This is a genomic window from Streptomyces achromogenes subsp. achromogenes, assembly GCF_000720835.1.
GTDB lineage: Bacteria > Actinomycetota > Actinomycetes > Streptomycetales > Streptomycetaceae > Streptomyces > Streptomyces achromogenes.
On record NZ_JODT01000034.1, the window covers coordinates 114,279 to 171,477 of the forward strand.

Consider the following 57,199-nt stretch of genomic DNA (forward strand, 5'->3'; position numbering starts at 1 on the left):
CGTCCGCTGACCGACCTCCAGCGTCACCTCGGTCTCCTCGGCCACGGTCATCGCTGTCTCTCCCGGAGCTGGTGGGCGGGTCAGAAGGTGGTCATCGGCCGGACGGCGTGGGCCAGGTCGAGCAGCCGGCCGTGTTCCCCGGCGGTGCGGGCCTGCGCGGCGAGCTGCCGGAAGGACTGCTCCAGCCGGGTGCGCAGTCCGTCCTCGTCCCCGTCGCCCAGCAGGTCTTCGGCGGGGAAGCCCGGGCCCCAGCCCTGGGCGGGGCGGCTGTGCAGGGCGTTCTCGCGGACCTCGGCGATCAGCCGGGCCCGGGACTCGCCGTCCGCGGCGCCGCCGTCCAGGCGCAGTTCGGGCAGTCGCCGGGCGGCGTCGCGCAGACCGGCCGGGGTGGGCGGGACGCCGTGCAGGATGCCGGCGCGGATGCGGACGGCCGCGATGCGGGCGGCGTCGTGGTGCCGGGAGGTGGCGGGGACCTCGTCGAGGACGTGGACGGCGGCGTCCCGGTCGCCGGCCGCGAGGTGGCCGCGGGCCAGGCCGAAGGCGGCGGCGGTGTGCGCGAAGTCGCGTTTCCAGACGGCCTCGTAGTACCGCATGGCGCGGGCCGGGCCGGTGCCGGCGGTGTGCTCGGCGCAGTAGCCGAGGGCGAGCTTGGGCACGTACTCGCCGGGCAGCGCCTGGTAGACGGCGTCGAAGCGGGCGTGGGCCAGGTCGACCTCGCCCTTGCTGAGGTGCAGCACGCCGTGGTGCCAGGCGATGCGCCAGTCGTGCGCGGCGGCGCGTTCGCCGAGCTGGGTCTCGGCCTCGGCGAGCCAGCTCTCCGCCGCTCGCTGCTCGCCCTTGCGCAGGTAGGCGCGGCACAGCCACAGCGCGGTCTCGGGGGTGCCGAGGCGGGATTCGCGGGGCCACTGCCGGGCGACCCGGTCGGGGGCGTCGGGCGGGAAGGAGTCGAGCAGCAGGGCGGCGCCGTCCTCGGGGTCGGGGACGGGTTCGGGCAGGGCGCCGGCCACCTCGGCGGGGTGGGGCGGGGAGACGTCCAGGGCGGCGGGCCGGTCGCCGGTGCGGCGGGTCCAGTGGGCGAGGGCGGGGATGGAGCCGAGTCCGGCGTCGAGGCCGGCGCCCGAGGGGCGGAACAGGGTGGAGCTCTCGGGAAGCTGTTCGCCGAACCTGAGCGCGCGGAACTCGCGCAGCACCTCCCAGAGCTGGCGGGACATCTCGGCGGCGGAGCGGAACCGGGCGCGGGGTTCGGCGTCGGTGGCGCGGGCGATGACACGGCGGAAGGAGTCGGAGGCGAGGCCGCGGGCGGGTTCGGTGCCGCGGGCCAGGGCCTGGAGGGTCATGCCGACGGTGTAGAGGTCGCTGTCGACCTGCCAGCCGCGGCGGTCGACCTCCTCCTTGGGCGGGGCGAAGCCGGGTGTGTAGACGTAGGCGGAGGCGCGGTCGCCGATGGCGCGGACGGCGCCGAGGTCGACGACCTTGACGGCCCGGCCGAAGTGGATGACGTTGGCGGGCTTCATGTCGCAGTAGAGCAGGCCGCGTTCGTGCATGTACTGGAGGGCGCCGAGGATCTTGCAGCCGTAGGTGAGGACGTGGTCGAGGCGGGGGCGGCCGTGGAAGATCCGTTCGATGTCGTCGGCGTCCATGAGCTGTTGCAGGGAGCGTCCGCCGATGTAGTCCATGACGAGGTAGCCGGTGGCGGGGTGGCCGGCGCTCTGGTGCTCGGCGTAGGTGACGATGCGGACGATGTCGGGGTGGTGCAGGGCGGTGAGGGAGCGGCGTTCCTCGACGGCGGTGTGGCGGGCGAGGACGTCGTGGACGTTGATCTGGCCCTTGAGGACGACGCGGTGGCCGTCGGCGCGGGTGTCCTCGGCGAGGTAGATCCAGCCGAGGCCGCCGTGGGCGAGGCAGCCGAGCACCTTGTAGTGGTCGGCGACGATGTCGCCGGGGTCGAGCTGGGGCAGCAGCGAGTAGGGGGTGCCGCAGCGGGGGCAGCGGCCGGTGGGGCGGGCGGGCTGGCCGCCGTAGCCGACGCCGATGGTCATGGTGCAGCCGCCGGCGCCGCAGCGGCGGCCCCCGGTGGGCGGGCGCGGGTCGGTGAGCAGGACGTCGTCGGGGGCGGGGACCTCGGGCAGGACGACCAGTCCGTGCTGGTCGAGTTCGCCGAGTCCCGCGACGGCGTGCACGGCAGCCGGTCCGGGCGGCTCCTCGGCGCCGGCCTCGCCCGTGGACCGCCCGGGCGGTGCGGTACGGGGGCGGGGGTGCGGTCCGGTACGGGGCTCGGAGTGGAGCCCGGTACGGGGCTCGGAGTGGAGCCCGGTACGGGTCCCGGAGTGGGGCCCGGAGTGGGGCCCGGTGCGGGATTCGGTGCTGGATTCGGTGTGCCGGTGGCCGCAGGTGTCGCAGTAGCCGGTGGCCATGATGCGGCCCGCGCAGCCGGGCCGGACGCACGAGGTCATGACGCGCCCTCCTCCTCCGGTGCGGTGGTGGAGCAGAAGCCGACGAACCGCTCGACGGCGGTCTCGGCCCGCTCGATGTCGCAGGGGGTCTGCCGCAGCAGCGACAGCGCCTCCTCGTAGAGCCGGTACGCCGTCATGACCCGGTCGCCGTGCGCGGCGGCCCGCTGCCGGCACAGCGGCCATTCGGCGCCGACGCGGCCGAGGAGTTCGGCGCGGCGGCGCAGCCGGGCGTCCAGCAGACCGATGGCGTTCTCCAGCCGCCGCCGGCGGCGGGCGACGGCGTCCTCGAAGGTGAACAGCAGGGTGGCGGCGGTGGGGTCGCGCTCCGGGTCGGGGGTGTGGGCGACCCAGGCGCGCAGCATCCGGGTGCGCCGCACCCCGGCCTCGGCCCGGTCGAGCAGCGGTCGGGTGCCGGGACCGGGCAGGACGCGGTCCCGGCGGGTGTCGAGGGCCGGGCCCAGGTCCTCGGTGATGCGGTCGAGTTCGGTGCGCAGCCGGGCCCAGCGGTCGCGCAGCGGGCGGTGGACGAGCAGTTCGGCGGCGCGGGCCGCGCGCTCGCCGGGGGTGCGGAAGGCCAGCAGCAGCCGGGCGCCCTGCCGGGCGAGCCGGTCCAGCAGGGCGAGCAGGGCGTCGGGGTCGGCCGCCTCGTCGACACCGGCCAGTACGGCGGCGAGCGGCAGGCGCAGGGTGCCGAGGCGTTCCGGGCGGGGGTCGTCGCGGATGCCGAGGCGTTCGGCGATCCGGTCCATGACCTGGGCGGTGGTCAGTTCCTCGACGTCCAGGGCGAGGTCGTGGGCGCCGGCGGGCGGCACGGTCTCGGGCGGGTCGTGGCTGACGGCGCTGGTGTTGCGGTGGGTGCGCAGTTCGCGGTCGGCGAGGGTGACGGCGCGCTGGAGGGTGAAGGCGCGGTCGCCGCCGGCGGGGACCACGGTGACGAGCACCGGCCAGCCCTCGCCGCGGAACCAGGAGGCGAGTTCGGTGGCGAAGGGCACGTCGAGCCGGCCGGCCGCGGGGCCGGTGCCGGTGCGCAGCCGGGGATCGACGGCCTCGGCGCCGTGGGTCCAGACGGCGACCTGGGGCAGGTGGCTGAGGATGGTCTCGGTGGGGCTCATGTAGCTGAAGGCGGAGCCCGGTCCGTCGTCGACGCTGAGGACGATGCCGATGACCTGGTCGGTGGCGTGGTCCACGACTCCGCCGCCGCTGAAGCCGGGTGCGGCCAGTTCGCCGGGGGTGAGGGGGCGCAGTTGCACCTGGCTGTCCCGGCCGCGGGCGGCGACCAGGGTGGCGCCGTGCCAGCGCCCGCCGTCGTCGCCGTCCGGGAAGCCGTACATGCTGACGGGTCCGTGCGGGGCGGCGAGGCGGTAGAGCCGGGTGGTGTGTGCGGCGGGCAGGGGCGGTGCCAGGCGCAGCAGGGCGAGGTCGCCGCTGCGGTCGCCGAAGGTGTCCTCGCGCTGGGGCACGTGCTCGTCGGGGTCGACGGTGGCGGTGACGGGGCCCAGGCCCGGCACGCCGACCAGGCGGACGGTGTAGTGGTGGCCGGGGCGGACAACATGGCCGGCGGTCAGGACCCGTTCCGGGGCGAGCAGCACCCCCGCACCGAGGACCCGCCCGTCCGGCGTCTCGATGCGCGCGATCCAGGCGGGTGTCCGTAATCGTGCCGTGCCGACTCGCTCCCCCGTGCGCGTCATGGTTCTTGAGGTTACTCGGAGTACCCGGCCGGTACTACTGGTGTGCACGGGGTCTTTGCCCGGTATCACCCCAGGGCCTCGAACGTTTGCGCTATACACGCAGTGTATAGTCCCGGCATGCCTCTCTTGACCGACACGATCGCCACGCCACAGCACGCGCCCAGGAAGATGCACGGAACGGGCCGGAGGTTGCGCCGCCGGGCGCTCGCCTGCGCGGCGGCCGCGGCCGGCCTGACCCTGACCCTGGCCGGCTGTGCCCAGGTCGACACCACCGCTCCGAGCACCGTCCGCGCCGAGGCGGCGCACGGCGCGCCGGCCAAGTTCGGCACCGTCGACTGCCGCAAGGCGAAGTGCATCGCGCTCACCTTCGACGCCGGGCCCAGCGAGAACTCGGCGCGGCTGCTCGACATCCTGAAGGAGAAGAAGGTGCCGGCCACCTTCTTCCTGCTCGGCAAGCGGCACATCGAGAAGTACCCGGAGCTGGTCAAGCGGATGGCGGCGGAGGGCCACGAGGTCGCCAGCCACACCTGGGACCACAAGATCCTCACCAAGATATCGGACAAGGAGATACGTGAGGAGCTGAACCGGCCCAACGAGGCGATCGAGAAGCTCACCGGGCACAAGCCGACCCTGATGCGCCCGCCGCAGGGCCGCACCGACTCCAACGTGCACGAGATCTGCAAGGAGCTGGGCCTGGCGGAGGTGCTGTGGAGCGTGACCGCCAAGGACTACACGACCAACGACTCGGCGCTCATCACCCAGCGCGTGCTGGACCAGTCGTCCCGGGACGGCATCATCCTGCTGCACGACATCTACCCGGGGACCGTGCCGGCCGTACCCGGCATCATCGACGCGCTCAAGCAGCGCGGCTACGTCTTCGTGACGGTCCCCCAGCTGCTGGCCCCCGGCAAGGCGGAGCCCGGCAAGGTGTACCGCCCGTGACCCCCTCGGCCAAGGTGCCGCGGCATGGCGGACCGGCGGTGCCTACGATCGTGCCGTGCCCCTTTTCTCCCTCACCCGTACGGTGCCCCTCCCGCCGGACGAGGCCTGGCGCCGGCTCACCGAGTGGCCACGCCACGCCGACGCCGTCCCGCTGACCCGGGTCAGGGTCCTCACACCCCCGCCGCATCACACGGGCACGCGGTTCGTCGCCCGGTCCGGGCTCGGTCCGTTCACCGTGGACGACGTGATGGAGGTGACGCTCTGGCGCCCGCCGGCCGGGGACGCGGGCGGGATGTGCCGGCTGGAGAAGCGGGGACGGGTGGTCCTGGGCTGGGCGGAGATCGAGGTCCGGCCCGGCCCCGGGGGCGGCAGCCGGGTGGTGTGGCGGGAGGACCTGCGGGTCGCCTTCCTGCCGCGCTTCTTCGACGGAGCCCTGGAACGCGCGTCCCGCCTGCTGTTCGGCCGCGCGGCGGACCGGCTGCTGGCACACCCCTGAGCGGACCGCCCGGCCTGGGTCCTGCCGTGCCTCTGTCGCAGACCTCTCGTACACGCCTTCGGCGATCCGCGCGGCCGTCGACGCCTCCCCCTGGCGGCGACGGCCGGCGCGGTCGCGCGCACCGGCCGGGCGGGACCGTCCGACCGGCCGGTGCGGCGGGGATGCCGTTGGCGCCGCCCCGGGTCGGGCCGGCGGCGAGGGCATCCCCGTAGCCGGGCCGGAAGCGCTTCGGGACGGGACGGTCGCCCGTCCGTCGGCGCTCGTCGGCACGGCTCGTGTACGGCGCCCTCCACGTACCGCCGCCGGACCGGCTCTGTCGGTCCGGCGAGGGGCGTGGAGGGTGCGGGCGGGCTAGTGGACGCCCAGCCAGCCCTCGATGGGGTTGAGGGCGAAGTAGACGAGGAACACCACCGTCAGACCCCACATGAAGGCCCCGATCTCGCGCGCCTTGCCCTGGGCCACCTTGATGGCGACGTAGGAGATGACGCCCGCGGCGACACCGGTGGTGATGGTGTACGTGAACGGCATCAGCACGACGGTCAGGAACACCGGGATGGCGGTGGCGCGGTCGGCCCAGTCCACGTGCCGGGCGTTCATCATCATCATGGCGCCGATGACGACCAGGGCGGCGGAGGCGACCTCCTGCGGCACGATCGCGGTGACCGGGGTGAAGAACAGGCAGGCCGCGAAGAACAGGCCGGTGACGACCGAGGCGAGCCCGGTGCGGGCGCCCTCGCCGACACCGGTGGCCGACTCCACGAACACCGTCTGGCCGGAGCCGCCCGCCACACCGCCGATGGCACCGCCGGCGCCGTCGATGAACAGCGCCTTGGACAGGCCCGGCATGCGTCCCTTGTCGTCGGCGAGGTTGGCCTCGGTGCCGACGCCGATGATGGTGGCCATCGCGTCGAAGAAGCCGGCCAGCACCAGGGTGAAGACGATCATCCCGACGGTCATCGCGCCGACCTCGCCCCAGCCGCCGAACTCGACGTCGCCGAAGAGCGAGAAGTCGGGCATGGAGACCGCGCTGCCGTGCAGTTCGGGCGTGCCGTTGGCCCACTGCTCGGGGTCGATGACACCGGCGGTGTTCAGGATCAGGGCGACGACGGTGCCGCTGACGATGCCGATGAGGATGGCGCCGGGGAAGTTACGGGCCTGGAGCATGAAGATCAGCAGCAGGGTGCCGGCGAACAACAGCACCGGCCAGCCGGTCAGTTCACCGGCGGGGCCGAGGCTGACGGGGCCGCCCTTGCCCTGGTGGACGAAGCCGGCCTTGTAGAAACCGATGAACGCGATGAACAGGCCGATGCCCATCGTGATGCCGTGCTTGAGCGCGAGCGGTATCGCGTTCATGATCATTTCGCGCAGGCCGGTGACGACGAGCAGCATGATGATCACGCCGTACATCACACACATGCCCATGGCCTGCGGCCAGGTCATCTCGGGGGCGACCTGGGTGGACAGGACGCCGGAGACGGACAGGCCGGCGGCGAGGGCGAGCGGCACCTTGCCGACGAAGCCCATCAGCAGCGTGGTGAAGGCCGCCGCGAACGCGGTCGCGGTGATCAGAGCCTTCTGGCCGAGCGTGTCCCCCGCCGCGTCCTTGCCGGACAGGATGAGGGGGTTGAGCAGGAGGATGTACGCCATCGCCATGAAGGTGGTGATGCCGCCGCGCACTTCCCGCGCGACCGTGGATCCTCTTCTGGATATGTGGAAGTACCGGTCGAGCCAGGACCGGCCCGCGGGGACGCGGCTGCCTTCGCCCGCGTCCTCGGCGGCGGTCCTGGGCTCCACTGACTGATGGGTCATGGGCCAACTCCCAAGGTTCATAGGGACACCCGTGCGACGCTGTGCCGCACGGGATTTGGGATTGGACGACCCGGGGGACGGCCCGAGACGAACAGTGGGGTTCGGGGGAGCAAGTCCCCCGGAGAAGCACCGGTCGCAGCCCCTGGGGGTTACGCGGTTCCCGTGCGGTGCTCGGGACGTACCGGCGTGCGGTGGGGCCCGAAGCCCGTCGCGTCCCGGATCGCCGCGAGGACGGCCGGGGAGGACGACAGGGGCGGGGCCTCGCCGGCGTCGCGCGGCCCGTAGGGGGCGTGCTCGTCGGCGAGTCCGAGCACGCCGACCGGCGGGGCCGGCGTGCCGAGGATGGTGGGGACCAGGTGGTCCGGGAGGGAGGGGTTCCGGACCCTCGCCGTCCTGGGAGCGACGAGGATCTCCTCCTCCATCGCCGCCGCGCCCGGGTCCTGGGCCGCCGTACCGCCCTGGATCCGGCCGGTGACGGCGGGCGGGTCGAGTACCTTGCGGATGTCCTTGGCGCGGGCCGGCTCGATCACCTTGGCCGAACCCGGCCCGGTGCCGGCCGCGGCCACGGCGCGGTGGCGGATCCACGGCGCGGGCGCGAGGCCCGGCAGCTCGGTACGGAGACTCCGCATGAGCTCGCCGTACGGGACGCGGGTGCCCAGCCGCGCGCCCTGCCCGCCGGTCTCCCCCTCGTGGAGTCCGACGACGCTGTGCAGGTCGAGCGGGTACTCGGGCCGCCGGTGGCCGAAGTCGGTCTCGACCATGGCATCGGTGCCGCCCGCGATCGGCGCAGCGGTGGGGTGCCCGGCCTTCGCGGCGAGCGCCTCCTCCCGGCTGGCGGGGCGAAGGAAGTCCATGACCGGCTCTCTTCTTCGTCTCGTGAGTCGTGCGGATCGAGCCAATCCGTGGGTGTTCGGGCGCGGCTCGTTCATGTGCTGTTCACGCGGAGTGGACCCAGTAGACCGCCCGGTACTCCGGACCGGTCAGTCACCGAAACCATGAAGGAGTTGGCTGGCCAGGGCGGGCATCTTGTAGATTCGTATGAACGGAGGCCCTCGGTAACCTCTCCGATTCCCTGGGGAAACGCGGGAAACAGCGCGGAGAACCGCGCCACGCCACCCGGGCGTCCGGTTCCGGATGCCCCGGGGACGGCCCCGGGCCCACCTCCCAAGTTCCATCGTAGGTTTCGAGACAAAGAACGGCGGCGACGAGATGCGGCTGCGCGCACTGCTGGACACCGATGCGCTGGGCCTGCGGCTGCTCGGCGGCGAGGACGAGCTGGACCGCGCGGTACGCGGGGTCATGACCACCGACCTGCGCGACCCGAGCCGCTACCTCTCCGGCGGCGAGCTGGTGCTGACCGGCCTGGCCTGGCGCAGGGACGCCGCGGACTCCGAACCTTTCGTCCGCATCCTGACCCAGGCGGGGGTGGCGGCGCTCGCGGCGGGCGAGGCGGAGCTGGGCGATGTGCCGGAGGACCTGGTGCTGGCCTGCGCCCGGCACCGGCTGCCGCTGTTCGCGGTGCACGAGTCGGTGGCGTTCGCCACGATCACCGAGCACGTGGTCCGGCAGGTCTCCGGCGAGCGGGCCGGAGACCTGGCCGCGGTGGTGGACCGGCATCGCCGGATGATGACCTCGGGCCCGGCGGGCGGCGGCCCGGACGTGGTCCTGGACCTGCTCGGCTCCGACCTGGACCTGCGCGCCTGGGTGCTCTCCCCCACCGGCCGGCTGATCGCCGGCTCCAAGGTGGCGGGCCCGGCGCTGCCCGCCGAGACCTGCACCCGGCTGGCCGCCGAGCACCTGGCGGCCAGCCGCACCGGCCGCCGCGGCCCGCACCGGGTCCAGCTGCACGGCGCCACGTACTCCCTGTTCCCCATCCGCTCCTCCGGCCGCTCCCCGCAGGCCGCCCGCGATGTGCGGGAGACGGTGCTGTCGGACTGGCTGCTGGCCGTGGAGGCGGACGCGGGCGACTGGCCCGGGGAGCGGCTGGACCTGCTCCAGGGCGTCACCCAGCTGATCGCCGTCGAACGCGACCGCAGGGACGCGGCCCGCACGGTCCGGCGCCGGCTCGCCCAGGAGGTGCTGGAGTTGGTGCAGACCGGTGCCGCGCCCGCCGAGATAGCCGCCCGGCTCCGGGTGGCGGCGCCGGTGCTGCTGCCCGGGCTCGGCGCGGCCCCGCACTGGCAGGTCGTGGTGGCCCGCGTGGAGTGGGAGGGCGGCCACCCGATCGACGGCGGCCAGGTCGCCCAGTCGCTGCTGGAGGAGGTGCTGGTGGACCCGCTGGCGACCGGCCCGGAGCCCTCCGACCGGATCGCCGTCGCGCACACCGGGGACGAGGCGGTCGCCCTGGTCCCGCTGCCCTCGGTCGCCGCCGAGCACGACGGCTCGGAGGCCGGGCTGCTCGCCGACTCGCTGCTCCAGGCGGTGCGCGAGCCGCTGTCGGCGGGCCTGGACGACGACGGCCGGCTCACCCTCGGCGTCAGCGCGGCCGTGCACTCGGCGGAGGGCCTGCGCGGCGCCCTGGAGGAGGCCCGGCACGCCCGCCGGGTCGCGGCCGCCCGCACCGGCCGGGTCTGCGCGGCCGGCCACCAGGAACTGGCCAGCCATGTGCTGCTGCTCCCGTTCGTCCCGGACGACGTCCGCCGCGCCTTCACCGCGCGGCTGCTGGACCCGCTGAAGGACTACGACCGGCGGCACCGGGCGGAGCTGATCCCGACGCTGGAGGCGTTCCTGGACTGCGACGGCTCCTGGACCCGCTGCGCCACCCGTCTCCACCTGCACGTCAACACGCTGCGCTACCGGGTCGGGCGGATCGAGCAGTTGACGGGACGGGACCTGTCCCGGCTGGAGGACAAGCTGGACTTCTTCCTCGCCCTGCGCATGAGCTGAGGCCGGCGGGGGGCGCGCGGCGGGCGGCCCGGCCTCGTCCGCGTCCCCCTACTTTGTGAAATTTTTCACCCGTCCTCTTGGCCGGGCCCGGCGATTGGTGCTGGAATGCGGCCACCACTCAACAGCTCGATGGCGTGCATGGGGAGGGCAACGTGGCGCATACCGCCATGTCTGGTGATGGAACGACCGATGACGATCCTGTCCAGACCGCGGTATGGCGGCTGCGCAGCCGGGCCTGCTGGGCCGACGCGGCGGCCCTGCTGCCGGCCGACGGGGCCGCCCCGGCGCTCCAGCGGGCCGCGCTGCTGGTCGAGCGGTGCCTGTACACCGAGCGGGGCTGGGCCGAGGCGGAGGACGCGCTGCGCACGGCGGAGGCGCTGGCGCACACCGACGACGAACGGGGGGCCGCCGCCTGCGAGCGGGGCCAGCTCGCCTACACGGCCACGCTGCACGGCGTCCGGGACCGCGCGGACGAGGCGCGGGCCGCGCTGGGCCGGGCGGCGGCGCTGCTGCCTCCGGGGTCGCGGGGTCGGGCGCTGCTGGACTTCCGCCGGGGGCTGGTCGCCGAGAACCTGACCCGCTCCCCACAGGCGGCCCGGGCCGCGTACCGCCGGGCGCACGCGGCGGCGGGCGCGCACGCCGACGCCCTGCTGCTGTCGTTCACCTGGCGGCATCTGGCCGGACTCGCCCTGCGGGACGGGGAGTTGGCCGAGGCGCGGCACGGTTTCGCCGAGTCCCTGCGGATCCGGGAGGAGCTGGGTTATCTGGTGGGCACGGCGCCGGCGCTGGTGTCCCTGGCCGACACCGAGGAGGAACCGGAGGCGTCCCGGCTGCGTGAGGAGGCCCGGCGGCTGTTCCGGCTCCTGGGGGGCGTCCCGACCTGGCTGGCACGCCAACTGGCGCCGCCGGCACCGGGGGTGGCCACGGCGTAGGAGCGGCCGACGGGACGGGGGCGGGGCGGTCCGGGTACGGTGCCGGGTGCGGGTCCGCCGTGGCCGGTCGCGCGGTTCCCCGCGCCCCTTACGGGGATGCGCCCCACCGTCGTGGTCCACGGGCAGCCCGGGGAACGTGTCAGCACACGCCCGCGAAATGCCGCCGCACCAGCCCCCGTACCGCCTCCACGTCCCCGGCCGCCAACGCGTCCAGCAGAGCCACGTGTTCGGCCGCGTCGGCGACCAGCGCGGCCCTGCCCCGCCGGACCGGCGGCCACTGCGCCCGCCGGTGCAGGTCCTCGGCGATCCGGACCAGCTGCTCGTTGCCGGCCAGGGCGAGCAGCGCCCCGTGGAAGGCGCGGTCGGTCTCGGCGTACGCCGCCGGGCAGCCCGTGGCCGCCGCCCGCACCGTCTCCTGCGCGAGCGGCCGCAGCCCGGCCCACCGCTCGGCCGGCACCGTGCGGGCGAGGCGCACCATCACCGGCACCTCGATGAGCGCGCGCACCTCCGCCAGCTCGGCCAGCTCCCGCGCCCCGCGCTCGACCACCCGGAAGCCGCGGTTGGGCACGACCTCGACGGCGCCCTCCAGCGCGAGCTGCTGCATGGCCTCCCGTACCGGCGTGGCCGAGACGCCGAAGCGCTCGCCGAGCACCGGAGCCGAGTACACCTCGCCCGGCCTCAGGTCGCCGGTGACCAGCGCGGTGCGCAGCGCGTCCAGGATCTGCCCGCGCACCGAGGAGCGCTGGATGGGAACCCGCCGGTCGGCGGGGGCGGGCCCGCCCGGGGCCGCGACCGGCCGGCCCGGGGAGCCCTGCACGCCCTGCTTCACGGGTCCTCCTGGCGGCTTGTCGGTACTTGGGGTCATTGACGACGGGTTGTCGGTTGTCCGTCAAGCACCTTAGGCGCACCGGGCGGCAGTTCAAACTTCGCCCGATATGAGTAAGGTAAGGCTTACCTGTACAGCTCGGTCCGTGTCCGCGGACGCGTCCAAGGATCGGTGGTTCCGCCATGCCCGCTGCGGCCTCGCCGCTCACCGCCGCCTACGAGCGCCTCGGCGCGGTCTTTCCGGGGCTGACCGTGACCGAGCTGGGCCCGGACGACCCGGCGCCCGGCGGCCCCGGCTGGGTCGGCGCCGCGGAGCTCGCGGCGGGCGGCGCGGCGCTGGACGCCTTCCTGGCCTGGGACGCGGCGCAGGTGGAACGGGACTACGGCGGCCCGGCCCGCCCGGACGTCGTCGCGAGCTTCGGCCTGCACCGCTACGCCTGGGCCGCCTGCCTGCTGATCACCGTCCCGTGGTTCTGGCACCGCCGGGTGCCCCGGCTGCCGGTGACCCACGTCCGCTACGACCGCGCGGCCGGCCGGATGGCCGTACGCCGCCCGGTTTCCGTCGCCTGTCTGCCGGGCGACCCCGCCGCCGCGCTGCCCGGCACGGTCGTCGTACCGGACGAGGAGGCGCTGCGGGCAAAGGTGCGCGCGGCCGTCGCCGAGCATCTTCAGCCGGTGCTCGCGGCCTTCGGGCCCCGGATGCGGCGGCGCGGACGCGCGCTGTGGGGCATGGCGACGGACGAGGCCGTGGAGGGGCTGTGGTACGTCGCCGGGCTGGCCGGCGCGGACGAGGCGGCCCGGGCCGTGCGGGAGCTGGAGCTGCTGCTGCCGGGGACGACCCCGCCGTACGCCGGCTCGGCCGGGTTCCGGACGCTGACCGCCCCGGACGGTGCCGCGCTGCCCACCCGGGACCGGGCGAGCTGCTGCATGTTCTACACCGTTCGTCCGCAGGACACCTGTGTGACGTGTCCGCGTACCCGGGACGGCGAGAGGATCGCCAGGCTCACCGCGGCCGCGGCCGGTTGAGGAATCGTTCCGGCCGGGCACAACCGTCCCACCCGTCGCGGAAACTTCTCCCAGGACCATCCGTACGGGTAGTCTGTTCGAACTCAACTCCCGCCCCTCAAAAGGCAGTTCGAGCAGAACGCCGCCCTGGGCATCCCTCGCGCACTCCCTTGGCGGCCTCTTGCCCCGAAACCCCCTGAGGGCCGCCGGGAATGGGCCACTATGGCGGGCGTTACGCCCTATCCCCATGCAAGGGACCCTGATGAGACTGACCGACATATCGCTGAACTGGCTGCTGCCCGGCGCCGTCCTGCTCCTGGGCATGCTGGTGGCAGTGGCGGTGCTCGCCCGCGGCAAGCGCTCCGCCGGGGAGGACGCGGGCGCGGACGACTCCTGGGAACGCAGCGAGGAGCGCCGCCGGCGCAAGGAGGCCCTCTACGGCACGGCCTCCTACGTGCTGCTGTTCTGCTGTGCGGCGGTGGCGGCGGCCCTGTCCTTCCACGGCCTGGTCGGCTTCGGCGAACAGAACCTCGGACTGAGCGGCGGCTGGCAGTACCTGGTGCCGTTCGGGCTGGACGGCGCGGCGATGTTCTGCTCCGTCCTCGCCGTGCGCGAGGCGAGCCACGGTGACGCCGCCCTCGGCTCCCGGCTGCTCGTGTGGCTGTTCGCCGCGGCGGCGGCCTGGTTCAACTGGGTGCACGCGCCGCGCGGCGCGGGACACGCCGGCGCCCCGCAGTTCTTCTCCGGCATGTCGCTGTCGGCCGCCGTGCTGTTCGACCGGGCGCTGAAGCAGACCCGCCGGGCCGCGCTGCGCGAACAGGGCCTGGTGCCGCGCCCGCTGCCGCAGATCCGGATCGTACGCTGGGTGCGGGCGCCCCGCGAGACCTACCGTGCCTGGTCGCTGATGCTCCTGGAGGGTGTGCGCAGCCTGGACGAGGCGGTCGAGGAGGTGCGCGAGGACAAGCGGCAGAAGGACGAGGCCCGGCAGCGCAGGCGCGACCAGCAGCGCGTGGAGCGGGCCCGGCTGAAGGCGATCAGCCGGGGCCGGCCCGGCTTCACCGGCCGGGGCGCCGGCCGGCAGGCCGAGGTGCAGCCGGTGGAGCGCGGGTCCGCCCCGGCGGCGACCGCGGAGCCCGCCATATCCACCCCGGAGCCGCTGCCCGTCCGCGCCCGGCCCTCTCTCCAGCCGGTCCGCGGCGCCGCTGAACCGCTGACGGTCGACCTGACGGCCGAGGACGACACCATGGCCCTGCCGCGACTGGACTCCCTGGAGCGCAAGCTCAAGGACCTGGAGCAGCAGCTCGGCTGATCATCCGCCGGGGCGGGCGCGGGGGCCGGGGTCTGACCGCCCCAGCTCCGCCTCGCCCCGTCACCGGCTCACGCCGCCTCGGCGCCCAGTTCGAACCACACCGACTTGCCCACCCCGTGCGGCCGTACCCCCCAGGCGTCGGCCAGGGACTCGACCAGCACCAGGCCCCGGCCGTGGGTGTCGTCGTCCGTGTCCGGGGTGTGCCGCTCGGGTCTGCGGGACACGAAGTCCCGTACCTCCACGCGCAGTCCGTCCGGTTCCAGCACGGCCGTCAGGACGGCGTCGTGGTCGGTGTGGACGATCGCGTTGGTGACGAGTTCGCTGGTGAGCAGTTCGGCTATCTCCGAGCGGCCCGGTCTGCCCCACTGCCGCAGCAGTTCGCGCAGCGCCCGGCGGGCCTCCGGGACCGCTCTGAGGTCTGCCCGGCCCAGCCTGCGCCGAAGCCGTCGCGCGTCGTCGGTGATGGTGTCCGTCTGGTCCCCCGCTGTCGCCGAGTAGGCCTCGACGGTCATCGGACCGCCCCCTCGCGCCTGCCTCTTCATGACCCCCGCCCGCACGCCGCCGGTCCCTGCCCCTCCTGGTCGAACACGTTCACGGGGGGATGCTTGCCCAGCGGACACCGGGGCAGTCCTGGCGTATGCCCGATGACCGGCGGTTCGGCCATATCCGCACACCGCCCCGGCCGCCCGGGGCACCGCTCCGCCGCCAGGCACCGGGCGCCACGGACGCCGCAGGACGCCACCGGGGCCCCGTGACGGCGGTCCGGCTCCACCCGGCACCCGTGGTCGGTACGCCGTCACAGCACGTGAAACTGGCCGAAATACGCTCCCCCGCGAGGGCGCTCAGGGGCGTGCACGTTCCGCGAAGGCGCTCAGGGGCGGGGCACGTTCCGCAGGTTGGAGCGGGCCATCTGGAGCATCCGGCCGACCCCGCCGTCCAGCACGATCTTGGACGCGGACAGCGCGAACCCGGTGACCATCTCGGCGCTGATCTTCGGGGGGATGGACAGGGCGTTGGGGTCGGTGACGATGTCCACCAGGGCCGGCCCCTTGTGCTTGAAGGCCTCCTTGAGCGCCCCGGCGAGCTGCTTGGGCTTCTCCACCCGCACACCGTGGGCGCCACAGGCCCGGGCCACGGCGGCGAAGTCCGGGTTGGTGTTGGCGGTGCCGTACGAGGGCAGGCCCGCGACCAGCATCTCCAACTCGACCATGCCGAGCGAGGAGTTGTTGAACAGCACCACCTTCACCGGCAGGTCGTACTGCACGAGCGTGAGGAAGTCGCCCATCAGCATGGAGAAGCCGCCGTCCCCGGACATCGCCACCACCTGCCGGCGCCGGTCGGTGAACTGGGCGCCGATCGCCATCGGCAGCGCGTTGGCCATGGACCCGTGCGAGAACGAACCGATGATCCGGCGGCGTCCGTTGGGCGTGATGTAACGGGCGGCCCAGACGTTGCACATTCCGGTGTCCACGGTGAACACGGCGTCGTCGTCGGCGACTTCGTCGAGTACGGCGGCCACGTACTCGGGGTGGATCGGGACGTGCTTGTCGACCTTGCGGGTGTAGGCCTTGACCACGCCCTCCAGCGCGTCGGCGTGCTTCTTCAGCATCCGGTCGAGGAACCGCCGGTCCGTCTTCTCCTTCACCCGCGGGATCAGGCACCGCAGCGTCTCGCGTACGTCGCCCCACACGGCGAGGTCGAGCCGGGAGCGGCGGCCGAGCACCTCGGGCCGCACGTCGACCTGGGCGATGCGCACGTCGTCGGGCAGGAAGGCGTTGTACGGGAAGTCGGTGCCGAGCAGGATCAGCAGGTCGCACTCGTGGGTGGCCTCGTAGGCGGCGCCGTAGCCGAGCAGCCCGCTCATGCCGACGTCGAAGGGATTGTCGTACTGGATGTACTCCTTCCCCCTGAGCGCGTGGCCCACCGGTGACTTGATCTTGCCGGCGAACTCCATCACCTCGGCGTGCGCGCCGGCCGTGCCGCTGCCGCAGAACAGGGTGACCCTGCCGGCCGCGTCGATCATCTCCGCCAGCCGGTCGATCTCGGCGTCCCCGGGCCGCACGGTGGGCCGGGAGGTGACGAGCGCGCTCTGCGCCGCCTTCTCCGGGGCGGGCTCGGCGGCGATGTCCCCGGGCAGCGACACCACGCTCACCCCCTGCTGCCCGACCGCGTGCTGGATGGCGGTCTGCAGCAGCCGGGGCATCTGCTTCGGGCTGGAGATCAGCTCGCTGTAGTGGCTGCACTCCTGGAACAGCCGGTCCGGGTGGGTCTCCTGGAAGTAGCCGAGACCGATCTCGCTGGAGGGGATGTGGGAGGCGAGCGCGAGCACCGGGGCCATGGAGCGGTGGGCGTCGTACAGGCCGTTGATCAGGTGCAGGTTGCCGGGGCCGCAGGAGCCGGCGCAGGCGGCGAGCTTGCCGGTGATCTGGGCCTCGGCGCCGGCGGCGAAGGCGGCGGTCTCCTCGTGGCGTACGTGGATCCAGTCGATGGCGGCGTTGCGGCGGACGGCGTCCACGACCGGGTTGAGGCTGTCGCCGACGACCCCGTAGAGGCGGCGCACGCCCGCGCGGACGAGGATGTCGACGAACTGCTCGGCGACGTTCTGTTTGGCCATGGCTCGCGTCTGCCCCTTCGTTCCCGGAATACGGCCCTGCCGTTTCCATCAATCCACAGGGCCCGGGGTTACGCCTCCCCACACGGCCGCCGCCGTACGGTCGTCGGCGTACCCCTGCACCAGCACATCACCCGGACGGGCTACCGGGGCGCGGACCCGGAAGGGCCCGCGGGACGGCCCGGGGCCGGGGGTCGGGGGTCCTGGGCCGTCGGGCCGTCGCCGGGCGGGCCGGAGCCGACGTGGTCCGGGGTGTCCGCGGGGGCGGCGGGAGGGTCCGGACGCGGCGGCCCGGTCCGCTCCAGTCTGGCTTGCGGCGAAAGGTTGTTGGCCGCCGGGCGGCCCCACCCCCCACGGGAGGGCCGCCCGGCGGCGTTCGAGGTGGCCCGGTCCCGGATCCCCTGACACGCGCTCGCACACGGGTCCGGGCCACCGCACCGGCCGGGTTCCCCGGGATCGCGCCCGTGAACCAGGTGAACGGCCGTGCGTTCCGGGGCTGTTGTCACCTTGGCAGACGCGCCGCCCCTACGGCGATGATGTCCGGCGGCGGGTTTGCGCCGTGGCCGTTTCCCGCCACGCCGCTTTTCGCCTCCGTTGGGCGGACGCACAGGGAGGGACGCAGGGCGATGCTGGCAGCGATAGGCCTGGACGAGACGCACGAGGCCGCCTACCGGGCGCTGGTGTCCGTGGGCGCGGCCGACGTCGCCGATCTGGCGCGGCGTCTGACGCTGGCCGAGCAGGATGCCGAGCGGGCGCTGCGCCGGCTGGAGCGGCACGGGCTGGCGGCCCAGTCCCCGGCCCGGCCGGGCCGCTGGGTCGCGGCGCCGCCCGGGGTGGCGCTGGCCGCCCTGCTCACCCAGCGGCGGCACGAGCTGGAGCAGGCGGAGCTGACGGCAGCGCTGCTCGCGGAGGAGTACCGGGCGACGGCGGCGGAACCGGCGGTGCACGATCTGGTGGAGGTGGTGACCGGCGCCTCGGCGGTCGCCCAGCGCTTCCTCCAGCTCCAGCTGGGGGCTGCGGAAGAGGTGTGCGCGCTGGTGACCGGCGACCCGATGGTGGTGTCCGGGACGGAGAACGAGGCGGAGGAACAGGCGGCCGGGCGCGGGGTGCGCTACCGGGTGGTGGTGGAGCGCGCGGTACTGGACCGGCCGCACGGGCTGACCGAGCTGCGGGCGGCGCTCGGCCGGGACGAGCGGGTCCGGGTGGTGGATCGGGTGCCGACGAAGCTGGTGGTGGCCGACCGTTCGCTCGCCCTGGTGCCGCTGACCTCGAAGTCCGCCGAGCCGGCCGCGCTGGTGGTGCACGCCAGCGGGCTGCTGGAGCTGCTCGCCGGGCTGTTCGAGTCGGTGTGGCGCGACGCGCTGCCGCTGCGGCTGGGTGCCGAAGGGGTGACCGAGGAGCCGCCGGGCCGGCCCGACCCCACCGATCTGGAGGTGCTCTCGCTGCTGCTGGCCGGGCTGACCGACGCGAGCGTGGCCAAACAGCTGGACGTGGGGCTGCGGACCGTGCAGCGGCGGGTGCGGCGGCTGATGGAGCTGGCGGGGGTGACCACCCGGATGCAACTGGGCTGGCACGCGCGCGAACGGGGCTGGGTGACGCGGGAGGAACAGCACTGACCCGGTCCGGTCCCGGCCGGGGCCGGACCGGCGGATGCACCGGCTAGCCGGTGGTCTGCGGCGTGGTGAAGCCGTCGGAGAGGTGCGGGGCGACGGCGACGCCGACGGAGTGATGAGGGCCGATCAGGGCGTGGTGGACGGTGTCGGCCACGGCGGCCATGCCGGCGTCGTTGAAGTGCAGGTGGTCGCCGGGGTCGTAGGCGGGCAGGATGCGCGTGGGGTCGGCCGGGTCGCGGACGGCGGCGTCCGCGTCGGCCACGGCGTCGAAGGCACCGCCGGTGCGGATGAAGGCGTTCACCCGCAGCCGTACCTCCTCGCCGGCCGGGGTCCAGGCCGGGTAGCCGCCGTACGGGGTGAGGGTGACGCCGACGACCGGGATGCCGCGGGCGTGGGCGCGGGCCACCAGGGTGCGGTAGGCGTCCGCGTAGGCGGCGGGGTCGTACGCCTGCGGGGTGCCCTTGATGTCGTTGATGCCCTCGAACACGACCAGGGCCCGCGCTCCGGCCCGGTCCAGGGCGTCGGCGTCCAGGCGGGCGAGGGCGCTCGGTCCGGTGCCGTCGCGCAGCAGGCGGTTGCCGGCGATCCCGGCGTTCAGGACGCCGAGCCGGTGTCCGCGCAGCCGCTGGGCGAGCCGGTCGGGCCAGCGGCGGTTGGTGTCGGGGGTGGAGCCGTTGCCGTCGGTGAGCGAGTCCCCGAACGCGACGACGCTGCCGGCGGCGGGCCCGCGGACGTCGACACCGGTGACGTAGTACCAGCGGCTGGTGGTCAGCGTGTACGCGGTGCCGTCCTCGTCGGCGGCCCGGCCGGCGCCCGCCGGGGCCAGGTAGCTGGTCTGGAGGGCGGTGCGGTGGTAGGTGGCCGGCCCGGAGTCGTCCGGGGTGTACACGGTGACGAGCAGGTCGGCGGCGGGCGGCACGGGCAGCGGCACCGCGTCGCTGACGGTGTCCGCGCCCGGCGGGACGGTCACCTCGGGGGCGCCGTGGAAGGTGGCGGTGCGCAGGGTGCCGGGCAGGGCGGCGGGGCCGGCCGCCCCGCGCAGCGCGACGGTGACGGCGCCGAGGCGGAGCGGCCGGGTGCCGAGCCGGTTGCTGAGCCGGACCCGGACGGCGGTGCCGCCGACGCTGAGGTGGACGACGTTGCGGAAGGCGGCGCCGGGCAGCGCGGCGGTGGTGCCGGAGGGCGCCGTCTCCCAGCTGCCGGTCCAGGACGGCGGGGCCGGCTGGGCCGGCTGGGCGGCGGCCGGTGCCATGAGGGCCGCCGGCAGCAGCGGAAGGAGGACCGCGAGGAGCCGTACGACCTTGGCCATGTGTGCCCGCCCTTCAGGACGCCCTCCGAGGAGGCCCTTCGCAGCGAAGGTGCCACAACCCGGACCGACACGCCGTTCCCCGCCCCCATATCCACCCGTTCGGCGCAACGGTGGGCCCGGCGCGTTCATGATTCGTTCAGCGTGCCCACCACCCGGTCCGGTTACCTTGGTCATCATGATCGGATGGGCGTTCGACACGTGCGGCGCCCTGTCGCCGGTGTCTGGGAGGGGAACGCAACGATGGCGGTGTGCAAGAGATGCGGGGAGCAAAAGCGCCGTTGGCCCCGGTCCTGTTCCCGGTGCGACTCCGGGTGGGACCGCGCGGACACGACCGCGGACGTCACCGAACTCGTGGCCGAGACGGGGGCGTTGAGCTGGGTCGGACGGGGCGTCGCGGGCGTGGCTCGGCTGGTGGTGCGGGCGCTGGACTGACCGGCCCCGCGCGCACACGACGGGGGCGCGGCGGCCCGGACAGGACCGGACCGGCTAGTCCGCGGGACCGAGGGGCTGGTACGCGGGACCGGACGGCGCCCCTGCCAGGCGTACGGGCGACCCTTCCGGGCGTACGGGCGTCCCGGGGTGGAGGACGCCCTCCAGGGTGAGCAGCCGGACCTTGCGCTCGAGTCCGCCCGCGTACCCGGTCAGCGCGCCGTTCGCGCCGATCACCCGGTGGCAGGGGCGCAGGATGAGCAGCGGGTTGGCGCCGATCGCCCCGCCTACGGCGCGCACGGCGGCGCGGGCCGCGCCGATCCGGGCGGCGATCTCCCCGTAGGTGGCGGTGGTGCCGTAGGGCACCTCGTCCAGCGCGGCCCACACCGCCCGCCGGAACTCGGTGCCGGACGCCCGCAGCGGCAGCCGGAACTCCGTCCGCTCGCCGGCGAAGTACGCGGCGAGCTGCTCGGCGGCGGCCCGGAACGGACCGGGGTCGGCCCGCCAGTCCTCGCGCACGCTCCGCCCGCCCTTCTGCCCGGGCACGGACAGCGAGGTCAGCGCGCCGTCCTCGTCCGCCGTGAGCAGCAGCGGCCCGACGGGGGCGTCCAGGTGGGTGTAGTACACGGTGGTCATCGGTCCGGTGTTCCTCGCTTCGTGAGGGAGTTCGTCGGGGAGTGGGTGACGGTATCGCGCTTCTCGGTGGGGCCGGCGCTCAGGGGATCGGCTCGCCCGCCACCCGCAGGTGCCGGACGGCGTACGACCGCCAGGGCCGCCAGGTGTCGGGGAGGCCGGCGCCGGGCGGGGCGACGTCGGGGTCGCCGAGGGCGCGGACGCGGAGGGTGGCGACGGTGTCCGGGTCCATGCCGGGCAGGGCGAGCAGCGCCTCCTCGGCGGCGTGCCGGTCGGCGCCCGGGTCCAGCCGTACCGTGCCGTCGGCGAGGGCGGCGGCGAGCGTGCCCAGCGGGCCGCCGGGCTCGGCCTCGGCGAGGACGGCGGGCTCCGGGAAGAGGTGGGTGAGGTCGCCGTGCGGCGCGTCGAGCGGTTTGCCGTACCGGCGTACCAGTTCCCCGGCGCCCGCGGGGCCGGCCAGGGCGCGCACGGCGGGCTCCAGCGGGTCCACGGCGCCGGGCGAGCGCAGCCCGGGGCGGGCGGCGACCAGCGGGGCGAGCCGGGGGTCGGCGCCGAGCCGTTCGTCGACGGCGTACGGGTCGGCGTCCAGGTCGAACAGCCGGCGCAGCCGCTGCACGGCGGTGGTGAGGTCCCTGGGGTCGGTGAGGCGCAGCCGGGCCTCGAGCCAGCCGCCCGGGTGGGTTCCGCCTCGGGAGCGCGCGCAGTGGACGCGTTCCCGGACGGCGGCGATCCCGGTGCCGTAGGGCAGCCGCAGGGTGCGCCGGTAGGTGCGGGCGCCGGGTGCGCCGGTCACCTCCTCGACGCCGGGAACGGCCTCCCGGGCGAGCTGGTCGAAGACGGCCGCCGCCTGGTAGGGGCCGCGGTGGGCGAGCCGGAGCGGGATGCCCGTGCCGGGCGTGGCCCGGCGGGCGGCCCGGCTCCCGCCTGCGGCGGCCCGCAGCTCGGTCGGGGTCGCGGCGTACACCTCGCGGATGGTGTCGTTGAACTGGCGCAAACTGTTGAAACCGGACGCGAAAGCGATCTCGGTCACCGGCAGGCCGGTGGTCTGGAGCAGCACGCGCGCGGTGTGCGCGCGCTGGGTCCGGGCGAGCGCCACGGGCCCGGCCCCCAGTTCGGCGGTGAGCTGGCGCTGCACCTGCCGGGCGCTGTAGCCGAGCCGCGCGGCGAGCCCGGCGACGCCCTCTCGGTCCACGACGCCGTCGGCGATCAGGCGCATGGCCCGGCCGGTGACGTCCGCGCGGACGTTCCACTCGGCCGAGCCGGGCACGGCGTCCGGCCGGCACCGCCGGCAGGCCCGGAAACCGGAGCGCTGCGCGGCGGCGGCCGTCGCGAAGAACCGCACGTTGCGCCGTTTGGGCGGCACGGCCGGGCAGCTGGGCCGGCAGTAGATGCCGGTGGTCTCGACGGCGAAGAAGAACACCCCGTCGAACCGCCCGTCCCGGCTGCGTACCGCCTCGTACCTGCTGTCTTCGTCCTTCACGTGTCCAGTGTGGGCCGGACGGGAAGGACGGGGCCAGCGGGAATCGGACACCGAGTTCTATGACAGGGCCTAGCTCCAGCGGCCGCGCTTGGCCTCCATCGCCGCCCTGCCCTCGGCGCCCTTGCGCTTCCAGTCCCGGCGGAGTTCCGCGCGGACCCGGGCGTCGGTCTTGGCCGCGATCCACTGGTTCTCCCGCATCAGCTTGCGGTAGCTGTCCAGCCGGCGCTCGGGAAGACGGCCGTCGGCCACGGCGGCCCGCACCGCGCACCCCGGCTCGCTCTCGTGGGCGCAGTCGTGGAACCGGCACCCTTCGGCGAACTCCTCGATCTCGGCGAAGACCTGTCCGACGCCTCCTTCCGCGTCGTAGAGGCCGACGCCGCGCAGCCCGGGGGTGTCGATGAGGACCCCGCCGGTGGGCAGGGGGAGCAGGTTGCGGGTGGTGGTGGTGTGCCGGCCCTTGCCGTCGACGTCCCGGGCGGCCCGTACGTCCATGACGTCCGCGCCGACGAGCGCGTTGGCGAGGGTGGACTTGCCGGCGCCGGACTGGCCGAGCAGCACGCTCGTACCGGAGCCGACGAGTGCCACGAGCACGTCGAGCCCGTCGCCGTGCAGGGCGCTGACGCCGAGGACGGGCACGCCGGGCGCGCTGGTCTCCACGTCCCGCACGAGGTGGGCGAGGGTGACCGGGTCGGGCACGAGGTCGGCCTTGGTGAGGACGACGACGGGCTGGGCGCCGGCCTCCCAGGCGAGGGCGAGGAACCGTTCGACGCGGCCGAGGTCGAGTTCCACGGCGAGGGACACGGCGACGACGGCGTGGTCGACGTTGGCGGCGAGGATCTGGCCCTCGGACCGCTTGGAGGAGGTGGAGCGGACGAAGGCGGTGCGGCGGGGAAGGTAGGCGCGGGCGTAGCGCGGGTCGCCGTCGGGGTCGACGGCGACCCAGTCCCCGGTGCACACGACCTTCATCGGGTCGCGGGGCACGACGTACTCGGTGTCGGCCCGGACGGTGCCGGCCGCGGTGACGACGTCGCACTGGCCCCGGTCGACCCGCACGACCCGGCCGGGCACCAGCCCGTCGGCGGCGTACGGGGCGAACGCTGCGGCCCAGTCCTCGTCCCAGCCGTAGGGAGCGAGCGCGGAGAACACAGCGGAGGCGGAAGACGAGGGGGAAGACGCGGAGGTGGAAGACAAGGGGGGAAGACCCTTCACATGGGCGGCCCCGGACACACTCGCACGATGCGCGGTGGGTTCAGCCGGTGGCCACGGAGGTGGACTTGACCAACTTCTGGTTGCGGGCACGGCCCGGCACAGAGACAGCCATCGGTCGACACCTCCTCGTCCTCACTCGCGTGTGTGCACGCCACCCCGGCGTGCGGTCCAACTGTAGCCCGCGGCCGGGGTCGTGCGTCAAAGGGTTTTCCGGCTCCTAACTCGCCGTACGAGCCGTCGCGTCGGCCTCTCGTCCGGCGTCCGGTCCGTCCGCGGGCAGGCTGTCCATGAAGGAGCTGACGGAGAACACCGCGCGGCCGGGTCCGGGCGGGCCGTAGCCGGGCGGGGAGGACAGGCCGAAGTCGTCCATGGTCTGCCGGTAGGCCTCCAGCAGGCGGATGTGGTACTCCAGCGGCGCGCCCTGCGGGTTGGCCTTGCCGAGCGGGGTGGTGGGCTCCGGGCACCAGGTGGTGAAGCGGGGCGTGATGCCGTGGGACATGAAGAAGCGCAGGCCCTCGGTGGTGGAGGCGATGGCCTCGTCCACGGTGGTGAAGCCGAAGGGCTCGGCCATCTCCACGCCCGCCACGAAGTTCGGGATGACGTTGCGCGCGCCGAACACCTCGGCGGAGTCCAGGATGCGGCGGTGCCACTCGTCCCGGCCGACGTACCGCTCCTTGCCGGGGCAGTAGAGCTCGAACAGCCGGCGGTCCCACACCTCGAAGTTGGGGTGGTAGATCTGCACGCCGTAGTCCTTGAACCGCTGCACGTCCGCCTTGGGCAGCGCCTGGGCGACGACCTTGCCGATCCAGCGGCCCGGGAAGCGCTCCTCGATGGCCTTGGCGTAGTGGCCGTAGAAGTCGGCCTCGTCCCGGCCCGCCACCTTGGAGGTGATGGCGCCGCCGGTGAGGGTGTAGGCGGTGGACGCCTTCTGGGTGTCGTAGCGGTCGATGATCTCCAGGGCCTCGAGGACCTCCTCGACGTCCTTGACCCCGGTGTACGGCCGCCCGGCCGCCTTGTGCTGGCGCCAGTTGTGGTTGATGTCGCAGTACTGGCACTCCTCCTTGGCGCCGAAGTACTGGCAGACCCGGAAGACGGTCAGATAGATCAGGTAGCCCCACTGGATGGTCGGTGCGACCTCCATCACGGACTTCCCGTTGGAGAGGGTGTGCCGGTAGTACTCGGGCATCGGCGGCACACCGACGTCGGCGATGCGCCTGCCGTCGAGGTAGAGCCCGAGCAGTCCCTCCTCGTCGGCGGCGACCCGGTACGGCGAGGCGGGGTTCACCCGCACGGAGACGACCGTGCGCCGCAGGTCGTACGGGCCGCCGGTGAGGATGATCTCCTCCGGGGGCCGGCGCAGCGCGGCCTCGCCCAGCTCGGGCAGGGTGCCGTGGTCGAAGGAGAAGATGAAGTAGGACTTCGGCTTGACGTCCCCGGCCGCCTCGTTGGCGGTATCGCTCAGGGCGGACTTGTCGAAGGCGACACCGCCCCGCAGCAGGTCCTCTTTGAAGACGGCCTCCCGCGGGACGTGCGGGAACCGCTCCATCAGATCCTCGACCAGCGCGGTACGACTGCCCATTCGTCTGTCTCCTCCCGGTTCAGGCGTACGGATGACACCGTATGCCCCCGCCCGGGACTCGGCCGTGCCGGGTCCCCGCCCGGCGTGCGATGCGGGCCGGGACGGGGGTGCCGGTGCGGATCTTGACGGACGCCTCTCACGCCACCCCCGGACAGTGGTCCTACGCCCGCCGCCCGGAGCGCGGGGAGCTCGCCGCCGCCACCGTCCTCGCCCTCTCCCCGGATCCGTCGCCCCCGTGGGCGTTCAGGCCGTGCGCTCCAGTACCGCCTGGTCGACCGCGTGCCGCAGCGGCTCGCCGGACGACAGCCGCTCGGCCTCCTCCACCATCGCCCGGCCGAGGCGGGCCACCTCGTTGCCCAGCGAGCCCGCCAGGTGCGGGGTGACGAAGGCGTTCGGCAGGTCGTACAGCGCGGAGCCGGCGGGCAGCGGCTCGGGGTCCGTCACGTCCAGGACGGCGCTCAGGCGTCCGGAGCGCAGGTGCGCGATCAGCGCCTCGTGGTCGACCAGCGCCCCGCGCGCGGTGTTGATCAGCACGGCTCCGTCGCGCATCAGCCCGAGTTCGCGGGCGCCGATCAGGTGGTGGGTCTCGGCGGTCTGCGGGGCGTGCAGGCTGACGATGTCGCACGTGCGCAGCAGGTTCTCCAGCGGCAGCAGCCGTACGCCGAGCCGGGCGGCCTCGGCGGCGTCCACGTACGGGTCGGCGAGCGCGACGTCGAGGTCGTGCGGGCGGAGCAGCTCGATCAGACGGCGGCCGACCCGGGAGGCGCCGACGATGCCGACGCGACGGCCGTGGTTGCCGATGCCGGGGAGGGTGCCGTCGTAGGGGAAGGCGCGCAGCGCGCGGGTCTCGTCGCGGAGGGCGAAGACGTCCTTGCCGGCGAGCAGGATCATGGCCAGCGTGTACTCGGCGACGGGCAGGGCGTTGGCCTCGGCGGCCGAGGAGACGGCGATGCCCCGCCGCCACACCTCCGGGGTGGTGAAGCCCTTGACCGAGCCGGCCGCGTGCAGCACGGCCCGCAGGCGCGGGGCCGCGTCCAGGACGGCCGGGTCCAGGCGCGGGCAGCCCCAGCCGGTGACGAGGATCTCGGTCCGGGCGAGCGCTTCCCGTACCCGGGGTGCGGTGAAGTCCTCGGCCACCAGGGCGGGATCGATGTCCACGCACGCCCGCAGGCGCTCGATCAGCTCCGGCGGGAACACCGCCGGCACGTTCCGGGCCGTCATGGCGAACAGGGCGCGGGGCCGCTCGGTCAAGGAAAGGGCCTCCCGGCTCGGTGACGCACGGACAGCAACCGTTCTCTACGGTAGGTCCCGGCCGATGAGAGGGTCAATGGATCACCACTTGCGGGAGACGGGATGACGGACGTGACGGAGACGGTCACCAACTGGGCGCGCAGCATCACCTACACGGCGAAGGAGTTCCACCGCCCACGGTCGGTGGAAGAGCTGCGGGCGGTGGTGGCGGGCGGCGCGAAGGTGCGGGTCCTGGGCAGCGGGCACTCCTTCAACCGGATCGCCGACCCCGGCGAGGAGGGGGTGCTGGTGTCGATCGCCGGGCTGCCGCCGGTGATCGACGTGGACACGGCGGCCCGTACGGTCCGGGTCTCCGGCGGCGTCCGGTACGCCGAACTCGCCCAGGCGGTGCACGCGCGGGGGCTGGCCCTGCCCAACATGGCCTCGCTGCCGCACATCTCGGTGGCGGGCTCGGTGGCGACCGGCACCCATGGCTCGGGCGTGGGCAACGGTCCGCTCGCGGTGGCCGTACGGGAGGTGGAGTTGCTCACCGCCGACGGCTCGACGGTGACCATAGGCCGCGGGGACGCCCGCTTCGACGGCGCCGTGACCTCGCTCGGCGCCCTCGGCGTGGTCACCGCCCTCACCCTGGACCTGGAGCCGGCCTACGAGGTCGAGCAGTACGTGTTCACCGAACTGCCGCTGGAGGGGCTGGACTTCGAGGCGGTGGCGGGGTCGGCGTACAGCGTGAGCCTGTTCACCGACTGGCGGCGGCCGGGCTTCCGGCAGGTGTGGGTCAAGCGCCGGACCGATCAGCCGGCGGTGGACTTCCCGTGGGCCGAGCCGGCGACCGAGGCGCTGCATCCGGTGCCGGGGATGCCCGCCGCCAACTGCACCCGCCAGTCGGGGGTGCCGGGGCCCTGGCACGAGCGGCTGCCGCACTTCCGGGCCGAGTTCACGCCCAGCAACGGCGAGGAGATCCAGTCGGAGTACCTGCTGCCGCGCGCGGCCGCGCTGGACGCGCTGCACGCGGTGGACGCCGTCCGGGAGACGGTGGCCGGGGTGCTCCAGATCTGCGAGGTGCGCACGATCGCCGCCGACGCGCAGTGGCTCAGCCCCGCCCACGCCCGGGACTCGGTCGCGCTGCACTTCACCTGGGTGCGCGACGAGCCGGCGGTGCTGCCGGTGGTGCGCCGGCTGGAGGAGGCGCTGGCCCCGTTCGATCCGCGCCCGCACTGGGGGAAGGTGTTCGGCATCCCGGCGGCGGACCTCCGCGACCGGTACGCACGGCTCGCCGACTTCCGCGCGCTGGCCCGCACGCTGGACCCGGCGGGCACGTTCACCAACGGCTTCGTGCGGGACCTCCTCGGGGAGTGACCGTCCGGCCGGCCGGGGCGATCGGCCCACCGGCCACTCGGCCGGGGTGAACGACCGGCCGCGACGCGGCGACCGGCCCACCAGCCGGGGGAACGACCGGCCCGCCGCGCCGCGGCCACCGGCCAACCGGCCAATTGGCCAACCGGCCATGGCGAACGATGGCCCACCACTGCAACCCGGCCCGGACCCGGCGCCGCACGCCCCGGTGACCCGCCCGGGCCGGACGGGAGCACCGCACGGCCGTGGTGTCCTGCCCTGGCGGATGGGCACCGCGCCTCGGTGACCTGCCCCGGCCGAGTGGCACCCACCCCGGCGACCTGCCCGGCGAAGCGGCACCCCACTCCGGCGACCGCCCCGGCGGGGTGGCGCCACACCCGGTGACCTGCCCCGCTGGAGCACCCCACTTCCTCCACCCCCTTTCCTAACCCCTTGTCGAACCCCGCACCCACCCCATAGCCTGGCGCCGCGCCGGTGCCGTGCCGTCTGGGCCGGGCCGGACGGAAAGGGAGGGGCAGCCGCGTGAAGCGCACATCGCGCGACATCCGCACCGCCAACCGCTACGAGGTGCTGCGCCAGATCATCGCCGAGTCCCCCACCTCCCGGCAGGAGCTGGCCGCGGCCACCGGGCTGAGCGTGGCCACGGTGGCCACGCTCGTCGGCGAGCTGCTGGACCTCCGCATGATCACCGAGGTGGGGTTCGAGGACTCGGCCGGCGGCCGGCCCCGGGGGCTGGTCGCCGTCAACGCGTCGGGCGGCGCGCTGATCGGCGTGGACATCGCGGAGACGTACGTCCATGTCGAGCTGTTCGACCTGGCGCTGAACGTGCTGGCCCGGGCCGACGAGGACATGCGGCCCGGGGAGAGCCGGCCCGAGCAGGTGGTGGGGCATGTCGCCGCCGCCGTCGGCTCGGTGGTCGCCCAGGCGGGCGTCGAGGCGGCCCGGGTGCTCGGCGTCGGGGTGAGCGTGCCGGGCCAGGTGGACCGGGACTCGGGGGTCGCCGAGTACGCGCCCAACTGGGACTGGCACGACGTGCCGTTGCTCGATCTGCTCGCCGAACACATCGCCTACCCGCTGTACTTGGACAATCCGCTGCGTGCCTGCGCGGTGGCCGAGCTGTGGTTCGGGGCGGCGCGGGGCCGCGGGGACGCCGTGGTGGTCAACCTCGGCACGGGGGTCGGCGCCGGGCTCGCGCTCGGTGGCGGGCTGCACCGGGGGGTGAGCAACAGTGCCGGCGAGTGGGGGCACACCACGCTCGTGCTGGACGGCCGGCCGTGCCACTGCGGCAACCACGGCTGTGTGGAGACGTACGTCGGGGCGCCCGGCATCATGCGGAACCTGAGCGAACTCGACCCGGCCTCCGCGTTGTTGCACCCCGAGGACCAGACGGCCACCATCGACGCGCTGGCCCGCGCGGTCGCCGGGCAGGACCCGGTGGCGCTCAAGGTGGTCCAGGACACCGCCCGTTACCTCGGTGCGGGCATCGCCGACCTGGTCAATCTGCTCAACCCCGAGGTGGTCGTGCTCAGCAGCTGGGTGGCCGCCCGGCTGGGCGAGCCGCTGCTCGACGAGGTCCGCCGGGCGGTCGCCCGGCACGCGTTGCGCCGGCCGCTGGCCGCCACCGAGATCGTCCTCTCCCCCATCCCCACCGACCCGGTGTCCCTCGGCGCGGCCACGTTCGCCCTGGAGGGGGCGCTGCAATCGGTCGGGCAGCGGACGCCGCGGCGCCCGCGGGCGGGCAGCCGCACGGCACCGCCGGCCTGACACGCCCGGGCGGTCGCCGCCGCGGGTCCCGCGCCGGCGCGCGGGCCGCCCGTCCGGTTCCCCGCCGTCGTCGTCCGCCCGGGGGTCCGCGTGCTCCGCCCGGAGGTCCGGGAATCCGTGCCCGTGGTCCGCGTCCTCCGCCCGGAGGACCGGGGAGCCGTGCTCGCGCGCCCCCTCCCCCGGCGGCCCGCCCGCGCCCTGCCGGGGCAGCACCCCGCGCCGTACCCCTGTTCGTGATCCCGAACGACGGGCAACAACTCGTACGCACTTCGTCCAACCCCTTGCCGAAGCCTTAGGCGAAGGTTAGCGTCCCGCACCACACCCCCTTCGGCCCTCGGCCACCGGGCGTGCGAGCCGCAGCCGCACTCGACCAGACAAGGACGTCAGCATGTCGGCACACAGCAGCACCTGGGACCGTCGATCGATACTCCGGGCCGCCGCGGGCCTGGCCGCCGCCGGTGCGCTCGGCGCGTGCGGCGGCAACAACGGCCGTGGCGGCGGCTCGGGTTCGGGCAAGCGGCTGGTCCAGTACTTCCACGCGTACGGCGAACCGGGCACCGAGCAGGCGATCAAGCGCTACGCGAAGGCGTACTCCAAGGCGGACGTGACCACGCAGTGGATCACCGGCTCCAACTTCGAGAGCAAGCTCTTCGCGTCCCTGCTCACCGACCAGGCGCCGGACCTGTTCGAGTTCCACCCGCAGATCCAGCTCGTCAGAAGCGGCCAGGTGGCGGACCTGACCGACCTGATCGCACCGGTCAAGGACGACTTCAACCGGGCCGACATCCAGTCGCACACGGTGGACGGCAAGATCTACGGCGTGCGGATGATCGACGACCCGCAGTTCTTCTTCTACCGCAAGTCGATGCTCCAGAAGGCGGGCATCGAGCCGCCGCGGACGCTGGACGAGCTGGTGGAGGCCGCCGCCAAGCTCACCACGAGCAAGGTCAAGGGCCTGTTCCTGGGCAACGACCTGCACGCGGTGATCAACCCGCTGATCTGGTCGGCCGGCGCGGACACCCTGAACGAGAAGAACGAGATCGCCTATCACACGGACGCCGTGATCGCGGGCCTGCGGACGATGCGGAAGCTGTTCACCAGCGGCCATCTGCTGCTGGACGCCCCGGCCGACTTCTGGGACCCCTCGGCGCTGAGCCAGGGCCTGTGCGCCATCCAGTTCAGCGGGATGTGGGCCATGCCGCAGTTCCAGCAGGCCCTCGGGGACGACCTCGGCATCATGCCGTTCCCGAAGGTCGGCGACGCGGGCCGGCCGTCCGTCTACAACGGCGGCTGGTCGGTGTTCGTCAATGCCAAGGGCAAGAACGTCGACGCGGCCAAGGAGTACGTCAAGTGGCTGTGGCTCGACCGGAAGGAGTACCAGGAGGACTGGGCGACCTCGTACGGCTTCCACATCCCGCCGCGCACCTCCATCGCCCAGGCGACCGGCAAGCTGAAGTCGGGCCTGCCGGCGGAGGGCGTCAGACTCTTCAACGAGTACGGGCACTTCGACAACATCGGCTGGACCCAGGCGATGATCACCGCGACGGAGGACCTCTTCGCCGACTGCGTCCGCAAGGGCGGTGACCCCGAGGCCGCGCTCGACCGGTGCGACAAGACGGTGAACGCCGAGCTGAAGAAGCTGTTCGGATAGGCCGCCGGACGGATTCCGAGATGCCGACCACCACCACACGCCCGGTCCCGGCCCGCGCCGCCGGACCCCGGCCCCGGCGCCGCCTGCGCGGCAGCCGCACCCTCAACTTCTGGCTCTTCACCGGCCCGTTCCTGCTGGGGCTGGCCGTCTTCGTCTACGTCCCGATCGGCTGGAGCCTCTACCTCAGCTTCTTCGAGGCCCGCTTCACGGTGACGCCCAGCGAGTTCGTAGGACTGGGCAACTACCGGGAGATCCTGGCCGACAGCGGCTTCATGGGCTCGCTCGGCACCTTCACCGTGTTCGCCGCCTTCATCGTGCCCACCACCTGGGCGATCTCCCTGGGCCTGGCGCTGCTGGTGAACCGGCTGCGCTTCATGCGCGCGTTCTACCGCTCGGTGTTCTTCCTGCCGACCGCGTGCAGCTATGTCGCCGCCTCGCTGATCTGGAAGATGTCCCTCTTCAACGGCGTGCGCTTCGGCCTGGCCAACACCGTCCTCGGCCTGTTCGGCGTGGACAACACCGCCTGGCTCGCCAGCCCGGACCCGCCCTGGTACTGGCTGGTCATCATCACCGCACGGCTGTGGCTCCAGTCCGGGTTCTACATGATCCTGTTCCTGGCCGCGCTCCAGAACATCCCGCAGGAGCTGTACGAGGCCGCCGCCATCGACGGGGCCAGGCCCGGCTGGCAGACCTTCCGGCACATCACGCTGCCGCAGCTGCGGGCCACCTCCACGGCCGTGATCCTGCTGCTGCTCGTGGCCGCCTACCAGGCCTTCGACGAGTTCTTCAACCTGCTGTCCAAGACCACCTGGGGCCGCCCGCCGCTGGTCGAGCTGTACTACACCGCGCTCGGCCAGGACCAGAACTACGGCAAGGGCAGCGCGGGAGCCGTGGTGCTGACCGTGCTGATCTGCGTCGTCACCCTGTTCCAGGGCAGGATCATGGGCTTCGGCCGGGGGGAGGAGTCCAAGTGACCACCACCGCACCCGAGTCCCGCGGGCGCGCCCGGCGCGGCGGGCTGATGAGCTCCACCGGGCTGTACCTCGCGACCAGCGTCGCCGCGCTCCTCTTCCTCGTCCCCTTCTATCTGCTGGTGCGCAACGCGCTGTCCACCGATCCGGAGATCACCGGCGAGAACTGGAAGTTCTTCCCGAGCCACATCCAGTGGGGCAACATCACCGAGCCGTTCGAGGACCCCACGGTGGACTTCGGCCGGTCGATGTGGAACTCGCTGGTCGTCGGCGTCCTGCACACGGCCGGCACGCTCATCGTGTGCTCGCTGGCCGGCTACGCCCTCGCCCGCATCCCCTACCGGCACGCCAACAAGGTCTTCTACGCCGTCCTGGTGACCCTGATGGTCCCGGCCGCGGTCACCTTCGTGCCGAGTTTCGTGCTGGTGTCGTCACTCGGCTGGGTGGACAGCTACCGGGGTCTGATCATTCCGGGGCTGTTCAGCGGTTTCACCTGCTTCCTGTTCCGGCAGTACTTCCTCGGGTTCCCCAAGGAGCTGGAGGAGGCGGCGCGCGTGGACGGGCTCGGCTACTGGGGCGCGTACTGGCGTGTCGTGGTGCCGAACTCGCTGAACTTCTTCGCGGCGATCGCCACGATCACCTTCATCAGCGGCTGGAACTCCTTCCTGTGGCCGCTGGTCATCGGCCAGGACCCGAGCGCCTGGACGGTGCAGGTCGCGCTCTCGTCGTACATGACCAACCAGACCGTCAACTACCACCTGATCTTCATGGCGACCGCCATCTCGATCCTGCCCCTGCTGTTCGTGTTCCTCTTCCTCCAGCGCTGGCTGGTGCAGGGGATCGCGCAGACCGGCATCAAGGGCTGAGCTAGGAGACCCATGTCCGTGACCACGACCACCGGGTACGTCGAGGACGTCTCGCCGGGCTCCGGGGCGCTGCCGCCCCGCGCCTGGTACGCGTCCTCCGACGCCCCGTCCCTGTCCCTCAACGGCACCTGGCGCTTCCGGCTGTCGGACACGGCCGACGCCGAGGACGACTCCTTCGCGGCGCGCGGGTACGACGCCGACGGCTGGGCGGAGGTCTCGGTGCCCGGCCACTGGGTGCTCCAGGGCCACGGCTCCCCCGCCTACACCAACCATCTCTATCCGTTCCCGGTCGACCCGCCCCGGGTGCCGACCGAGAACCCGACCGGCGACCACCTGCGTGTGTTCGACCTGCCCGCCGACTGGCCGGCGGACGGTGGCGCGGTGCTCCGCTTCGACGGCGTGGAGTCCTGCGCCCGGGTCTGGCTGAACGGCACCGAGCTCGGCGAGTTCAAGGGCTCCCGGCTGCCGCACGAGTTCGCGGTCGGGGAGCTGCTGAAGCCGGCCGGCAATGTGCTGGCCGTCCGGGTGCACCAGTGGTCGGCGGGCTCGTACCTGGAGGACCAGGACCAGTGGTGGCTGCCGGGCATCTTCCGGGACGTCACCCTGCTGCACCGCCCCGCGGGCTGCGTCGACGACTTCTTCGTGCACGCCTCCTACGACCACACCACGGGCACGGGCACGCTGCGGGTCGACTCCGGCGTGGCCGGCCGGGTGACCGTGCCGGAGCTGGGCATCGACGTGCCCACCGGGGAGCCGGTGACGGTGCCGGTGGAGCCGTGGTCGGCGGAGACGCCCCGGCGGTACGAGGGGGTGCTGGCCACCGAGGGCGAGCGGGTGCCGCTGCGGATCGGCTTCCGCACGGTGGAGCTGTCGGACGGTCTGATCAAGGTCAACGGGACGGCGGTGCTGTTCAAGGGCGTCAACCGGCACGAGTGGCATCCCGTAAGGGGCCGGGCGCTGGACCTCGCGACGATGCGCGAGGACGTGCTGCTGATGAAGCGGCACAACATCAACGCGGTCCGCACCTCGCACTACCCGCCGCACCCGGCCTTCCTCGACCTGTGCGACGAGTTCGGGCTGTGGGTGATCGACGAGTGCGACCTGGAGACGCACGGCTTCACCGAACAGGGCTGGCGGGACAACCCCGTCGACGACGACCGGTGGACGCCGGCCCTGCTGGACCGGGCGGCCCGGATGGTGGAGCGGGACAAGAACCACCCGTCGGTCGTGATGTGGTCGCTGGGCAACGAGGCCGGGACCGGGCGGGGCCTGACCGCGATGGCCGAGTGGATCCGCGCCCGCGACGCCTCCCGGCTGCTGCACTACGAGGGCGACGCCACCTGCCGTGACACGGACGTGTACGCACGGATGTACGCCAGTCACGCCGAGGTGGAGCGGATCGGCCGGGGCCTGGACGGCGGACCGCGCCGGCGCCGCGAACTGCCCTTCATCCTGTGCGAGTACGCCCACGCCATGGGCAACGGCCCCGGCGGACTGGCCGACTACCAGCGGCTGTTCCGGACCTACGACCGGCTCCAGGGCGGCTTCGTCTGGGAGTGGATCGACCACGGCATCGCCCACCCGGAACTCGGGTTCGCCTACGGCGGCGACTTCGGCGAGGAGCTGCACGACGGCAACTTCGTCTGCGACGGCCTGCTGTTCCCCGACCGGCGGCCGTCCCCGGGGCTGAGCGAGTACAAGAAGGTGATCGAGCCCGTCACCTTCACCGGCGACGGCAGGGCCGGCACCGTGCGCGTCACCAACGGCTATGACTTCGCGGACCTTGCGGCGCTGGCCTTCTCCTGGTCGTACGAGGTCGAGGGCGAACCCGTGGAGGAGGGCACGCTGGCGGTGCCCGCGCTGGCTCCCGGCGAGTCCGCCGAGGTCAAGCTGCCCGCCGTACCGGCCGGGGCGCCGTCCGGGGAGGCGCTGTGGACCGTCCGGGCGCATCTCGCCTCCGGCACCGCGTGGGCGCCGGCGGGTCATGTCGTCGCCTGGGGGCAGGTCCCGGTGACGGAGCGCCGGGTGCCGTCCGTCGCCGCGAGCGCCCGGCCGGTGCCCGGTGACGGGGTGATCGTGCTGGGCCCGGCCACCTTCGACGCCCGCACCGGTGCGGTGCGGACGATCGGCGGGGTGCCGGTGACGGGGCTGCGGCTGGACGTGTGGCGGGCCACCACCGACAACGACGACGGCGCGGCCTGGCAGAGCGACCTGCGCTACGGGCTGCTGTGGCGGGAGCTGGGCCTGCACCGGATGCGGCACCGCCTGGACGCGGTGGAGGCGGGCGAGGACGCCCTGACGGTCCGCACCCGGGTGGCACCGGCCGCCCGGGAGGCGGGGCTCGCGACGGTGTACCGGTGGACGTCGGACGGCGACCGGCTCCGACTGACGGTGTCCACCGTCCCGGAGGGCGACTGGAGCGTCCCGCTGCCCCGCCTCGGCATCCGGTTCGGCCTGCGGGCCGCCGAGCGGGTGCGGTGGTACGGCGGCGGACCGGGCGAGGCGTATCCGGACACCCGGGCGGCGGCGCTGACCGGCCGCTGGGAAGCGGCCGTGGACGACCTCCAGACGCCGTACGTCCGCCCGCAGGAGAACGGCGCCCGGATCGACGTGCGCTGGGCGGAGCTGGGCGGTCTGCGCGTCGAGGGCGACCCGGCGTTCTTCCTGACCGCCCGCCGCTGGACCACCGAGCAGCTGGACGCCGCCGCCCACCGCACCGACCTGGTGCCCGGCGACACGGTCTGGGTGAACCTCGACCACGCCCAGCACGGCATCGGCTCCCAGTCCTGCGGCCCGGCCCCGCTGCCCCGCTACCACCTGCGGGCGGAACCGGCGGAGTTCTCCTTCGTCTTCTCCGCGATCGACAGCGTTTCCTCAACTACCCTTTAAAATCCGATAAGTTGACGTGACCATGGGTCGCATGCGACCCATGGGACGACTCCTCGGCACCCTCGCCGCCGGCCTGCTGGCCGTGTCCGGGCTGACCGCCTCGGCCGGCACGGCGCGGGCCGCCGGCTCCGGCACCTTCAATGTCCTGACGTACAACGTGGCCGGACTGCCGGAGGGCCTCAGCTCCAGCCATCCGGCCACCAACACCCCGCTGATCTCCCCACGGTTGGCGGACTACGCCATCGTCAACGTCCAGGAGGACTTCAACTACCACGCGGCGCTCTACGCGGACGACCACCACCCCTACCGCACGGCCACGAGCGGCGGCGCGGGCCTCGGCGACGGCCTCAACACCCTGTCCGCCTATCCGCTGGAGGACTTCGAGCGGGTGAGGTGGAACGACTGCACCGGCACCAACTGCCTCACGCCCAAGGGCTTCACCCTGGCCCGGGTGCGGCTCGCCGAGGGCGTGTACGTCGACCTGTACAACCTGCACCCCAATGCCGACGACAGCGCCGACGCCCTGGCCGCCCGGCGGGCCAACATCGCCCAGCTGTCGGCCTTCATCCGGGCCAACTCGGCGGGCAACGCGGTGATCGTGATGGGCGACACCAACACCCGCTACACCCGCACCGGCGACAACATCCGCACCCTCGTCGACGAGGGCGGCCTCACCGACGCCTGGGTACGGCTGGCCAAGGGCGGTACGGCCCCCGCGCAGGGCGCCGATCCGCTGCTGTGCCCGGCGTCCGCGCCGCCCGACGACTGCGAGGTGGTCGACAAGGTGCTCTACCGCAGCGGCCCCCTGCTCTCCCTGACCGCGACGCGCTACCACGACGAGTGGGCGAAGTTCCTGGACCCGGCCGGCGGCAACCTCTCCGACCACTTCCCGCACACCGTCGACTTCACCTACACACTGAACCCCAAGCTCCGCGCGAGCGACTTCGTCGGCGGGCCGCACGGCACGGCCTTCAACGACGCCGCCGGCCTGCCGGCCACGCCCGCCCCGCGCACCCTGACCCTGCGCGGCGGCGCCCGCCTGGACGCCGTGTCCCTCACCCACGACGGCGGTACGGTCCTCGGCCACGGCGGCACCGGCGGCACGGCCTCCTCGCTCACCCTCGCCGCCGGGGAACACCTCACCTCCGTACGGCTCACCGAGGGACAGAAGGACGGCCGTACCCGGATCTTCTCGGCCGCCTTCACCACCGACCGTGGCCGCACGCTCGCCGCGGGCACGCCGACCGCCGACGGCACCACCCTCACCGCCCCGGCCGGCTGGCAGATCGTGGGATTCACCGGCCGCTCCGGCGACGAGATCGACAAGCTGGGGGTGCTGTACGCGCCGATTCCCTGATGCGCCGATGTCCCGACGCACCGCTTTCCTAGATGCCCTAGGCTGTAACCTAGGAACTCAAGGGAGGTGGCCATGGCCCGGGCGGGACTCACCGTCGAGCGGCTGGTGGAGGCGGCGGCGGAGCTGGCGGACGAGGCCGGGTTCGACCGGCTCAGCGTCTCGGCGCTGGCCCGCCGCTTCGGCGTCAAGGACGCGAGCCTGTACTCGCACGTGCGCAACCTCCAGGACCTGCGCACCCGGCTCGCGCTGTACGCGGGCGGCGAGCTGATCGACCGGATCGCGGCGGCCGTGGCCGGCCGGGCGGGCAAGGAGGCGCTGACGGCGTTCGCCGGCGCCTACCGGGACTACGCCCTGGAGCACCCCGGCCGGTACGCGGCCACCCAGATCCGGATCGACCAGGCCCTGATCGCGGACTCCCCCGCGCTGCGCCGCACCGCCGAGATCACCTACGGCATGCTGCGCGGCTACGGCCTGACGGAGCCGGACCTGACGGACGCGGTGCGCCTGCTGCGCAGCACGTTCCACGGCTACTGCGTCCTGGAGAGCGCGGGCGGCTTCGGGGCGGACCGGGACGTACGTGCCTCCTGGGACAAGGCGGTCGACGCCCTGCACCTGGCCCTCACCCACTGGCCCCGGGAGGGGAAGAGCGATGACTGACACGCCGTACCACGACATCACGGGCCGCGGCCCGGTGCTGCTGCTCCTGCCGGGCGGGGCCGGGCATCCGATGGGACTCGGGCCGCTGACCGAGCGGCTGGCCACGCGGTTCACCGTGGTCACCTACGACCCGCTGGGCCTCGCGCACGGCCGGCTCGGCCTGCCGGTCGCCGCACAGCGGGTCGCGGACTGGAGCGAGGGCGCGCGGCGGGTGCTGGACGCGGTCGCTCCGGCGGATGAGCCGGCGTATGTGTTCGGCACCAGCTCGGGCGGCATCGCGGCCCTGGACCTGCTCGCCCGCCACCCGGAGCGGACGGCGCACGTCGTCGCGCACGAGCCGCCGTGTGTGACGGTCCTGCCGGACGGGGCCGCGCGGCGGGCGGAGCTGATCGAGCAGCTGGAGGGGTCCGGACGGCTACCCGCCGAGGGCGAGTCGGCGACCCCGATGGGCGTCTTCCTCGCCCGTGTCCTGCGCCCGTTCACCGCCTACGCGCCAGCCGCCGCCCCGCCCCCGGGCCGGCTCACCCTCGCCGCCGGCGCCGACTCGCGCGGTCAGCTCCTGTACCGCACGGCCGAAGCCCTCGCCGGGCGGCTGGGCAGTGCCCTCGCCGAGTTCCCGGGCGGGCACCTCGGCACGCTGGATCACCCGGTGGACTTCGCGGACCGGCTCGCCGAGACGCTGCGGTCGAACGCCCGGACGTCGGCGTAGGAGGGGGTCGGGCCGCCCGGAACGCGTCCGGCCACGATGTCGGCCACCGCGTCCACGGCCGCGCCCAGCGCCCTGCGGTACAGCAGCGAGCCGAGGCTGACCCGGCGCACGCCGAGGTCGGCGAGGCGGGCGAGCGGGGGCCCGGCGGGCGAGTAGAGGACGTTGAGGGGGACCTCGGTGTGCCGGACGAGGGCGGCGATGCGCTCCGGGTCGGTCACGCCGGGCACGAACACCCCGTCGGCGCCCGCCGCTTGGTAGGCGTCGAGCCGGCGCAGGGTGTCCCGTTCGTCGCCGTCGCCCGACCAGTGGCTGTCGGTACGGGCGTTGACGAACATCCCCGGCACGGCCGCCTTCACCGCCGCGATCTTCGCCGCGTGCCGGGCGGCCGGACCGAGGCCGTCCTCCAGGTTGATGCCGACGGCCCCGACGGCCCACAACTCCGCGGCCAGCCGGGCCACTTCGTCCGGGTCGTCACTGAATCCGGCCTCGGCGTCCACGGAGAGCAGATACGGCTCGGAGCCGAGCGTCAGGGCGAGCTGGACGGTCTGCTCCCGGGTGGCGCCCGCACCGTCGGGCAGTCCGGCGCCCGCCGCCACCGCGAGGCTGGTGGTGCCGATCGCGGGAAAGCCCCGCGCGGCGAGGGCGGCGGCCGAGGCGTGGTCCCAGGCGTTGGGCAGTAACAGCGGCTCACCCGGGCGGTGGTGGAGGCCGGTGAAGGAGACGGGGGCGTGCTCTGTGGTCATACGACCACGCTAGGCCCCGCACGGTTCGGCGCCCGCCGAAGCGACCGCACACCTGCCCACGGGGCCGCCCGCTCACCGGGGGGCCACCGCCCACTTCCCGTCCTCGGCCGTGAACCGGAAGACGGCGGCCGGTCCGCCGGGCCAGCTCACCCGCAGCTCGCGCGCGTCCTCCCCCACCGCCACGGACACCAGCTCGCCGAGCGGCCGCGGTGCCGCCTCCCCGGTGAGCCGGGCGAGCGCCACGAGGAGCGCGGGTCCGCCGTCCGCCCCGATGGCCCCGGTCAGCTCCGCCGACAGGCCGTGGGCCGGGAGAAGTTCCACGCTCACCCCGTCCTGGTCCGGCCAGCCCGTCACCCGGACCGGCGTCCCGGGCGCCGCGCCCGCCACCAGATGGGCCCGTACCTCCACGGCTCCGCGCACCACCACCAGGCTGGTGACGGTGGTCCCGGCGCCCACGGTGTGCCGGGAGGCGATCCAGCCCTCGCCCGTGCCGAGCGGCTCGATGCCCGTACGGCTCGGATCACCGCCGACGATCACGCTGTTGTCGTACGACGGCTCGGGCGCGGTGGCGGTGGAGTAGGCGAGCCGGGTGTAGTAGGGGTCGTAGCGGACGTCCTCGCTGCCGTGGTTGTGCAGCCGGACCAGTCCGTCGGCGGCGGTGGACTGGAGCAGCCAGTTGGGGGCGGGCACCGGGTGGGCCGCGTCGGCGCGTTCGGCGGGGGCCGCCTCCTCCGGTGCCGTCCACACCTCGTGGTCGGGCGGCAGCAGCAGGCCGAGGAAGCCCTTGCTCGCCCAGTACGGCGAGGCGGGGCCGGAGTAGCTCTGCACCAGCGAGGTGTCGGGGGCGAGCCAGCCGAGCGGCAGCAGACCGCGTTCGTCGACCGCGCCGCCGTCCAGGAAGTACCGCAGGGCGCCCGAGGCCAGGCGCCGGGTCTGCCCCGGGGGCAGCGGGGTGTGTCCGGTGAGCGCGCCCAGCCAGAGCGGGGCGGTGGTGGCGAACCGGTAGGTCAGGGAGCGGCCCTGGCGCAGCGGGGCGCCGTCGCCGCCGAACAGGCGGGCGTAGTCGGCGAGATGGCGGGAGAGCCGGCGGCCGTAGCGGTCGAGCAGGTCGGTGTCGTCCGCGAGCCAGGCGTGCAGGACCGGGTACAAGTGCATGGCCCAGCCGTTGTAGTAGTCGAACTTCCGGCCGTCGCCGTCGGTGTACCAGCCGTCGCCCGCGTACCAGGTCTCGATCCGCTCCAGGCCCCGGTCGATCGCGGCGCGGGCCGCCTCCTCATGGTGCCCGGTCTCCGCGAGGAAGCCGCCGACGGTGACCGGGAACAGCTCCCAGTTGCACGGCCAGGGGGCGGCGGTGAGGGCGTCCGCCAGCCAGTCGGCGGTGCGCCGGCGCACCGGATCGGCCAGCCGGTCCCACAGCAGCGGCCGGGTCAGCCGCAGGGCGAGCGCGATCGAGGCGGCCTCCACCAGCGGCTGACCGCGGTCGGTGATCCGGGGCCAGACCCCGCCGGGTCCGGTGGCGAGGCCGTCGGCGTACCGGCCGAGGGCGGTCTCGTCGCGGCGGAACGCGGCCAGCAGCAGGGTGCGGGCGTAGCCTTCGAGGCCGTCGGAGAGGGGGCCGGAGTGGCTCACGTGGTCGCCGGGGAGGTGGTAGAGGGCGCGGTCGGGGCTCGCGTACGGCTCGACGGCGGCGAGGAGCCGGTCGGCGGCGGCCTCCCAGTGGGCGCGGGTGTAGCCGGTGTACGGGCTCGACTCGCGGTCGTCGGCGGGGAGTTCGATCACGGTGGTGGCTCATCCTTCCTCGGCGGGGGCCCGGGACGCCCCGGTTCCGGTCGGGGCGCCCCGGGGGCCTGTCACACCCGTACCCTGCCCTCGGGGACCAGGTGCCGGGCGAGCAGTTCGTCGCGGACCAGGCGCGCGAAGACGGTGGCGCCGTGCACGGAGGTGTGCGTGTTGTCGCGCTTCTCGTTGTACAGGTACAGCGCCTTGGAGGCTTCCGGGCCGAGGGACTCCACCAGCTGCTTGGTCTTCGCGGTGAGGTCGATCAGCGGGACGTCCTCGGCGGCGGCGACCGAGCGGATGACGGCCGGGTGGTCGACGCCGAGGCCGTTGACGAGCAGGGCGGTGTCGTTGTCCAGGGTGCCGTCGGCGTTGAACCAGCGGCGCACGACGGGCGTGACGAGCACCGGCTGGCCGCCCCGGTCCCGGATGCCGGCCACCAGGGTCTCCAGGTTGGCGCGGTAGGTGGCCTCGTCGGTGGTCTTGTCGTTGTGGGCGAGCTGGACGAGGACGAGGTCGCCGGGGCGGATCAGCGGCCGGACGGCGGCCCACAGCCGTGGGTCCTGGAGATAGGTGACCGTGCTCTCGCCGGAGTCGGCGTGGTTGGCGACGGACAGGCCCTCGCGCAGGTACTGCGGGAGCTGCTGGCCCCAGCCGGAGTAGGGGTCGGCGGGCTGGTCGCAGACCGTGGAGTCGCCGATCAGGAGGATCCGGCGGGCGATGGGGGTCCCCCCGCGCGAGCGGAGTCGAGCGTGGGGGACGGCGGGGGTGACCCGGATGGCGTCGAGGGCGGGCGCGGAGCCGCCGAGTGCCAGGTCCAGGCCGGGGGTTCCGTCGGGGCCGGTCGGTTCGCCCTCGGGGGTGCGGACGTCGACGGTGAAGCTCCGGGTGGCGTGCCCGCCGGCCGGGACGGTGGTCTCCGGCAGCAGGGTGCGGCGGGTCTCGCCGGTGACGCGGGTGGCGGAGGCCGTGGCGGCGCCGAGCCGGACGGTCACGTCGTAGGTGCCCGGCGGGACGTCGAAGTGGCAGGCGGTGGCGGTGCAGTGGTCGATGCCGAGGGGCCGTGCGGTGTGGGCCCGGGCGGGGGCCGCCGTCAGGGTTGTGCTGAGGGCGAGGGCGGTCAGGGTGGCGCCGCGCAGGGCGGTGAAACGTCTCACTGAGGGGCTCCTCGGCGGTCGGCAAGGTCCGGCGGCTGGACCGTACCGCTACTGACAAGCGCTTTCCAGACCTGGGCGGGAATTCGCGCGATCACTCATCCAAGTCGCGTGAAAGCCCTTTCGCGAAAACGATTCAACTGTCACCCTGCCAGTCACCCGCACACCCCGGACCTCCCCGAGGAGGCACCCCATGTCCGGATCCCCCTCCCACGCGGTCACGCGCCGCGCGTTCGTCGCCGGCACCGCGGCCGTCGCCGGCTCGGCCGCCCTCGCCGGTCCGCTCGCCGGTGCCGCCGTCGCCGCCGGCTTCGGCTGGCGCGACGACGGGACGCACTACGTCGTCGACACCGGCGCGGCCCTGGTCTTCAAGGTCTCCAAGTCGACCGGCGACCTGACCTCGCTGGTCTACAAGGGCACCGAGTACCAGGGCTACGGCGGCAAGAACTCGCACATCGAGTCCGGCCTCGGCAGTTCCACGGTGACCCTGGCCCAGTCCGGCTCCACCATCCTGATCTCCGTCACCCACGGCACGCTGCGCCACTACTACGCGGCCCGCGCCGGCGAGAACCACATCTACCTGTGGACGAACAAGGCCGACGCCTCGGTCAGCGCGACCCGCTTCATCCTGCGCGTCAGGGCGGGCCTGTTCCTGAACGACGAGCCCGACTCCTACACCTACACGACCAGCACCATCGAGGCGTCGGACGTCTTCGCCAAGCCCGACGGGCAGACCCGGTCCAAGCACTACTCCAAGGTGCGGGTCATCGACTACGACTACACCGGCTGGTCCGCCGGCGGCGTCGGCCTGTGGATCGTGCGCAGCAACCACGAGAAGGCCTCCGGCGGTCCCTTCTACCGCTCGCTGCTGCGCCACCAGAGCGCCGACGGCGGCGGGCTGTACGAGATCCTGTACTACGGGGAGAACCAGACCGAGGCCGAGCGCTACGGGCTCCAGGGGCCGTACGTCATCGCGTTCACCGACGGCGGGGCGCCCCCCTCCGCGCTGTTCCCGGGCACGCTCACCACTCCCTGGGCGGACTCGCTCGGCATCCCCGGGTATGTGCCCGCGAGCGGTCGCGGGAAGGTCGCGGGGGTCGGCATCGCGGGGCGCGACACCGCGTACCCGTACACCGTCGGGCTCGCCAACCCCTCGGCGCAGTACTGGGGTCCGGCGCGCTCGTCGGACGGTTACTTCTCGATCGGGGGCGTGCTGCCGGGTACGTACACGCTGACCGTGTACAAGGGCGAGCTGGCCGTGTACACCACGTCCGTGAGCGTCTCCGCGGGCGGCACGACCACCCTCGACACGATCACGATCCCGTCCACCAACGACCCCTCCAACGCGAGCGCGATCTGGCGGATCGGCGACTGGAACGGCACCCCCGGCGGGTTCAAGAACGCCGCCCTGATGACGTACGCCCACCCTTCCGATGTCCGGGCCGCGTCCTGGACCGGGAACGTGGTGATCGGCAGCGGCACCGAGACGTCCGCCTTCCCCTGCTACCTGTGGAAGGACGTCAACAGCGGGATCATCGTCTACTTCAAGCTGACCGCCGCGCAGGCCGCCGCCGCGCACACCCTGCGCATCGGCGTGACGACGGCCTACGCCAACGGCCGCCCGCAGATCACCGTCAACGACTGGACGTCGCCGATCCCCGCGCCGCCCGCCCAGCCGAGCACCCGGTCGCTGACCGTGGGCTCCTACCGGGGCAACAACCACACCTTCGGTTACAGCGTGCCGGCCAGTGCCTGGCTCACGGACACCAGCCGGTACAACCAGCTGAGGATCAATGTGGTGAGCGGCTCGGGAACGACGTCCTATCTCAGCGCGGGCACGTCGATCGACGCGATCGACCTGCTGGCCTAGGGCTTCTCATGTCCCGCGCGTCCACTGCTGGTTGGTCCCTCCGTTGCAGGTGTACGTGATGATCGCGGCGGAGTCGGCGGTGGACGCGCCGTTCACGTCCAGGCACTCGCCGGTGGCGCGGGAGACGACGGTCACGTAGGAGCCGCTGGTGGTGAGCGACCACTGCTGGCCGGCCGCCGAGGCGTCGCAGGTCTCCTGGGTGACCGTGGTGGCGTTCTCCTGGACGCACAGCGAGCTGTGCCGGGTCACCATCTGGTAGTAGCCGCTCCCGACGGACTTGAACCAGTACTTCTGGTTGCCGCCGCCGTTGCAGCCGTACTGCTTGAGCTGGGCGCCCGCCCACAGCGACTGGCTGGTGACGTCGGCGCACCTGCCGCTGTGCCGGGCGATCAGGGTGTGGTACGTGGCACTGGTGCCGCCGACCGTCCCGGCGGCCGTGTCGACGGTGACCTCCGGGGTCCAGGACATCGACATCGAGGTCGGGGACGGGAAGGTGAGCGGCAGCCACATGTACCGCGAGTCGTTGACGGTGCCGCCGAAGGAGTTGCCCCAGCGGTCGCCCAGGTACAGGTACGAGGTGCCCGAAGTGCCCTGCACCGGCAGCACGTACGCGGTCTGCGAACCGTAGGCCGTGGCGTCGCCGGTGTTCGTCATGGAGCTCCAGGGGCCGGCGAGGTTCGTGGCCGTGGCGTACTGCTGCTGGTTCGGGTTCCAACCGGTCGCGCCGGACGTCAGCATGAAGTAGACGCCGTTCCGCTTGAACAGGGCGGGGGCCTCGCGGTGGCCGCCCGGCCAGGGGTTGGCGACCAGGCTCGCGATACCGGTGTAGTCGGCGGTGAGCTTGTAGAGGTGCAGGTCGTAGTTCTCGTTGGCGGCCGAGGCCATGTAACCGGTTCCGTCGGTGTCGACGAAGACCGTGAGGTCGCGGGACATGTGCCGGCCGAGCGGGCGGAAGCTGCCCCGGTAGGTGTAGTCGCCGTCGACCGTGCCGGAGACGGCGACGGCGGCGCGGGCCTCGCTGTAGTCGGTGCCGTTCTCCTTGTGCATCCACATCACGAACATGCCGGTGGCCGCGTTGTACATGACCTTCGGCCGCTCGATGTTCGCGGTGGCCAGCTCGGCGGCGGACGACCGGGTCAGGACGTGGTTGCGGAACTCCCAGGTCTTCAGGTCGGTGGACCGGTAGGCGTCGACGTACAGGAAGGTGTTGTCGGCGTTGCGGTGCTCGCCGAACCAGTAGTAATAGCCGCCGACTTTGAGCACCCCGCCGCCGTGGGCGTGCACCGGGTTGCCCGAGGTGTCGGTGAACTGCGTGCCGTTGGCGATGGTCCGGGGCGCCGCCTGGGCGGGTCCGGCGGTCGCCAGGGCGGCGGCGAGGGTGCAGCACAGGGCGAGCAGGACGGCGTACGCGCGTCTCATCTCACGCCCCTTCCTTCGCGGTGTCGGCCACCGGGACACCGAAGTCCGGGGTGCCGTCCGGCTTCCAGCCGAGCTTCTGGATCCGGGTGTGCCGGTTCGGGTCGTGCAGCGGGTCGCCGGTGATCTCCTTGTACTGGCGGGCGTGGTAGACGAGGACGTCGGTACGGCCGTCCTCGGCGACGGTGAAGCAGTTGTGCCCGGGTCCGTACTGCCCCGTGGTGTCGTCACTGGTGAACACCGGGACGGGCGACTTGGTCCAGCTGCGCGCGTCCAGCAGGTCGGCGTGGGCGTCGGCGGTCAGCAGGCCCACGCAGTAGTGCCAGTCGGTGGCGCTGGCCGAGTAGGTGAGGAAGACCCGGCCGTTGCGCTTGAGGACGTACGGGCCCTCGTTGACCTTGTAGCCGACGCACTCCCAGTCGTACTCCGGTGTGGACAGGCGCACTTGCGGGCCGGTGAGGGTCCACGGGTTCGCCATCTCCGAGATCCACAGGGCCGTGTTGTTGTCCATGCCGGGCTCGTGCTGGGCCCAGACCAGATAGCGGGTGCCACGGTGCTGGAAGGTGGTGGCGTCCAGGGAGAAGGTCTCCCAGGCGGTCTTGATCTGGCCGCGCTCGACCCAGGTGCCCTTGAACGGGTCGGAGTGCGCGTTCTCCAGCACCCAGATGCGGATGGCCCACACGTCCTCGGCGGGGGCCGAGGCGAAGTAGATGTACCACTTGCCGCTGATCCGGTGCAGTTCGGGCGCCCATATGTGGGCGCCCATCGGACCGGTCGCGTGCGCCCGCCAGATCACCGACTCGGCGGCCGTGGACAGCCCGTTCAGGGTGCGGGAGCGGCGCAGGACGATGCGGTCGTACTCGGGGACGGTCGCCGTGAAGTAGTAGCGGCCGTCGGTGTGGCGGGTGATGTGCGGGTCGGCGCGCTGGAGGACGAGCGGGTTCACGTACGGGGGCGTCTCCGGGTGCTTCTCCGGGCGCTTCTCCGGGTGCGGTCGGGGGTCGGTCGCCCGCGCGGGGGCCGCCTGGGCGAGGCCGGGCGTGACGGCCAAGGCGCCGGCGGCGAGCGCGGCGCCCTTGAGCACCGTTCTGCGGCCGGGGGTGTCGGGCAGGTCGTGGTCGCGGCTCATGCGGACCGCCTCTCGATCGTTCGACATTTCGTACTGCATCTGTGATCCCGAACGCCGAAAAGGTACGGGCGGGCAACGGGAGGGTCAATGGGGCGGACACGAGGACCCCCGGACCGGTCCCGTCCCGCTTCGACTAGCGTCGTGACCATGACCAGCGACACCTCCCCCAGCCTCGCCGACGCCCTCGCCGCCGGGACGGTCGTGCTCGACGGCGGCATGTCCAACCAGCTGGAGTCGGCCGGGCACGACCTGAGCGACGAGCTGTGGTCGGCGCGGCTGCTCGCCGAGCGGCCCGAGGCGATCACCGAGGCCCACCTCGCCTACTTCCGGGCGGGCGCGAGCGTGGCGATCACGGCCAGCTACCAGGCCACCTACGAGGGCTTCGGCAAGCGGGGCATCGGCCGGGCGGAGGCGGCGCGGCTGCTCGCCCGCAGCGTGGAGCTGGCCCGTACGGCGGCCCGGCAGGCGGCGGACGCGGGCGTGCGGCGCCCGTTGTGGGTGGCGGCCTCGGTCGGACCGTACGGGGCGATGCTCGCGGACGGTTCCGAATACCGGGGCCGCTACGGACTGGGCGTGGCCGAGCTGGAACGGTTCCACCGGCCCCGGATCGAGACGCTGGCCGCCGCCGCGCCGGACGTACTGGCGCTGGAGACCGTGCCCGACACCGACGAGGCCGCCGCGCTGCTGCGGGCGGTGCGGGGACTGGGGGTGCCGGCCTGGCTGTCGTACACGGTCGACGGGCGGCGGACCCGGGCCGGCCAGCCCCTGGAGGAGGCGTTCGCGCTCGCCGCCGACGCGGAGGAGGTGATCGCGGTCGGCGTGAACTGCTGCGCGCCCGGGGACGTGGGGCCCGCCGTGGAGATCGCGGCGCGGGTCACCGGCAAGCCGGTCGTGGTCTACCCCAACAGCGGCGAGGGCTGGGACGCCGGGGCACGCGCCTGGCGGGGCGGGGCGACGTTCGGCACGGCCCAGGTCACGGCGTGGCGCGCGGCGGGGGCACGGCTGATCGGCGGGTGCTGCCGGGTGGGGCCGGAGAGCATCGGGGAGATCACCCGGGCCCTGGACGCGGCCTGAGCGCAGTCCCCCGCCGGGGGGACGCGGACGCACCGGGCGGCCCGGAGACGCACCGATCAGCGCGCGCGGACAACACGAGCGCCTCGGCGGCGCCCTCGGTTCGAACAACGCCCCCGCGCCCCGATGGCGACGCGTTGTCACATCCGTAGCATGAGTCTGGCTGATTACACGCGGTGATCCGCCCCTGATAGCTCCGGCCGCCCGGACCCTCCCACCGGGCGGCCGGCCCGTTCCGTCCCGGCCGGCCCGTTCCGTTCCCGCCGCGCGGCCGTCAGCGGCGCAGCGCGCCCACCGAGCGGCGCAGCCGGCGCATGGCGGAGGCGAGTTCGGCGCCCGGGGCGCGCGGGACGGAGTGCCGTGAGGGCTCCGGGACGGCGGACGCGGTGGCCCACAGGGCGACCTCCGCGTCCCGTGGCCCGTGGGCGACGCGCGGTCCGCCGTCGTCGAAGATCCGCACGGGGTGGGTGGCGTCCCAGGCCGCCCAGCCGGGGTCCCCGGTCGTCGCGAACCGCACCCACGCGGCGTGCATCGCGTCGCACAGCTCCTGCGGCGCGCCCTCACCGGCCAGCTTCTTCGACTCGGGCACGCCCCCGGTGTCGAAGACGAACCCCAGTTCCAGGGCGTGGCAGGCGCCGAGGCCGGGCAGCCGCGAGGGCCACGCGAACTCGTACAGGTAGCTGGCGCCGGGCCGGGCGTCGGCGAGCCGGTGCAGCGGCACCCGCAGCAGATGGTCGGTGACCAGCTGGCCTACGATCTCGGCGGTTCCGGCGTCGGGGTGCAGGAGACGATAGCCGCGAGGGATGTCGGGACCGGCGTGGCAGCGGGCCATGGCCCCGGCCAGGGCGACCGCGCCGAGCCGGTCGACGCGCTCCAGCAGCCCGCCGGGCACCAGCCACAGCCGGTACTCGTCCCGGGTCCAGCCCATGAGCAGCTCGGCGTCCCGGGCGGCGGTGCCCTCGGTCAGCGCCTTCAGCGGGTCCCCGGGCACGAGGTCGCCGTCCACCACGATGCCGAACGCGGGACCGCCCAGCACCGGGCTGCCGAGCCGGCCGACCTCGGCCTGGGCGCGCAGCAGCAGACCGCGGTCCACGGCGGCGAACGCCTCCGCGGTGGCCGGTACCCTCAGCCGGGCGGCCATCCGGCGCACCATGCGCCGTACCTTGTCGCGGTCCGAGACCTCGGGCGGTCCGCTCTGCAGCACCGCCCGCCGGATCAGGCCCTGTGTCCGGGGCGCGGCCAGCAGGGCGCCGGCGCTGATGGCGCCGGCCGACTGTCCGCACAGGGTGATCCGGTCCGGGTCGCCGCCGAAGGCCGCAATCGTCTCGTACACCCAGATCAGGGCGGCGAGCTGGTCGCGCAGGCCGGGGTTCGGAGGCGCGTCGGGGAACAGGCCGTACCCCTCCACGCCGAGCCGGTAGTTGACCGAGACGCAGACGATCCCGTCCCGCGCGAAGGTGCCGCCGTCGTAGACCGGCACGGCCGAGGAACCTCTGGTCAGCGCGCCGCCGTGCAGCCAGACCAGCACCGGGAGCCGGGCGCCGGGCCCCGGCTCGGGGGTCCACACGTTGAGGTTGAGGCAGTCGTCGCCGGGGATCTCCGGGTCGGACAGATACTGGGCGAACGCCTCGGAGTACGGCGGTTTCGGCGCGGTCGGGCCGAAGGCACCGGCGTCGCGGACCCCGTCCCAGGGCTCGGGCGGCCGGGGCGGGCGGAACCGCAGCGGGCCGAAGGGCGCAGCGGCGTACGGGATCCCCCGGAAGACCGCGACGCCCCGCTCGTACCGGCCGCGTACGGACCCGTAGGGGGTCGTGACCACGGGTCCCGCCTGGTCTGCCGCCATCGCCGCCCGCCCTTCGCCGCGCGGCCGCACCGCTCACCGGTGCGGACACCGTTCACATCAGAGCACCACACCGCCCGGACGTATTCCCGCGCACGGAACCACCGCGCGGCCGTTCGGGGGACCTCCCGCCTCCTACGCACCGGCTCCCGGCGCGGAGGCCCGCCTGGCGGTGTCCCGGCGGGCGATGGCCTCGGCCACCTCACCGATGACGGTGCGGACGAGGGCGCCGTAGGCGTCCCCCGGGAGGACGGAGACGTGCCGCCGGGCCTCGGTGAGGTAGTAGCGGCAGCCCGAGACCCGGTCCACCTCGGCGGGGGGCAGCAGCCCGGAGTCGGCGTAGAACCGCAGCGCGCTGGAGGTCAGTCCACTGCGCCGGGCGAAGACCTCGATCGGCATCAGCTCAGAGTTCGGCACGGCGTCATGGTGGGGCTTCAACCCACTCGAAGGTCAACACCGGACGACGGGTGCGGCCTGGGCGGGGCCGGGCGCCGGGCGGCATCGGACAGTCGAATGCCCTTTGGACGAGGGCCGGATGCGGGGAGGCACCGGACGGCCGATGCCGTCTGGGCGAGGGCCGCGCGCCGGGACGGACCCGCTTGCGGATACGCCCGTGCAGAGCTTCCTAAGTCGTCCTCCGCGCCCTCCCGTGAATTCCTCTGTCTTCCCGCCGTGTTGAGGCGCATCTATCGTAGGAAGCGCTTTCTGTGGGGGCGCCGGTGCACAGGCCGCACCGGCGTGTTGGTCGCAGGTTCGATGGCCCACGGGCGGGCCGGGGAGGCGGTTCGCTATGGTCCGTGCGCGGAGTGCGAACGTGGCGGCCGGGCCGACGCTGGCGGTGGTGGCCCGGGAGGCGGGCGTGTCGGTCCCCACCGCGTCCAAGGTGGTCAACGGCCGCGAGGACGTCGCGCCGGAGACCCGCCGCCGGGTGACCGAGGCGCTCGACCGGCTCGGCTATGTGCGCCGGCCGCGTTTCCCCTCGGCCGGGGCGCCCGGTCTGGTGGACCTGGTGCTGCACTCGCTGGACAGTTCCCGCTCGGGCGCGGTGCTGAGCGGGGTGGAGGCGGCGGCGTACGAGGCGGGCCTGGAGGTCGTGGTGTCGGCCGCGCCCGCCCGGGGCCGGGACGCCCGGCCGGAGCAGGGCTGGCTGGACAAGCTGACCGCGCGCGGCTCCTCGGGGGTGCTGTTCCACCTGGCGGAGCTGTCCGCCGCGCAGTACGCCTGGCTGGACCACCACCGCATCCCCTACGTGCTCATCGACCCCGCGCACGAACCGCCGGCCGGCGTGGTGTCGGTCGGGGCGGCCAACTGGCAGGGCGGGATGTGCGCGACCGGCCATCTGCTGGAGCTGGGCCACGAACGGATCGCGCTGATCGCCGGGCACCGGCGCACCATGGCCGGCGAGGCCCGGCTGGCCGGCTACCGCTCGGCGCTCGCCTCGGCGGGCGTGCCGTACCGCGCCGAGTATGTGCGGCACACGGATCCCGACGAGACCAGCGCCCGGTCGCGCACCCATGAACTGCTGGACCTGCCCGAGCCGCCGACCGCGGTCTTCGTGTGCTCGGACCGGATGGCGCTCGGGGTGTACGCGGCGCTGGCGGAGCGGGGGGTGCGGGTGCCGGAGGAGATGAGCGTGGTGGGCTTCGACGACCTGCCCGAGGCCCGCTGGGCCGCCCCCGCGCTGACCACCGTCCGCCAGCCGCTCGCGGAGATGGCGGCGACGGCGCTGCGGCTGCTGGTGCGCATCACAGACGGGGAGCGACCCGAGGGCACCCGGACCGAGCTGTCGACCCGGCTGGTACGGCGGGCGAGCACGGCCCCGCCACCGGCGGTCCGCCCCACGGCGTACGGACCCGTCACCGCGCGGCGGCCGACCGCGTGATGTCGGGGGCCGGTTGGGCCGCCGTACGGTGACCCCGCCCCGTGAGCGTCGTTGGCCGGGCATGAACCACTGCACGCGTATCGCCGCGCCCCTCGTCGTGGCCGCGGTCGCCCTGGTCGCCGCCTACGGCACGGCCCATGCCGCCCGGCACACCCTCGCCCCCGCCCAGCAGCGCGCCACCGTGGCCTCGCCCGCGGTGTCGCCCGCCGATGAGCACGACCCCAAGGAGGACGTCGAACTGGACGAGAACGGCCGCCCCGACCTCGGGGAGGACTGAGCCCGGGCGGAGTTCGTCACACGTGACGGCCGGCCACCTCCCCCGGGATGGCCGGCCGTCACTCGTGTTCCCTTGTTCCCCGGTTCCCCGGGTCGCGGTTGCCTGGGGCGCGGTTCCCCGGATCGCGCCGCGTCCCTCAGTCGTCCTCGTCCTGGTCCGGCCCGGCGAGGAGGGCCTCCACCACGTCCACGGCGCTGCCGTCGTGGTCGCTGCCGGCGGTGCCGCTGCCGTTCTGGAGGTTGGCCGTGCGATCGACTTCGAGCCAGGAGTCGGCTTCGGAGTTGTCGATCACGGTGATCAGGCTGTCGGACGCCACGGCCGGGGCGGCGCCCGCCCCGAGGAGGGCGGCGGCGACCGCCGCGGCCATCCCGAGCCCGGACACGGCACGGGTCACACGCCCACGCCCTCGGGGACGAGCCGGTCCCGGGCGATGTTGCGCTCCAGCAGGCTGGTGGAAGCCTTCACCCCGACGCCGCTCGCGGGGTCGACCTCCGGCAGCCGTCCGTCGGCCGCCTTGAGACCGGCGAGCGCGGAGTCCATCGCCTCGTGCGCGGCGAACAGGCACGGGGTGCTGTAGATGGCGACGTCCACGCCGAGGTCGGAGAGTTCACCGAGGGACAGGCGGGGCGACTTGCCGCCGGCGATCTGGTTGAACAGCAGCGGCTTGTCCCCGACGACCTTCCGGATCCGCTTGATCCACTCGACGCTGCGCACTCCGTCGACCAGCACCACGTCGGCGTCGGTGGCGGCCAGCCGCTCGGCGCGGTGCAGGATGTCGTGCTCGTCCGTGGCGTCCGTACGGGCGACGACGACCAGGTCCTTGCGGGTCTCCAGGACCTGGTGCAGCTTCTCCAAGTACTCCTCCAGGGGCAGCACCTGCTTGCCGTCGGCGTGGCCGCAGCGACGGGGCCGCTTCTGGTCCTCCAGGATCACCCCGGAGGCGCCGATGCGCTCCAGTCCTTCCACGACGTGGCAGGCGACCTCGGGGTCGACGTACCCGTCGTCGATGTCCACCAGCAGGTGGTGGTGCGGGAAGGCGCCCCGCAGCCGCTGGACGAAGGCCACCATGTCGGGCCAGGCGATGAATCCGATGTCCGGCAGCCCGTAGTACGAGGCCGCGAAGCCGAAGCCCGAGACGAACATCCCGTCGTAGTGCTTGGCCGCGATCGACGCCGAGTACATGTCGTACACGCCGATCAGCGGTGTGGTCCCGGGCCCGGCGATGCGCTCGCGCAGCTTCTTACCGTAAGACAAGGTCCGGCTCCTTCTGTGGGTGGGTGACGCGGGCAGGATGGGTCACGCGTCTCGACGCCCTTTGCCAAGACAAGAGCATCTCTAGATACACACATGACCATCCCTCTACGCGACCTTTAGTCACCCCAACGGAGGAACCGGTTCACCGGAGAAACGTTAATCTGTGGCTCCTGCCGCCCAGATGAGTCCGCCGTTCAGGTGAGCCAGGAAGTCCGGGTCGCGGTACGCGCCCGTCGCATGGCCAAAGGCTGTGTAAAACATCCGCCCGCCCGCCGGACCCCGCTCGCGGCACCAGGCCAGCGGATGGTCCGCGCCCATCCCGCCGCCGTCGTACGACCTCTCGTCCGCGCGCAGCAGCACCCGCGCCGGGCCGCCCGGGACGCGGTCGAAGTCGTACCACTCGTCGGTGAACTCCCATGCCGGCGGCAGATGCCGGGTGGCGGGGTGGTCCGCGTCGGCGACGAGGGCCCGCCCCGGCTGGCAGGCGGGATGCCGGGTGAAGCGGGCACCGAGGAGTTCGCCGTAGTACGGCCACCCGTACTCGGTGCAGGCCGCCGCGTGCACCCCGGCGAAGCCGCCGCCCGCCCGCGTATACCCCTCCAGCCGCGCGCGCCCGGCCGGGCTCAGCACCTCCCCGCTGGTGGACAGGAAGACCACGGCCGCGAACCCGTCCAGCGGGCGCTCGAGGTCCGCCGGATCCTCGGTGTGCTCCACGACGAACTCCCCGAACGCCCGCACGGCGGCGACGGCATCCGGGATCGAGTCGTGCCGGTAGTCGGCGGTACGGGTGTAGAGGAGGAGACGAGGGGGCATGGCGGGTCCTCCGTGGGGGCGGGTGCGGGAGACGACCGGTCCCGGGGCACACCAGGTGGTGGCGAGCGGGTTCGGGAGTTGTCCGGCGACGGGCGGAAGCCAGACCGGCGCGGGCGAAAACCTGGCCGGCCTGGGCTCTGCCGGTCAACTGCTCCCAGGGACGCTGTTGTCGGGGGCTCCGTCGCCGTTGGGCGGGAGGTCGCCGCGCTGGACCGGGGCCGTCGCCGTGCGGGGCGACGGCAGGAGCGGGACGAGCTCCCCGGGGGTGGGACGGTGGAGGGCGTCGGCGGCCCGGCGGAGCACGTCGGGTGCGACCTTCTCCCCGTACAGACGTACCACTTGGCCCTTGGCGGGTGCCCGGCAGACGTGGTCCCGGGGGCAGTCGGCGGCGCTGCCCCGCTCCGCGTACAGGTGCAGGATGGCGCCGTTCTTCGCCCAGTACGCGACGGAGAAGCCGTCGTCGCCGTTCACCCCGATGGACTGCTGCGCGAGCGTGAAGCCGGGTGCCTCGGTGACGTAGACGAGTTCCGGTGCGATGCCCAACGCCCGCAGGCGCTCGTCCATTTCGGCCTGCCCCGGGGCGGCGGACGCCGACTCCTGCGAGCTTCCGGCAGCCGTCTGCCCGGAAGCGGAGGCCGCCGGCCGGGAACCCGAGGCCGCCGGCTCGGGGCCGGAACGCGCCTTCTGTGTTCCGCACGCGGTGAGCAGTGCGGGAAGGACCAGGAGCAACGGCAGGGCGCGCGCGGCACGGATCATGCCGCCCATGGTGCCGCACAGGTGTACCGCGGAGCACCACCGCCCCCGTAACCTCTCGCGAGATGAACGCCATTCCCCCGCTGCTGGATCATCTCGTACTCGCCACGGCCGACTTGGGCGCTACGGTCGCGGACTTCGCGCGACGGACCGGGGTCATGCCGGTGCCCGGCGGTGCCCACCCCGGACTGGGCACCCGGAACCATCTGGTCGGGCTCGGCGGCCGGAGCTATCTGGAGATCATCGGCCCCGACCCGGAACAGCCCGAGCCCACCGGGCCACGGCCGTTCGGCGTCGACCGGTCGGCCGCACCCACCGTGTTGACCTGGGCGATCAGCCCGCCCGACCTGGACGCGGCGATCACCGGCGCCCGGGCTCGGGGTGTCGACCCGGGAACGCCACGGCAGATGAGCCGCCGCACCCCGGACGGCACCGTACTGCGCTGGCGGCTGACCGACACGGGTGCCGGAGCACTCCCGGATCCGGTGCCGTTCCTGATCGACTGGGGTGACTCCCGGCACCCGGCCGACTCGGGCCTGCCGCTCACCCCGCTGCTGGCGGTGTCGGCCTCGGTGCCCGACCCGGAGGCGGTGCGCGTCCGGCTGGCGGCGCTGGGCACCTCGCTGGAGCTCACCGAGGGACCCACCGCGATCTCCTTCGCCCTGGACACCCCGAACGGGCCGGTCGTGTTCGGCTGACCTCTGGAACACCACTCCTCCCCACTCCTCCCCCGCCCCGCGCGAACCGGGGCCCACCTGCGCAGTCATCGGATCAGGGGCCGTAGCGTGCGGGACGACGCCGGTCAGCCGCCCTGGCCGGCGCTGCCGATCGGGCCGACCTTCACCGGGGAGCCGGAGCCGTCCGTGACGGGCAGCGTGGCGGCGCCGGGCCAGCGGAGGGAGACCGACTTCGTCTCGTCCGGCGGGGTCACGACCAGCCCCGTGATGCGGACGCCGGAGCCGCCCGAGTCGTTGATCGGGTAGGTGATGCCGAAGGCCACCGACTCACCGTCCTTCAGGACGACCCGGCTTGCCGGCTCACCGGTGCGCTTCGCGGACAGCGACCCGGCGCTGGTCTTCAGGTCGACACCCGCGTAACCCGACATCACGCAGTCCCGACCGCCGCCGTTCGTGAACTCCACCGCGACGGTGCCGCCCGGGTCGCCGTCGATGGTGTTGTCCATCGCTTTGACCTCCAGCTCGTCGGTGCGGCACTTGCCGATCTTGCCGTCCTTGGTGGAGCCGGTCCCGACGGCCGTGCCCTGCCCCTGGCCCGTCTTCTTCCCGGCGGAGACCGTCGCGCCGTCCTGAGCGGAGCCGCCCGATCCCGCATCTCCCTTCGAGGCACCCGTTCCGGAACCGTCGTTCGAGGAAGCCGATGCGGGCGTGGCGGAGGAGGTGCTCCGGCTCGTGTCGTCGCCGGCGCTCTGGCAAGCGGTGAGCGAGAGGCCCGCGACGACGGCCAGGGCTGCGATGGTGATCGTGTTGACGCGCATGGTGTCATCCTTCGTATCGGTCGGAGCGCCGGCCCGTCGGTTGCGGGCGAGCCTTTCTGAGTACCAAGAGTCACCGGCCCGGTTCACCGTTTCCCTCGGCTACCCGCTGGTACGTCCCTGTTACAGGCGGAGCCCGGGTACGGCACACACCACCGCCCGGCGCACTCCGCCCGGGGCACACCACCCTTTGGGTGCTCTCTGGCGTGGTCCACCAGGAAAGACAAGGTCCGAGCGCGGTGTGCCACAGCGCACCGGTCACTCCGCCCGCACACCCGGGACGGCCATTCCCCCACCGTTCCGCGACCGTTCGCCACAGCCATCCGTTGGGACGGACTCATGACCTGGCGGGCCTTGACCGCAGCGGGCTTCGCATTAGAAGGCACCGCGCCGGTGTCCGATTCCTTCAAGACCGGCCCGTCGGCCCCTGCCTACGGTGGCCGCATGACCGTACGTATCGCCGTGATCGGCCTGGTCGGCTCCGACCTGGCCGCCTCGCTCGCCTTCTACCGCCGCCTCGGACTGGAGTTCCCCGAGGGCGCGGAGGAACAGCCGCATGTGGAGGCCGAGTTGCCCGGTGGGCTGGTACTCGCCCTGGACACCGAGGAGACCATCCGCTCCTTCCATCCCGGCCGGCGGCCGCCCACCGGACCGGGGCGGGTCTCGCTCGCCTTCCGGTGCGGCTCCCCCGCCGAGGTCGACGCCCGGTACGACGAGCTGGTGGCCGCCGGCCACCACGGGGAGCTGAAGCCGTGGGACGCCTTCTGGGGCCAGCGCTACGCCACCGTGCACGACCCCGACGGCAACCCGGTCGACCTGTTCGCGCCGCTACCCGCCCCCGGCGAGTAGCTCCCCGAGCGGCATACCCGCCAGCCGGCGCACCTCCCGCGCCAGGTGCGGCTGGTCCGCGTAGCCCGCGCGGATCGCCACCTCCGCGTACGGCGTCCCGGTGCGGGCCAGGGCCAGCGCCCGCCGCAGGCGCAGGATCCGGGCCAGGGTCTTCGGCCCGTACCCGAACGCCGTCAGGCAGCGGCGGTGCAACCCGCGTTCGTT

Annotated in this window: 47 protein-coding genes and 3 pseudogenes (2 of these 50 only partly in view); 22 read left to right on the forward strand and 28 right to left on the reverse strand. The window is 73.6% G+C overall.

Annotation, left to right across the window (positions count from 1 at the left end):
- The 3 genes in view from IH25_RS0129555 to IH25_RS0129565 are tightly spaced (at most 29 nt apart) and all read right to left on the reverse strand, a layout consistent with a single transcriptional unit that may run on beyond the window.
- Window positions 1-51, reverse strand: partial view of a VWA domain-containing protein gene (locus IH25_RS0129555; protein ID WP_030617336.1) — the beginning only. It extends 1,635 nt beyond the left edge of the window; 51 of the gene's 1,686 nt are visible here — the first part of the coding sequence; the start codon lies at window positions 49-51; its stop codon lies beyond the left edge, outside the window.
- Between the two features lie 29 nt (window positions 52-80).
- A complete protein-coding gene (locus IH25_RS0129560; protein WP_030617339.1) occupies window positions 81-2,453 on the reverse strand; it encodes a serine/threonine-protein kinase in 2,373 nt (790 codons plus the stop codon).
- Window positions 2,450-4,141, reverse strand: a complete 1,692-nt coding sequence (locus IH25_RS0129565; RefSeq protein ID WP_030617342.1) for a trypsin-like peptidase domain-containing protein — start codon at window positions 4,139-4,141, stop codon at window positions 2,450-2,452. The genes IH25_RS0129560 and IH25_RS0129565 overlap by 4 nt, the downstream gene beginning before the upstream one ends.
- A 168-nt stretch (window positions 4,142-4,309) precedes the next feature.
- Between IH25_RS0129565 and IH25_RS0129570 the strand changes: the two genes are divergently transcribed.
- Window positions 4,310-5,083, forward strand: coding sequence for a polysaccharide deacetylase family protein (locus IH25_RS0129570; RefSeq protein WP_051754189.1), 774 nt, complete (start codon window positions 4,310-4,312; stop codon window positions 5,081-5,083).
- A gap of 55 nt (window positions 5,084-5,138) precedes the next feature.
- Window positions 5,139-5,579, forward strand: a complete 441-nt coding sequence (locus IH25_RS0129575; protein ID WP_030617348.1) for an SRPBCC family protein — start codon at window positions 5,139-5,141, stop codon at window positions 5,577-5,579.
- Between the two features lie 351 nt (window positions 5,580-5,930).
- Here the strand turns inward: IH25_RS0129575 and IH25_RS0129580 are convergent, their stop codons facing one another.
- From IH25_RS0129580 to IH25_RS42590, 3 genes and pseudogenes are all read right to left on the reverse strand, one after another.
- The gene (locus tag IH25_RS0129580) at window positions 5,931-7,388 is read right to left on the reverse strand and encodes an NCS2 family permease (protein ID WP_030617350.1); all 1,458 of its coding nucleotides are present in this window, start codon (window positions 7,386-7,388) and stop codon (window positions 5,931-5,933) included.
- Between the two features lie 149 nt (window positions 7,389-7,537).
- Window positions 7,538-7,963, reverse strand: a pseudogene (locus IH25_RS42585) (xanthine dehydrogenase subunit D); the annotation flags it as partial.
- Between the two features lie 30 nt (window positions 7,964-7,993).
- Window positions 7,994-8,317 (reverse strand): annotated as a pseudogene (locus IH25_RS42590) (FAD binding domain-containing protein); the annotation flags it as partial.
- A 280-nt stretch (window positions 8,318-8,597) separates the two neighbouring features.
- On the opposite strand from IH25_RS42590, the gene IH25_RS0129590 reads away from it, so the two are divergent.
- Together IH25_RS0129590 and IH25_RS0129595 are read left to right on the forward strand one after the other, a co-directional pair.
- Window positions 8,598-10,274, forward strand: coding sequence for a PucR family transcriptional regulator (locus IH25_RS0129590; RefSeq protein WP_030617356.1), 1,677 nt, complete (start codon window positions 8,598-8,600; stop codon window positions 10,272-10,274).
- A 167-nt stretch (window positions 10,275-10,441) separates the two neighbouring features.
- Complete coding sequence (locus IH25_RS0129595) at window positions 10,442-11,206, forward strand: hypothetical protein (RefSeq protein ID WP_037655836.1); 765 nt, start codon at window positions 10,442-10,444, stop codon at window positions 11,204-11,206.
- A 139-nt stretch (window positions 11,207-11,345) separates the two neighbouring features.
- On the opposite strand, the gene IH25_RS0129600 is transcribed toward IH25_RS0129595, so the two are convergent.
- Window positions 11,346-12,035, reverse strand: a complete 690-nt coding sequence (locus IH25_RS0129600; RefSeq protein WP_078844485.1) for a GntR family transcriptional regulator — start codon at window positions 12,033-12,035, stop codon at window positions 11,346-11,348.
- A 179-nt stretch (window positions 12,036-12,214) separates the two neighbouring features.
- Between IH25_RS0129600 and IH25_RS0129605 the strand changes: the two genes are divergently transcribed.
- Both IH25_RS0129605 and IH25_RS0129610 read left to right on the forward strand, forming a co-directional pair.
- Window positions 12,215-13,057, forward strand: coding sequence for a (2Fe-2S)-binding protein (locus IH25_RS0129605; RefSeq protein WP_030617363.1), 843 nt, complete (start codon window positions 12,215-12,217; stop codon window positions 13,055-13,057).
- 241 nt (window positions 13,058-13,298) lie between these two features.
- A complete protein-coding gene (locus IH25_RS0129610; protein ID WP_030617365.1) occupies window positions 13,299-14,345 on the forward strand; it encodes a DUF2637 domain-containing protein in 1,047 nt (348 codons plus the stop codon).
- A gap of 68 nt (window positions 14,346-14,413) precedes the next feature.
- Here IH25_RS0129610 and IH25_RS0129615 read toward each other — a convergent pair whose 3' ends face one another.
- Both IH25_RS0129615 and IH25_RS0129620 read right to left on the reverse strand, forming a co-directional pair.
- Window positions 14,414-14,857: an ATP-binding protein gene (locus tag IH25_RS0129615; RefSeq protein WP_030617368.1), complete on the reverse strand. Its 444-nt coding sequence runs from the start codon at window positions 14,855-14,857 to the stop codon at window positions 14,414-14,416.
- Between the two features lie 359 nt (window positions 14,858-15,216).
- Window positions 15,217-16,959 (reverse strand): pyruvate dehydrogenase, encoded by a 1,743-nt coding sequence (locus tag IH25_RS0129620; protein ID WP_030617370.1) that lies wholly within the window; start codon window positions 16,957-16,959, stop codon window positions 15,217-15,219.
- 623 nt (window positions 16,960-17,582) lie between these two features.
- Here IH25_RS0129620 and IH25_RS0129625 point away from each other — a divergent pair.
- A complete protein-coding gene (locus IH25_RS0129625) occupies window positions 17,583-18,572 on the forward strand; it encodes a helix-turn-helix transcriptional regulator (RefSeq protein ID WP_030617373.1) in 990 nt (329 codons plus the stop codon).
- Between the two features lie 43 nt (window positions 18,573-18,615).
- Here IH25_RS0129625 and IH25_RS0129630 read toward each other — a convergent pair whose 3' ends face one another.
- The 6 genes from IH25_RS0129630 to IH25_RS0129660 form a co-directional block, all read right to left on the reverse strand.
- Entirely contained in the window at window positions 18,616-19,878 is a 1,263-nt protein-coding gene (locus IH25_RS0129630) for a GDSL-type esterase/lipase family protein (protein WP_051754191.1), read from the reverse strand.
- A 486-nt stretch (window positions 19,879-20,364) separates the two neighbouring features.
- Window positions 20,365-20,943, reverse strand: a complete 579-nt coding sequence (locus IH25_RS0129640) for a methylated-DNA--[protein]-cysteine S-methyltransferase (protein ID WP_051754192.1) — start codon at window positions 20,941-20,943, stop codon at window positions 20,365-20,367.
- Window positions 20,944-21,022: 79 nt separating this feature from the next.
- Window positions 21,023-22,420, reverse strand: coding sequence for a bifunctional transcriptional activator/DNA repair enzyme AdaA (locus IH25_RS0129645; RefSeq protein ID WP_030617384.1), 1,398 nt, complete (start codon window positions 22,418-22,420; stop codon window positions 21,023-21,025).
- A gap of 69 nt (window positions 22,421-22,489) precedes the next feature.
- Entirely contained in the window at window positions 22,490-23,611 is a 1,122-nt protein-coding gene (rsgA, locus tag IH25_RS0129650) for a ribosome small subunit-dependent GTPase A (RefSeq protein WP_030617387.1), read from the reverse strand.
- Window positions 23,612-23,846: 235 nt separating this feature from the next.
- A complete protein-coding gene (locus tag IH25_RS0129655; RefSeq protein WP_030617391.1) occupies window positions 23,847-25,208 on the reverse strand; it encodes a radical SAM protein in 1,362 nt (453 codons plus the stop codon).
- A gap of 243 nt (window positions 25,209-25,451) precedes the next feature.
- Window positions 25,452-26,459, reverse strand: a complete 1,008-nt coding sequence (locus tag IH25_RS0129660; RefSeq protein WP_030617394.1) for a hydroxyacid dehydrogenase — start codon at window positions 26,457-26,459, stop codon at window positions 25,452-25,454.
- A gap of 111 nt (window positions 26,460-26,570) precedes the next feature.
- On the opposite strand from IH25_RS0129660, the gene IH25_RS0129665 reads away from it, so the two are divergent.
- From IH25_RS0129665 to IH25_RS0129705, 9 genes are all read left to right on the forward strand, one after another.
- A complete protein-coding gene (locus IH25_RS0129665) occupies window positions 26,571-27,815 on the forward strand; it encodes an FAD-binding protein (RefSeq protein WP_030617407.1) in 1,245 nt (414 codons plus the stop codon).
- A gap of 519 nt (window positions 27,816-28,334) precedes the next feature.
- Window positions 28,335-29,576 (forward strand): ROK family transcriptional regulator, encoded by a 1,242-nt coding sequence (locus IH25_RS0129670; RefSeq protein ID WP_030617410.1) that lies wholly within the window; start codon window positions 28,335-28,337, stop codon window positions 29,574-29,576.
- Window positions 29,577-29,964: 388 nt separating this feature from the next.
- Complete coding sequence (locus IH25_RS0129675; RefSeq protein WP_030617414.1) at window positions 29,965-31,227, forward strand: ABC transporter substrate-binding protein; 1,263 nt, start codon at window positions 29,965-29,967, stop codon at window positions 31,225-31,227.
- A 20-nt stretch (window positions 31,228-31,247) separates the two neighbouring features.
- The gene (locus tag IH25_RS0129680; protein ID WP_030617416.1) at window positions 31,248-32,201 is read left to right on the forward strand and encodes a carbohydrate ABC transporter permease; all 954 of its coding nucleotides are present in this window, start codon (window positions 31,248-31,250) and stop codon (window positions 32,199-32,201) included.
- On the forward strand, window positions 32,198-33,064 hold the full coding sequence (locus tag IH25_RS0129685) for a carbohydrate ABC transporter permease (protein ID WP_030617418.1): 867 nt from the start codon (window positions 32,198-32,200) through the stop codon (window positions 33,062-33,064). Before IH25_RS0129680 ends, IH25_RS0129685 begins: the two co-directional genes overlap by 4 nt.
- Window positions 33,065-33,076: 12 nt before the next feature.
- The gene (locus IH25_RS0129690; protein ID WP_030617420.1) at window positions 33,077-35,953 is read left to right on the forward strand and encodes a glycoside hydrolase family 2 TIM barrel-domain containing protein; all 2,877 of its coding nucleotides are present in this window, start codon (window positions 33,077-33,079) and stop codon (window positions 35,951-35,953) included.
- Window positions 35,954-35,993: 40 nt separating this feature from the next.
- On the forward strand, window positions 35,994-37,310 hold the full coding sequence (locus IH25_RS0129695; protein WP_030617423.1) for a jacalin-like lectin: 1,317 nt from the start codon (window positions 35,994-35,996) through the stop codon (window positions 37,308-37,310).
- Window positions 37,311-37,382: 72 nt separating this feature from the next.
- Complete coding sequence (locus IH25_RS0129700; RefSeq protein ID WP_030617426.1) at window positions 37,383-37,967, forward strand: TetR/AcrR family transcriptional regulator; 585 nt, start codon at window positions 37,383-37,385, stop codon at window positions 37,965-37,967.
- Entirely contained in the window at window positions 37,960-38,676 is a 717-nt protein-coding gene (locus IH25_RS0129705) for an alpha/beta fold hydrolase (protein ID WP_030617429.1), read from the forward strand. Before IH25_RS0129700 ends, IH25_RS0129705 begins: the two co-directional genes overlap by 8 nt.
- Here IH25_RS0129705 and IH25_RS0129710 read toward each other — a convergent pair.
- From IH25_RS0129710 to IH25_RS0129720, 3 genes are all read right to left on the reverse strand, one after another.
- Entirely contained in the window at window positions 38,610-39,419 is an 810-nt protein-coding gene (locus IH25_RS0129710) for an isocitrate lyase/PEP mutase family protein (RefSeq protein WP_030617432.1), read from the reverse strand. The genes IH25_RS0129705 and IH25_RS0129710 overlap by 67 nt on opposite strands.
- A gap of 72 nt (window positions 39,420-39,491) precedes the next feature.
- Window positions 39,492-41,195: a DUF2264 domain-containing protein gene (locus tag IH25_RS0129715; RefSeq protein WP_209445392.1), complete on the reverse strand. Its 1,704-nt coding sequence runs from the start codon at window positions 41,193-41,195 to the stop codon at window positions 39,492-39,494.
- 74 nt (window positions 41,196-41,269) lie between these two features.
- Window positions 41,270-42,352, reverse strand: coding sequence for a rhamnogalacturonan acetylesterase (locus IH25_RS0129720; protein ID WP_030617437.1), 1,083 nt, complete (start codon window positions 42,350-42,352; stop codon window positions 41,270-41,272).
- A 190-nt stretch (window positions 42,353-42,542) separates the two neighbouring features.
- On the opposite strand from IH25_RS0129720, the gene IH25_RS0129725 reads away from it, so the two are divergent.
- Entirely contained in the window at window positions 42,543-44,219 is a 1,677-nt protein-coding gene (locus tag IH25_RS0129725) for a rhamnogalacturonan lyase B N-terminal domain-containing protein (RefSeq protein WP_030617439.1), read from the forward strand.
- Between the two features lie 6 nt (window positions 44,220-44,225).
- Here the strand turns inward: IH25_RS0129725 and IH25_RS0129730 are convergent, their stop codons facing one another.
- Both IH25_RS0129730 and IH25_RS0129735 read right to left on the reverse strand, forming a co-directional pair.
- Entirely contained in the window at window positions 44,226-45,638 is a 1,413-nt protein-coding gene (locus IH25_RS0129730; protein WP_030617442.1) for an RICIN domain-containing protein, read from the reverse strand.
- A gap of 1 nt (window position 45,639) precedes the next feature.
- The gene (locus IH25_RS0129735) at window positions 45,640-46,764 is read right to left on the reverse strand and encodes a glycoside hydrolase family 43 protein (RefSeq protein ID WP_030617444.1); all 1,125 of its coding nucleotides are present in this window, start codon (window positions 46,762-46,764) and stop codon (window positions 45,640-45,642) included.
- A 147-nt stretch (window positions 46,765-46,911) separates the two neighbouring features.
- Here IH25_RS0129735 and mmuM point away from each other — a divergent pair, with 147 nt between their 5' ends.
- Window positions 46,912-47,838: a homocysteine S-methyltransferase gene (mmuM, locus tag IH25_RS0129740; RefSeq protein ID WP_030617448.1), complete on the forward strand. Its 927-nt coding sequence runs from the start codon at window positions 46,912-46,914 to the stop codon at window positions 47,836-47,838.
- Window positions 47,839-48,109: 271 nt separating this feature from the next.
- Here mmuM and IH25_RS0129745 read toward each other — a convergent pair whose 3' ends face one another.
- Both IH25_RS0129745 and IH25_RS41975 read right to left on the reverse strand, forming a co-directional pair.
- Window positions 48,110-49,678: a carboxylesterase/lipase family protein gene (locus tag IH25_RS0129745; RefSeq protein WP_030617451.1), complete on the reverse strand. Its 1,569-nt coding sequence runs from the start codon at window positions 49,676-49,678 to the stop codon at window positions 48,110-48,112.
- A gap of 270 nt (window positions 49,679-49,948) precedes the next feature.
- Window positions 49,949-50,092 (reverse strand): annotated as a pseudogene (locus IH25_RS41975) (MerR family DNA-binding transcriptional regulator); the annotation flags it as partial.
- 373 nt (window positions 50,093-50,465) lie between these two features.
- Between IH25_RS41975 and IH25_RS0129755 the strand changes: the two are divergent.
- Window positions 50,466-51,557, forward strand: a complete 1,092-nt coding sequence (locus IH25_RS0129755) for a LacI family DNA-binding transcriptional regulator (RefSeq protein WP_051754196.1) — start codon at window positions 50,466-50,468, stop codon at window positions 51,555-51,557.
- A gap of 61 nt (window positions 51,558-51,618) precedes the next feature.
- The gene (locus IH25_RS0129760) at window positions 51,619-51,834 is read left to right on the forward strand and encodes a hypothetical protein (protein ID WP_051754197.1); all 216 of its coding nucleotides are present in this window, start codon (window positions 51,619-51,621) and stop codon (window positions 51,832-51,834) included.
- A 136-nt stretch (window positions 51,835-51,970) separates the two neighbouring features.
- Here the strand turns inward: IH25_RS0129760 and IH25_RS0129765 are convergent, their stop codons facing one another.
- The 4 genes from IH25_RS0129765 to IH25_RS0129780 all read right to left on the reverse strand — a co-directional run bounded on the left by IH25_RS0129765 (window position 51,971) and on the right by IH25_RS0129780 (window position 54,657).
- A complete protein-coding gene (locus IH25_RS0129765; protein WP_245172915.1) occupies window positions 51,971-52,228 on the reverse strand; it encodes a hypothetical protein in 258 nt (85 codons plus the stop codon).
- The gene (locus IH25_RS0129770) at window positions 52,225-53,088 is read right to left on the reverse strand and encodes an isocitrate lyase/PEP mutase family protein (protein WP_030617467.1); all 864 of its coding nucleotides are present in this window, start codon (window positions 53,086-53,088) and stop codon (window positions 52,225-52,227) included. Before IH25_RS0129770 ends, IH25_RS0129765 begins: the two co-directional genes overlap by 4 nt.
- 156 nt (window positions 53,089-53,244) lie before the next feature.
- A complete protein-coding gene (locus IH25_RS0129775) occupies window positions 53,245-53,901 on the reverse strand; it encodes a ThuA domain-containing protein (RefSeq protein ID WP_030617471.1) in 657 nt (218 codons plus the stop codon).
- 144 nt (window positions 53,902-54,045) lie between these two features.
- Window positions 54,046-54,657: a hypothetical protein gene (locus IH25_RS0129780; RefSeq protein WP_030617473.1), complete on the reverse strand. Its 612-nt coding sequence runs from the start codon at window positions 54,655-54,657 to the stop codon at window positions 54,046-54,048.
- A 62-nt stretch (window positions 54,658-54,719) separates the two neighbouring features.
- On the opposite strand from IH25_RS0129780, the gene IH25_RS0129785 reads away from it, so the two are divergent.
- Window positions 54,720-55,352, forward strand: a complete 633-nt coding sequence (locus IH25_RS0129785; RefSeq protein WP_030617477.1) for a VOC family protein — start codon at window positions 54,720-54,722, stop codon at window positions 55,350-55,352.
- Window positions 55,353-55,456: 104 nt separating this feature from the next.
- On the opposite strand, the gene IH25_RS0129790 is transcribed toward IH25_RS0129785, so the two are convergent.
- A complete protein-coding gene (locus IH25_RS0129790) occupies window positions 55,457-56,149 on the reverse strand; it encodes a DUF4232 domain-containing protein (RefSeq protein ID WP_030617479.1) in 693 nt (230 codons plus the stop codon).
- 441 nt (window positions 56,150-56,590) lie between these two features.
- Here IH25_RS0129790 and IH25_RS0129795 point away from each other — a divergent pair, with 441 nt between their 5' ends.
- Complete coding sequence (locus IH25_RS0129795; RefSeq protein ID WP_030617482.1) at window positions 56,591-56,995, forward strand: VOC family protein; 405 nt, start codon at window positions 56,591-56,593, stop codon at window positions 56,993-56,995.
- On the opposite strand, the gene IH25_RS0129800 is transcribed toward IH25_RS0129795, so the two are convergent.
- On the reverse strand, window positions 56,975-57,199 hold the end of the coding sequence (locus tag IH25_RS0129800) for a helix-turn-helix domain-containing protein (protein ID WP_030617485.1). It continues 513 nt past the right edge of the window; the window shows 225 of its 738 coding nt (coding positions 514-738); its start codon lies beyond the right edge, outside the window — the gene reads right to left on this strand; it ends in the stop codon at window positions 56,975-56,977. The genes IH25_RS0129795 and IH25_RS0129800 overlap by 21 nt on opposite strands.

Coding starts and splice junctions, on each gene's coding strand:
- IH25_RS0129560 (WP_030617339.1), bottom strand. CDS start 2,453: ATGACCTCGTGCGTCCGGCCCGGCTGCGCGGGCCGCATCATGGCCACC.
- IH25_RS0129565 (WP_030617342.1), bottom strand. CDS start 4,141: ATGACGCGCACGGGGGAGCGAGTCGGCACGGCACGATTACGGACACCC.
- IH25_RS0129570 (WP_051754189.1), top strand. CDS start 4,310: ATGCACGGAACGGGCCGGAGGTTGCGCCGCCGGGCGCTCGCCTGCGCG.
- IH25_RS0129580 (WP_030617350.1), bottom strand. CDS start 7,388: ATGACCCATCAGTCAGTGGAGCCCAGGACCGCCGCCGAGGACGCGGGC.
- IH25_RS0129590 (WP_030617356.1), top strand. CDS start 8,598: ATGCGGCTGCGCGCACTGCTGGACACCGATGCGCTGGGCCTGCGGCTG.
- IH25_RS0129595 (WP_037655836.1), top strand. CDS start 10,442: ATGTCTGGTGATGGAACGACCGATGACGATCCTGTCCAGACCGCGGTA.
- IH25_RS0129605 (WP_030617363.1), top strand. CDS start 12,215: ATGCCCGCTGCGGCCTCGCCGCTCACCGCCGCCTACGAGCGCCTCGGC.
- IH25_RS0129610 (WP_030617365.1), top strand. CDS start 13,299: ATGAGACTGACCGACATATCGCTGAACTGGCTGCTGCCCGGCGCCGTC.
- IH25_RS0129615 (WP_030617368.1), bottom strand. CDS start 14,857: ATGACCGTCGAGGCCTACTCGGCGACAGCGGGGGACCAGACGGACACC.
- IH25_RS0129620 (WP_030617370.1), bottom strand. CDS start 16,959: ATGGCCAAACAGAACGTCGCCGAGCAGTTCGTCGACATCCTCGTCCGC.
- IH25_RS0129625 (WP_030617373.1), top strand. CDS start 17,583: ATGCTGGCAGCGATAGGCCTGGACGAGACGCACGAGGCCGCCTACCGG.
- IH25_RS0129630 (WP_051754191.1), bottom strand. CDS start 19,878: ATGGCCAAGGTCGTACGGCTCCTCGCGGTCCTCCTTCCGCTGCTGCCG.
- IH25_RS0129640 (WP_051754192.1), bottom strand. CDS start 20,943: ATGACCACCGTGTACTACACCCACCTGGACGCCCCCGTCGGGCCGCTG.
- IH25_RS0129655 (WP_030617391.1), bottom strand. CDS start 25,208: ATGGGCAGTCGTACCGCGCTGGTCGAGGATCTGATGGAGCGGTTCCCG.
- IH25_RS0129675 (WP_030617414.1), top strand. CDS start 29,965: ATGTCGGCACACAGCAGCACCTGGGACCGTCGATCGATACTCCGGGCC.
- IH25_RS0129680 (WP_030617416.1), top strand. CDS start 31,248: ATGCCGACCACCACCACACGCCCGGTCCCGGCCCGCGCCGCCGGACCC.
- IH25_RS0129690 (WP_030617420.1), top strand. CDS start 33,077: ATGTCCGTGACCACGACCACCGGGTACGTCGAGGACGTCTCGCCGGGC.
- IH25_RS0129695 (WP_030617423.1), top strand. CDS start 35,994: ATGGGACGACTCCTCGGCACCCTCGCCGCCGGCCTGCTGGCCGTGTCC.
- IH25_RS0129700 (WP_030617426.1), top strand. CDS start 37,383: ATGGCCCGGGCGGGACTCACCGTCGAGCGGCTGGTGGAGGCGGCGGCG.
- IH25_RS0129705 (WP_030617429.1), top strand. CDS start 37,960: ATGACTGACACGCCGTACCACGACATCACGGGCCGCGGCCCGGTGCTG.
- IH25_RS0129710 (WP_030617432.1), bottom strand. CDS start 39,419: ATGACCACAGAGCACGCCCCCGTCTCCTTCACCGGCCTCCACCACCGC.
- IH25_RS0129725 (WP_030617439.1), top strand. CDS start 42,543: ATGTCCGGATCCCCCTCCCACGCGGTCACGCGCCGCGCGTTCGTCGCC.
- IH25_RS0129730 (WP_030617442.1), bottom strand. CDS start 45,638: ATGAGACGCGCGTACGCCGTCCTGCTCGCCCTGTGCTGCACCCTCGCC.
- IH25_RS0129735 (WP_030617444.1), bottom strand. CDS start 46,764: ATGAGCCGCGACCACGACCTGCCCGACACCCCCGGCCGCAGAACGGTG.
- mmuM (WP_030617448.1), top strand. CDS start 46,912: ATGACCAGCGACACCTCCCCCAGCCTCGCCGACGCCCTCGCCGCCGGG.
- IH25_RS0129745 (WP_030617451.1), bottom strand. CDS start 49,678: ATGGCGGCAGACCAGGCGGGACCCGTGGTCACGACCCCCTACGGGTCC.
- IH25_RS0129755 (WP_051754196.1), top strand. CDS start 50,466: ATGGTCCGTGCGCGGAGTGCGAACGTGGCGGCCGGGCCGACGCTGGCG.
- IH25_RS0129760 (WP_051754197.1), top strand. CDS start 51,619: ATGAACCACTGCACGCGTATCGCCGCGCCCCTCGTCGTGGCCGCGGTC.
- IH25_RS0129775 (WP_030617471.1), bottom strand. CDS start 53,901: ATGCCCCCTCGTCTCCTCCTCTACACCCGTACCGCCGACTACCGGCAC.
- IH25_RS0129780 (WP_030617473.1), bottom strand. CDS start 54,657: ATGATCCGTGCCGCGCGCGCCCTGCCGTTGCTCCTGGTCCTTCCCGCA.
- IH25_RS0129785 (WP_030617477.1), top strand. CDS start 54,720: ATGAACGCCATTCCCCCGCTGCTGGATCATCTCGTACTCGCCACGGCC.
- IH25_RS0129790 (WP_030617479.1), bottom strand. CDS start 56,149: ATGCGCGTCAACACGATCACCATCGCAGCCCTGGCCGTCGTCGCGGGC.
- IH25_RS0129795 (WP_030617482.1), top strand. CDS start 56,591: ATGACCGTACGTATCGCCGTGATCGGCCTGGTCGGCTCCGACCTGGCC.